This is a genomic window from Nocardia sp. CY15, from assembly GCF_009829295.1.
Lineage (GTDB): Bacteria > Actinomycetota > Actinomycetes > Mycobacteriales > Mycobacteriaceae > Nocardia > Nocardia sputi.
In genome coordinates, this window is the sequence record NZ_VUOT01000006.1 from 168,493 (window position 1) to 226,163 (window position 57,671).

Below are 57,671 nucleotides of genomic sequence, written 5' to 3' on the forward strand. Positions count from 1 at the left end.
TCGGCCAGCTCGAGCAGGAAGCCGAGCTCGACGGCCTCGAGCAGGTCGCTGTTGTAGCGCTTGCCCTTGTCCTGCACGGTGATGCGCGCGTAGCGCTCCTTGAGCGCGTGGATGTCGGTGAGCGCCTGCTTGAGCGTGTCCTCGGTGCGGAACACCGAGGCGTTGTTGTCCATCGACCGCTGCAGCTCGGTGCGGATGTCGGCCACCCGCTCGTCGCCGTGCTCGCTCAGCAGCTGGGTCAGCCAGTCCTGCACCATCTGCGCCGGGTTCTCCGGCATTTCGACGAACTCGCTGCGCTGCGCGTACTCCGCGGCCGCGATGCCCGCGCGGCGGCCGAACACGTTGATGTCCAGCAGCGAGTTGGTGCCCAGACGGTTGGCGCCGTGCACCGAGACACACGCGCACTCGCCCGCGGCGTAGAGGCCGGGGACGATGTCGCTGTTGTTGCGCAGCACCTCGCCGCGGATGCGGGTCGGGATGCCACCCATCACGTAGTGACAGGTCGGGAACACCGGCACCAGTTCCTTCACCGGGTCCACACCCAGGTAGGTACGGGAGAACTCGGTGATGTCGGGCAGCTTCTCCTCGAGCACGTCCTCGCCGAGGTGGGTGACGTCGATGTAGACGTAGTCCTTGTTCGGTCCCGCGCCGCGGCCCTCCAACACCTCCAGCACCATCGAGCGGGCGACGATGTCGCGCGGCGCGAGGTCCTTGATGGTGGGGGCGTATCGCTCCATGAACCGCTCGCCGTCGGCGTTGCGCAGGATGCCGCCCTCGCCGCGGACGGCCTCGGAGATCAGGATGCCCAGGCCGGCCAGACCTGTCGGGTGGAACTGGTGGAACTCCATGTCCTCCAGCGGCAGGCCCTTGCGGAACACGATCGCCATGCCGTCACCGGTCAAGGTGTGCGCGTTCGAGGTGGTCTTGTACATCCGGCCCGAGCCGCCGGTGGCGAACACGATCGACTTGGCGTGGAAGACGTGGATCTCGCCGGTGGCCAGCGCGTAGGCGACCACGCCGGTGGCGACCGGACCGCGATCGGTCTCGGTGAGCACCAGGTCCAGCACGTAGAACTCGTTGAAGAACTCCACGTCGTGCTTGACGCAGTTCTGGTACAGCGTCTGCAGGATCATGTGGCCGGTGCGGTCGGCGGCGTAGCACGCGCGGCGGACGGGAGCCTTGCCGTGATCGCGGGTGTGGCCGCCGAAGCGACGCTGGTCGATCTTGCCTTCGGGCGTCCGGTTGAACGGCAGGCCCATCTTTTCGAGGTCGAGCACCGCGTCGATGGCCTCTTTGGCCATGATCTCCGCGGCGTCCTGGTCGACGAGGTAGTCACCACCCTTGACGGTGTCGAAGGTGTGCCATTCCCAGTTGTCCTCTTCGACGTTGGCCAGCGCGGCGCACATGCCGCCCTGGGCCGCGCCGGTGTGGCTGCGGGTCGGGTACAGCTTGGTCAGCACCGCCGTCCGAACCCGCGGGCCGGCCTCGATCGCGGCGCGCATGCCCGCGCCACCCGCGCCGACGATGACGACGTCGTAGCGGTGCTCCTGGACAGGACGAGCTTCCCCGGTCCCGATGGTTCGTTCGCTGCGCTCACTCATGCGAGGGGGCCTGTTCCTAACTGATGTTGGGGTCGAAGGTGAAGATGACGTAGGTGCCCACGCCCATGATCAGGATCATCGAGATGGCCAGCAGGGTCTTGAGCCAGAACCGGGTCGAGTCCTTGCGGGAGTAGTCGTCGATGACGGTGCGCAGACCGTTGCCGCCGTGCAGCTGGGCCAGCCACAACATGCTCAGGTCCCAGAACTGCCAGAACGGGCTGGACCAGCGACCGGCGACGAAGGCGAAGTTCAGTCGCTTCACGCCGCCGTCGAGCAGCAGCATGATCGTCATGTGGCCGAGCACCAGCACGATCAGCAGCAGGCCGGAGAAGCGCATGAACAGCCAGGCGTACTTCTCGAAGTTGTTGCTCGAGTGCGCGCGCGGCGAGCGGGGCAGATCCAGGCTGGCCGGACGGTCGTAGGACTTACCGAGAACAGGTGCGCTCATCTTCAGTGCTCCGTGAACAAGTAGAAGAACTGGCGCCCGACCGCCGGAACGGACAGCAGGAACCAGATCGCGAGGATGATCCAGAGCATCAGGCGCTGGTACTTCGGGCCCTTGGACCAGAAGTCCACGAGGATCACGCGGACGCCGTTGAGCGCGTGGAACAGGACGACGACGACCAGGCCCATCTCCATCAACGCCACGATGGGCGTCTTGTAGGTCTCGATCGCCTCGTTGTAGGTATCCGGGCTCACGCGCACCAAAGCGGTGTCCAGCACGTGGACGAAGAGGAAGAAGAAGATGGTGACACCGGTGATCCGGTGCAGCGCCCACGACCACATTCCGGGGTCGCCTCGGTACAGCGTCTTCCGCTTCGGCTGGGCCGGAGCTTCAATCGTGGTCATAGAGTGCGGTGCCTCCAACGTCGTTGATGGACCCGGTTGCAGGTCCGACGCCGGCGGCGTTGGGGGCGAATGCCCAGGTGGCTGTACTCCGGCCCGTCGCGGGGAACCTGAACCGATCTGTTCTGGACTCTAATCCCCCAGCAATCGCGGAACTAATTCGGCGTACCGTGCGTTGCGCGACACCCGATCGGGTTAGGCTTACCTTTCTTGATGGGTGCGGGGTTCCGTCGTGGCCCTCGCGCGGCCGTCGACCGGTCGATTCGAGAAGGGTTTCCCGCGGCGGATTTCGACTGTAATCCACTGCGTGACAGCGCATTTCGAATTATTTCGGATGTCTGTGCTTCGCACTGGCGGTTTGGCCTCGGCGCTGCCGCTCTCAGTGGCCATGGCCGAATTGTGAGCGGTTGCAATGTGGAGAATGTCTCAGTCGACCTGGCTGAAGCTACTCGTCGGTAATAGACAATCACGGCGGATGCCCGCTCGCAATCGCGAGGCGGAAGTGCTCTCCGTGCGCCGCGGCCTCCGGCAGTTCGATGCGCACAGGCTCGACCCGCGTCCCGGCGAAACGCGCTCCGAGCCGAGGCCCCATTCGACAGGCGATCTATCCCGACGCGGCCGAGCGCACGGCCTTCTCGTACGCCTCGCCCGCGTCGCGGACCTTGATCGCGAGGAACCGCATCCGGTCGGCGGTGAGATAGCCGTTGCGAAAGGCTGTGGAGTCCAGCTCGGCGGCCACCTGGTCCAGTGCCAGGCGCGCGAACCGGGTCTGATCCGACATGCACCAGGTTTACCAGCCGATGTCGGCAAAAATCTCGGTACACGCCGAGAGCGGACGTAACGGTCGGCGGTGCCGTCCTGGCCGGCCACTCCGATCCTTGCCGCACGCACGCCGGCTGAGACGATCCGATCGAGAAAGTTCGACCGGCCCGTCGAACCGCTGAACCGACCGGAGAGGTGGCATCGCCCATGGACATCGACTGGAACAAGCTCCGTGCCAGCGCGTACGAGGCGATGGGCCGCGCTTACGCGCCCTACTCCCGGTTCCCGGTCGGCGCCGCGGGGCTCACCGGTGACCGGGTCGTAGTCGGCTGCAACGTCGAGAACGTCTCCTACGGATTGGGCCTCTGTGCCGAATGTGTGCTCATCGGTCACTTGATTTCCAGCGGAGGGGGACGCCTGGTGGCCGTCTCGGTGACGGATTCCCGTGGCGAGATCCTGATGCCCTGTGGCCGCTGCAGGCAATTGCTCTACGAGCACGGCGGGGCCGAGCTCCTGGTCGATCACAAGGGCGGCGCGGTGCCGTTGCGTGCGCTGCTGCCGGATGCGTTCGGTCCGGACGACCTCGACGCCGGGCAGATGTGAGCCGCTTGCGCCTCCCGGCCTCGACGGTGGCCGCATGCCACCAGTGAGAACCGGTGTTCGGCGGCGGCCCGTGCCAGACTGGCGACCGTGACGGCACTGGACGCGGTTTCGATCATCACGACCAAGCGCGACGGGGGAGAACTGTCCGACGCGCAGATCGACTGGGTGGTCGACGCGTTCACCCGCGGCGTGGTGGCCGACGAGCAGATGTCCGCGCTGGCCATGGCGATCGTCTGGCGCGGGATGACGCGGCGCGAGACGGCGCGGTGGACGGCCGCGATGATCGCCTCCGGGCGGCGCATGGACCTGACCGGCCTGCCGCGCCCCACCGTGGACAAGCACTCGACCGGCGGAGTGGGTGACAAGATCACGCTGCCGCTGGCGCCGCTGGTCGCCGCGTGCGGCGCCGCGGTGCCGCAATTGTCCGGGCGCGGGCTCGGCCATACCGGCGGAACCCTGGACAAGCTGGAATCCATTCCCGGCTGGCAGGCGGACGTGCCGGTGCCGCGGATGCGCGACATCCTCGCCGACCCGGCCGTCGGCGCGGTGATCTGCGCGGCGGGCGCCGATCTCGCACCCGCGGACCGGCGGCTCTACGCCTTGCGCGACGTCACCGGCACGGTCGAATCGATCCCGCTGATCGCGAGCTCGATCATGAGCAAGAAGATCGCGGAGGGCACCGCCGCGCTGCTGCTCGACGTCAAGGTCGGCTCCGGCGCCTTCCTGAAGACCCTCGACGGGGCGCGCGACCTGGCGACAGCCATGGTCGAACTCGGCACCGACGCGGGCGTCCGGACGGTCGCGCTGCTCACCGCCATGGACACCCCCCTCGGCCGCACGGCGGGCAATGCCCTGGAAGTCGCGGAATCGGTGGAGGTGCTCGCGGGCGGCGGTCCCGAGGACGTCGTCGAGCTGACCATCGCCTTGGCGCGCGAGATGGTCGCGCTGGCCGGGCTCGATGCCGACCCCGCCGACGCGCTGGCCGACGGACGGGCGATGGACCACTGGCGCGCGATGGTCCGCGCCCAGGGTGGCGACCCGGACGCGCCGCTGCCCACCGCGAAGCACACCGAGACCGTGCGCGCCGAGGCCGACGGTGTGCTGACCCGGCTCGACGCGCTGAGCGTCGGCATCGCCGCCTGGCGCCTCGGCGCGGGCCGGGCACGCCAAGGTGATCCGGTGCAGTCCGGCGCGGGCATCGAGATGCACGCCAAGCCGGGCGACACCGTGACCGCGGGGCAACCGCTGTTGACCATGCACACCGACACCCCCGACGCCTTCACCGGCGCTACGTCGGCCCTGTCCGGCGCTGTCACCATCGAAACCGGTGCCGCGTCCGCTCCCGCTCCGCTGATCCTCGACCGAATCGTGTCCTGATCTGTTGGCGAGCCGCGAAATTCCGGCGGGCGCAGTCGCCGCCTGTGTGGTCGATGGGTGTCCCGTTGTGGACCGGCCCGCATCCGGCGGGCAACGAGATGGTTGCCACGGTCGCAGTCGGCTGCCGTTTCGGCGCGCTGCGGCTACCGTCGACACATGACTGGACCGATGCCTCTGACTCTCGCCTCGATCCGCCAAGCGCCGAAAGCGCTGCTGCACGATCACCTCGACGGTGGCCTGCGGCCCGCGACGGTGCTCGAACTCGCCGCGCACAGCGGCTACGACGACCTACCCGCCACGGATGAGGCGTCGCTGGCGGCCTGGTTCCGTGACGCGGCCGACAGCGGGTCGCTGGAACGCTATCTGGAGACCTTCGCGCACACCGTCGCCGTAATGCAGACTCCGGAGGGCTTGCACCGGGTCGCTCGCGAATGCGCCGAGGACCTCGCCGCCGACGGCGTCGTGTACGCGGAGGTGCGCTTCGCTCCCGAACAGCATCTGGAGCGCGGACTGACGCTGGACGAGGTGGTCGAACACACGCTGGCCGGATTCCGCGAGGGCGAGGCCGCCGCCGCGGAGCAGGGCCACACCATCGTGGTGACCTGTCTGCTGACCGCGATGCGGCATGCGGCGCGCTCGCGGGAGATCGCGGAACTGGTGGTGCGCTTTCGCGATCGCGGGGTCGGCGGCTTCGACATCGCGGGTGCGGAGGCCGGTTTCCCGCCCAGCAGGCACCTGGACGCGTTCGAGTACATGCGGGCCAACAGCGCGCACTTCACCATCCACGCGGGCGAGGCCTTCGGCCTGCCGTCCATTCACGAAGCGCTCGCGTTCTGCGGATGCGACCGCCTCGGCCACGGTGTGCGGATCACCGACGACATCAGCGTGCCCGGCGCGATCGAGGACGCAGAGCTGGGCGTGGTCGCCAACTACGTCCGGGACATGCGCATTCCGCTGGAGCTGTGCCCGTCGTCGAACGTGCAGACCGGCGCCGTGCCATCGCTGGACAAGCACCCGTTCGACCTGCTGGCCCGCCTGCGCTTCCGCGTCACGGTCAACACCGACAACCGGCTGATGAGCGACACCAGCATGAGCCAGGAGATGCTCAAATTGGTCGAGACGTTCGGCTACGGCTGGAGCGACCTGGAACGGTTCACCATCAACGCCATGAAGTCGGCGTTCATCCCGTTCCCCGAGCGGCTGCGGATCATCGACGACATCATCAAGCCCGGATACGCGGTGCTCATCGGATAGGCGACCGGGCTACCGTGACCGACATGGCGACCTTGCGTATCCCCCGCCGGTTCAACGGACCACCCGACTCCGGCAACGGTGGCTACGTGGCCGGTCTGCTCGCCGAGCAGCGCGGCGAGCAGACCGTGACCGTGATCCTGCGCAGCCCGCCGCCGCTGGAGACGCCGCTCGACGTGCGCGGCCGACGGCTGTACGAGGGCGACACGCTGATCGCCGAGTCGAACAGCGGCGAGCTCATGCGGGACGCACCGCGTCATGTCCGGTTCGATGACGCGGCCGAGGCAGCGCGCGGCTATACGAGCATCGAGATGTTCGCCTCTTGCTTCGTCTGCGGCAGCCGGCGGGCCGACGGGCTGCGCATCGAACCCGGACGAGTGGACGAGGCTCGAGTAGCCTCGCCGTGGGTGCCCGACGACACCGTGCCGCTGGGCCCGCCGCTGCTGTGGGCCGCGATGGACTGCCCCGGCGGCTGGTCGCTCCCCGGCATGCTCGAACGTCCCGCACTGCTCGGCTCGATGACCGCCACCGTGCACGACGTGCCGCAGGTCGGCGAGCGCTGCGTCGTCGTTGGCGAGTTCCACGGCGAACAAGGCCGCAAATGCTGGGCCTCGACCGCTGTCTACGGCGCCGACGAACGCCTGCTCGGGCAGGCCGAGCAGGTGTGGATCCGGCTGAGCTAGTTACTGCTTGTCGAGCCGGGACTCCAGGTGGCGTTCCAGTTCGCGCCAGGCCTGGGCCTCGGCGGTGAACGGCGGGTTGGGCGCCAACCGGGTGGGGTCGGGATTCAGCAGGTAGGAGACATACCAGCCCAGCGGGGTGGATTGCGCCAGCGCCTGCTCCACCGTGTCGTCGTCGGCGTAGTCGGCGGCGTCGGTGAACAGCTCGACCGCCAGGTCCAGCTGTTCGATGTCGACCGCCTCCGGGCCTTCCGCCAAATCCTCGGCCAAGCCGGGCAGCACGTAGACGTTCTCGTCGGTGACCTCCACCTCCAGCGAGCCGTCCACCGCCGCGGTCTGCACGTCGGCGAAGGTGCTCACGCGGGCCAGGTCGTGCTCGTGATCGTCGGCGAGGTAGCGGGCCAGCGCACGCTCGGAGGGGAAGACCGTGATCGCGCCCTTGGTGCCGAGGAAGATCGGCTCGTCGTCGAGGTAACAGCGCAGCGTGAAGACGCTGCCTTCGGACGTGACGATCTTGACCGGGTCGATGCCGACCTCGTGCCAGAACGATTCATCCTCGTCCTCGTCTTCCTCGTCGTCTTCTTCCTCGTCGAGGTCGACGGGCTCGAATTCCTCCTCGTCGCTGTCGGCCGCGTCGTCGGCGTCGACCACGTTCTCCTCGGCGGCCAGCAGCTCGGCCTCGGCGACCGCGACCGCTTCGGCGTCCACCTCGGGCGTCTGCACGACGGAGTCGATGGCGTCCAGCACGTCGTCCCAGTCCTTGGCGATGGCCGCGCCGATCTGGTCCCACAACTCCTCTCCGTCGCGGCCGACGAACGCGCTCACCCCGCCGGGCAGCGCGCCGAGTACCGGATGCGAACCGAAGAACTTGGTCACCGTCTCGAGCTCGCACACCTCACCGATGTTGCGCACCATGCCGAGGGTGTCTTCCAACTCGGCGACGGTGTCCACGTCGGGGTCACCGGCGGCCAGCTCCGGCACGGCGACCAGATCGAAGGTGAAGTTCTCCTCCGGTTCCAGTTCGACCGCGGACAGACCCGCGACAACCTTCCACGCCGGATGGTCGATGAGGTCGTTGTCGGAGCTGGTGCGGATGAACGCGGCCAGCTCCGCCACGGATTCGAAACCGTAGAGGGCATCCTCGTGACCGAGGAACGCCTCCCACTCGTCGTCACCGTCTCGCCAGCGCGGTGCCCACAGGGTGACGAGATCGCCGTCGGTCAGGCCGAGCTCGATCGGGACGATGTCTCCAGAAGCCATGTGCGGAAGCCTATCGACCTTCCGCGTCAGGCACTATCCGGCCCGCCCCCATTCGTGCCCGCGGGCGGCTGCCCGGCCGGGACGAACGACTCGTTCAGTGTCGCAACCACCTTGGATCGCTGCGCGCCGGCGTCCTCGGCGGCCTGCCTGCAGGCCCAGACGATCAACTGTCCGACCTCGGTGGGCGGCAGCGAAGTGACCGATTCCGCGAGGGTCAGGCCGACCATCGCGCCATCGCTGTTCACCTCGACGCTCACCGCGCCGTCCTCGGAGGTGAACCGTCCGCGCACCTGCTTCAGCCCGTACAGCGCGGCTTCCAGCGCCTCCAGTTTCTGGGTAGCCGACGCGACCAGGGCGTCCATTTCCGCGCTCATACCGGCCTCATCCAGGTCGTCGGTCCCGTGTCCGCGTCATCGATCCGGTCGAGCTCGTCCACCGCCTGCTGGCGGGTGGGCAGGCCGAGCCGGTCGAGAATGTCCGAGGGCATGCCGGCCTCGGCGAGCAATTCGCGCCGCCGCGCCCGCGCCGCGATGGCGGAGCGCTGGGTGAGCCGCAGGATCTCGTTCGCCAGCGACTGTGCGCCGTAACGGTATTCGCTGCGCTCGAACTTGATCTCCACCGGCATGCCCTGATCGGTAGCGCGCACCGAGATGGTGCCCGACCGGTTGCTGCTGGCAGCCACCGTGACATTGGGGACCTGGGGTTGGGTCATGCCGTCGGCCTGTAGAAACCGTAGAAGTCCATGCCTGAGTTCTCCGTTCGAATCGAGCTGATCTGGACCGGGTCACCCGCCTCGACCAACTGCCCGTTGCCGATCACCATGGCCACGTGGCCGTCCCAGATCGCCAGGTCGCCGGGCATCAGGTCACCGGCCGAGACCGGTGTGGCCCCGTTGCCCTGCTCGGCCGCGAGCCGGGGCAGGTCGACGCCCGCCTCGCCGTAGGCGTACTTGGTGAGCCCGCTGCAGTCCAATCCCGCGCCCGGGCTGTTGCCGCCCCAGACATAGGGCGTGCCGACCGCGCCGATCGCCGACCGGACCGCCGTGGCGGCCTGTTCGTTGGGCGCCTCCACGACGCTGCCGTCGGGCAGCGTGATCTTCACGCCCTTGCCGTCGTCGGGCGCTCCCGAGGAACCGGTGTCGGGCTTGGGCGTGCCCGAGGTGCCCGGCGTGGTGCTGGGACCACGCATGGCTTGGGACAGCGTCGGCGTGGCCATCGCGGTGCTCAGCAGTTGCCCCGCGCCGTTGAGTGCGCCGGAGGCGGTGGACACCACCTGCTGTACGGGCACGCCGGACAGGGACGGGGTCGTGGGCGGCGGGGTCAGCTCGTTCATCGACGCGGTGTGCGTCTGCAATTCGTTCTGCACCCGGCCGACGACGTTGAGCGCTTGGCCGAGATGGTCGATCGCCGTGCCGACGAGCACCGTCAGCCCCTGCGGGGTCGCCAGGGCCGGACCTATGCTCGCGGCGGTGTTCACGAAGGACTGCGCGATGTCGGTGAGCTCTTTCTGACCCGTCTCGACCTCGCCCGCGGCCTGGTTCACGACCGTCGCCATCTCGTTGCCGCGATCGGAGATGGTGGCCGCCGAGGTCTGCACGCGCAGCGCCTTGGCGGTGGCCGCGTCGGCGGCACGGCCGTCCCAGGCGGTGTTCATACCGTTGATGCTGTCGCGGCCCATCTGGTGGATCTGGTCGACCACGGCCGAGGTGCTGCGCAGCGCGTCCGTGGGGCCGCCCGAGGGCAGCACGCCGCTGCCGAAGCTGGCGAGCAGGTCGAAGATCGGTTTGGCCAGCGCGTTGATGTCGATCACCGGCTCACTCCACTTCGGCGGCCGCGTTCCGCAGCGCGCTCGCGTGGGTGGCGTCGGTCTCGGTGAGGACGGCCGCCGCTCCGGTGGCCGCGCCGCCCATACTGGTGAGCACCGCCGACAGCTGGCCGATCGCGGCGACGTGCCCGGCGTGCGCCGCGGCATAGGCCGCCATGAAGTCACCGCCGATGAGCCCCATGATCGGGCCGAGCAGCGCGGGTTCCGCCGCCGCAGCGCTCACTCCCGCCGCCGCCATATCACCGGCCATGACGTGAGTGGTCGCGCCGTAGGCCGCGATGCCCTCGGTGTCCGCCGACATCTTTCGCATCAGAGCTTCCCCCATCTGTTGTTCCCAGGCAGAGTACGTCATCCACTTGGTTCGACGCGCGCTGTTCCGGTTCGGTTCCGCCGCTTCGGAAAAAAGTTCCGTGGCGTCCGGCGGCGCACCCCGGGCCGACCTTATCGTTCCCTCATGCGCACCCACACCGTGGACCATCCACTCGTCGCCGCCCTGCTGACCACGATGCGGGACGAGCGAACCGCGAATCCGGCTTTCCGTGCCGCACTGCGTGATCTGACCGGGATCCTGATCTACGAGGCGCTGCGCGACGCGGAGGTCGAGCGTTTCCAGATCGTCACACCGGTCGCCCCCACCGAAGGCGTCCGGCTGGCCCGGCCGCCGCTGCTGGTCCCAGTGCTGCGCGCCGGGCTCGGCATGATCGATGCGGCCGCGGAACTGATCCCGGACGCCAGAATCGGATTCGTCGGCCTCGCCCGCGACGAGGAAACCCACCAGCCGGTGCCCTATATGGAGTCGCTGCCCGCCGATCTCGCCGGGCTGCCGGTCTTCGTGCTCGATCCGATGCTGGCCACGGGCGGCTCTATGCGTCACACCCTGCAACTGCTCGCGGCGCGCGGCGCCACCGACATCACCGCCGTCTGCGTCGTCGCAGCGCCGGAAGGTATTGCGACACTGGCGGACTCGGGCCTGCCGGTGCGGCTGGTCACCGCTGTCGTCGACGCGGAACTGAACGAGAACGCCTACATCGTGCCCGGTCTCGGCGACGCGGGCGACAGGCAGTTCGGACCGCGCTGACGGTCAGAGCGCCCGGCAGAAGTCGCGCAGCGCCGAAAGGCGTACGCACGCAGCGGCTCGCGCGGCCGGAAGATCGGCGTGCGAGCCGACCGGTTCGACCACCTCCAAGTAGCACTTGAGTTTCGGCTCGGTGCCGGAAGGTCGCACGACCACACGGGAGGAGACACCCTCGAAGATCAGCGCGTCGGTCCGCATCCGTCCCCGCACCCGGAGTTGGTCGGTGTACTCGACCGGCTCGCCCGCGATCCGCTCCGGCGGGTGCGCCCGCAACCGCTGCACCACCGCGGCGGCATCGGCGGCCGAGGCGAGCCGCAGCGACACCTGGTCGCCCGTGTGCAAGCCGAATTCGACCGCGTAGTCGTCGAGTTCGTCATCGAGGACGCGACCCGTGGCTTTCAGCCGGGCCACCAGATCGGCCACCAGCACGGCGGCGGAGATACCGTCCTTGTCCCGGACCGCCGCCGGGTCGACGCAGTGGCCGATCGCCTCCTCATAGGCGTAGACCAAGCCGTCGCCCGCGCGGGCCAGCCATTTGAATCCCGTGAGCGTTTCCGCGTAGCGGCCGCCGCGAGCGGGAGCCAGCTCGGAAAGCAGTCGCGACGACACAATGGTCGTCGCCACCAGCGAGTCCGCGGGAGCGGTGCGCAGCACGCAGTCGGCCAGCAGTACGCCGGTCTCGTCGCCGCGCAACATCCGCCAGGTACCGTCCGGGCGCGGGACACCCACCGCGCACCGGTCCGCGTCGGGATCCAGCGCGATCGCCACATCGGCGCCGACCCGGGCCGCCGTCGCGAGCAGCAGATCGCTCGCACCGGGTTCCTCGGGGTTCGGGAACGCGACGGTGGGGAAGTCGGGATCCGGTGCGAACTGCTCATCTACCACATGGACGTCGGGATAACCCGCCGCGCCGAGCGCTTCGACGGCGAGTTCGCCGCCGACGCCGTGCAGTGGTGTGAGTGCGATCCGGATCCCGGCGCGCTCGCCCGGTCCGCCGATCCGGGAGGGTAATTCGGCGACGCGGCGCACATAGCGCCGCACCACGTCGTCGTCTGCGGGGGTCACCGGCTGACGATCGATCGGCTCGCTGACGGCTTCGATGCAGCGCTCGATTTCGGCGTCGGCCGGGGCGAGAAGCTGCGATCCACCGTCGAGGTAGACCTTGTAGCCGTTGTCGGTGGCCGGATTGTGCGAGGCGGTGATCTGCACGCCCGCGACCGCCCCCAGCGCACGCACCGCGTACGCGACCACCGGGGTCGGCAGCGGACGCGGCAGCAGCGTCACCGCGAAGCCCGTCGCCGCGAGAATCTCCGAGGTCGCCGCGGCGAACTCGGCGGAACCGTGCCTGGCGTCGCGGCCGACGACCACCGCGCCGCCGCCGAGGCAGCGCTCGCGCAGCCACGCCGCGATCCCGGCGGTAGCCCTGCTCACCGTGGTGACGTTCATGCCGTCCGGGCCGTCGCGCAGCGGCCCGCGCAGTCCTGCCGTGCCGAACCGCAGCATCTACACCCGTTCCAGCACGCCGCGCAGCAGTTTGCCCAGCCGTGGCGCCGCGGCGTGCCCTTCGGCGAGCACCTCGGCGTGGGACAGATGCGCGCCCGTCACCCCCGCGGCCAGATTGGTGACCAGCGAGATGCCCAGCAGCCGGGCGCCCAGCGCGCGGCAGGCGATCGCTTCCAGCACCGTGGACATGCCGACGAGGTCCGCGCCGATCGTGCGCAGCATCCGGATCTCGGCGGGTGTCTCGTACTGCGGCCCCGTCAGGCCCGCGTAGACGCCGTCGGTCAGGCTTGGGTCGATCTCCCTGGCGACCGCCCGCAACTCGGGGTCCCAGGCGTCGACCAGGTCGACGAACGTCGCGCCTGCCAGCGGCGTGCGACCGGTCAAGTTGAGATGGTCGCTGATCAGCACCGGCTCACCCACCCGGAGGCCGGGCCGGATACCGCCCGCGGCGTTGGTCAGCACGACGATCTCCGCGCCCGCCGCCACGGCCGCCGACACCGGATGCACCACATCGGCGGGCTGGTAGCCCTCGTAGAGATGCTGGCGGCCCATCAGCAGCAGCACGGCGTTGTCGTCCACCTGAACCGAATGGACCATGCCGACATGGCCCTGGGCGGTCGGTGTCCCGAACCCCGGCAGCTCCGGCATCGGAACCGACGCCCGCGGCGCCCCGATCTCCGCGGCCGCGTCCTGCCAGCCCGACCCCAGCACCACCGCGACCCGGTGGCGTGACACTCCCGTACGTTCGGCGATCGCCTCGGCGGCCTGTTCGGCAAGCATGATCGTCACCATAGCTCTGTTTGATTATCAGCGCCTGCGGCGCTGAGTGTTCGCGGCCCCTCGGTGGCTCGCGTCCGAGCGGCCGCCGCTTGCTCCTTCGTCGCCTACGCGTCGGCCACTCGGACGCGAGCCGGGCCGCGAACGGACAATGCTCGGTCTCGCTTCGCTCGAAACCGGGAGTTGGGCGGGTGTGGGCGCGTCGGTGGTGATGCAGCCGAGCCCCGGCGGCGGCATCGGCCGGTGTGATCGCATGGGCGGTCGTCCTGCTGGCACGCTTCCCATCGGTGGCTGGTAGCTGGATGTTGGCCAGGTCGGGTGGGCGGTGGCCGGGTGTGGTCGCGGCGGGTGTCAGCGCGGTTGGACGACGCCTGGCCGACTGGCTGGAGTTCTCGTCGCCTTCGGATCAGTCGTGCCGCATCGGGATCGGCGGCATCGAGGGGCGCGACCATGGGCCGGCATCGCAAAGGTCGGGTCGGGCGTTGCTCGTCGCGGGTCGGCATTCGACTTTCTACCCGCGAGTAGGGGTGTTCGATGTGGCCCGATACGCTGCACCGCATGCCGTATCTCGAACGCCAAGGTGAAGTGTTCGTCGTGTACCTCGGCACCGAGGGACAGACGGACAGCGAGAACCGTTTCCACCCGGACTGGATCGACGAATTCCACGGCTTGCTGGACGAGGTCGAGAGCTCCCAGGGACCTGCCGCGCTGGTGACCACCGCGACCGGGAAGTTCTACAGCAACGGTCTGGACACCGACTGGCTGTTCGGCAACCTGGACAAGATGCACGGCTACCTCGACCGCGTGCACTCGCTCTACACCCGCCTGCTCGCCTTCCCGCTGCCGACCGTGGCCGCGATCAACGGCCATGCCTTCGGCGCGGGGGCCATGCTGGCCACCTCGCACGACTTCCGGATGATGCGCGCCGATCGCGGCTTCTACTGCCTGCCCGAGGTGCACTTGGGCATGCCGTTCACCATCGGGATGAACGCCCTGCTCACCGAGCGGCTGACCAACCAGGTCTGTGTGCAGGCGATGACCACCGGCCACCGCTACGCGGCGGACGAGGCCATTGCCGCGGGCATCGCCGACGGCAAGGCCGAAGCCCCCGATTTGCTCGCGACCGCGATCGAGCGGGCGGCGGCCCTGGCGAGCAACCGCAAGCCCAACCTGCCGGTGATCAAGCGCGCCTTGCACGCGAAGGCCCTGGCCGGTCTCGCGGTGCCGACCACCCCCGAGAACCTGGCGTTCGCGGCGGGCTGATTCCGTCCGGCTCGGGGAGCTCGGTGTTCGTGGCGGGCTGATTCCGTCGACCTCGGAGACCCTGGCATTCGCCGCAGGCTGAGCCCGCCCCTTTGGACCCGGCGCGCGCCGCGCTCGGACAGCCGGCTCATACCTCGGCTCCTCTCGGGGCACCGTCGCGCGCGGGCGGATATAAGTTGCACCGGTCCGCACGAAGACGACCGCCGACGAATAGCAGGCCCCAAGTCCGCAGGTCGAGGTGTCGTCTCCACCACACGGGCACAACCACGTCTTTCGAGCGAAGCGAGACCGAGCATTGTCCGTTCGCGGCCACAAGGGGGCCGCGAACACGCAGCGCCGTAGGCGCTGCATAAACAAACACAGCAGTGCGAGACTGTGTTGCATGCCACCACCGCGCAGCGGGCGCCAGGAATCGCAACACGACGGCAACGCCGTGTGCGAGGTCGACCCGGCCGGTCGCAGTGACGCCGCGATCCGAGCGGCGTCGGCCGAGCTGATCGGCCTGTCACACGCGATCCACGCCGAACCCGAGCTGGCGTTCGAGGAGGTCCGCAGCGTCGCCAAGACCGTCGTTCCGCTCGCCGAGCGTGGCTTCGAGATCGACAACGGCGTCGCCGGCTTGCCGACGGCGTTCCGAGCACGCTATGGCAGCGGGGCGCTGACCGTCGGCATCTGCGCCGAGTACGACGCGCTGCCCGAGATCGGGCATGCCTGCGGGCACAACGTCATCGCCGCGTCCGCGGTGGGGGCGGCGCTCGGTCTCGCCGAGGTCGCCGACGCGCTGGACCTGACTGTGCTGGTGTTCGGCACCCCCGCCGAGGAGAGCGGCGGCGGCAAGGTGCTCATGCTGGAACATGGGGTGTTCGATGACGTCGCGATGGCGATGATGGTGCATCCGGGTCCGCTCGACATCGTCGGCGCCAGGTCGCTGGCTCTGGCCGACGTCTCGGTGGTCTTCCACGGGCGTGAGGCGCATGCCAGCGCGGCCCCGGAGCAGGGCCGCAACGCGGGCGACGCGGTGACCGTCGCACAGGTCGCTCTGGGGTTGCTGCGGCAGCATCTCCTGCCCGGCCAGCAACTGCACGGTATAGTCGGCGACGGTGGCGTAGCTCCCAACATCGTGCCCGGACGTGCGGAACTGCTGTATTACCTACGCGCAGTCGACTCCGCATCCCTCGACGATCTGATGCGACGAGCGTCGGCTTGTTTCGAGGCGGGCGCCCTCGCGACCGGCTGCACCCACGAAATCCGGACGCTCGCGCCGACGTATACCGAGCTGACCCCGGATCCGGAGTTGCTGCTCGTCTATCGCGAGCAACTCGCCGGATTGGGACGCGTGCCGCTGGCTCCGGAGTTCGAGGCGCAGCGGCCGCTGGGCAGCACCGATATGGGGAACGTCACCAACGTCATTCCGGGGATCCACCCGGTCATCGGCATCGATGCCGGTGGTGCGGTGACACATCAGCCCGGCTTCGCCGCGGCCAGCGTCAACGCTTCGGCGGATCGTGCGGTCCTCGACGGTGCGCTCGCCCTCGCGCGTACCGCTATCGCCGTCGCCCGCGATGACATCCATAGAGACAGGTTGTTGCAACGGCTAGTTCAACGACAGGAGGACATTCGGTGAGCACAACCGGCCGTTCGGCGGCGCCGGCGACGGGCCAGGCAGCGGGTATCCGCGTGGCCGTGGAGAGCACCGGCGGCTCCGCGGCGTCGGAGACCGTGGGATCCGGGCGGGAAGCGGTGGAGTCGTGGCTGGCCGATCACACGGTCGATCTCGTCCAATGGCGCAGGCACATCCACGCCAACCCGGAATTGTCCCGTACCGAGTTCGGCACCACCGAGTTCGTCTCGGCGTGGCTGACCAAGGCGGGCCTGGCGCCGCAGGTACTTCCCGGCGGCACCGGCTTGATCTGTGACATCGGGCCGGACGGGCCGCGAATCGGCCTGCGCGCCGATATGGACGCGCTGCCGCTGCAGGAGTTCACCGGACTGCCCTTCGCCTCGACGGTGCCCGGCGTGTCGCACGCGTGCGGCCACGACGCGCACACCACCATCCTGCTCGGCACGGCGCTGGCGCTGGCCGAGGTGCCGGAGCTGCCGGTCGGGGTGCGGCTGGTGTTCCAGCCCGCCGAGGAGGTCATGCCGGGCGGTGCGATCGACGTGGTCGCCACGGGCGCGATGACGGGTGTGGAGCGGATCTTCGCGCTGCATTGTGACCCGCGCCTGGAAGTGGGCCGGGTCGGCATCCGCGTCGGTGCGATCACCTCCGCCGCCGACACCATCGAGCTGGTGCTCGACTCGCCGGGCGGCCACACTTCCCGTCCACACCTGACCAGCGACCTGGTCTACGCGATCGGCTCGGTCATCACCGGCCTGCCGGGCCTGCTCAGCCGTCGCATCGACCCGCGCACCAGCACCGTGATGGTGTGGGGTGCGGTGAGCGCGGGAAAAGCGCCCAACGCCATTCCGCAGACCGGCATGCTCACCGGCACCATCCGCACCGGAGATCACGCCACCTGGTCGCTGCTGGAGCCGATGGTGCGGCAGATCGTCGACGGCCTGCTGGCCCCGACGGGCGTGCGCTACCAGCTGAACTACCGGCGCGGCGTGCCTCCTGTGGTCAACGACGAGCACTCCACCCGCATCTTCGAGGACGCGATCCGCGCGCTCGGCCCCGACGCGCTGGCCGACACTCTGCAGTCCGGCGGTGGCGAGGACTTCTCCTGGTATCTCGAGGAGGTGCCGGGCGCGATGGCGCGCCTGGGCGTCTGGTCCGGGGAGGGCGAACAGCTGGACCTGCACCAGCCCACCTTCGACATCGATGAGCGTGCCCTCGCGGTCGGCGTGCGGGTGCTGAGCAATCTCGTGCTCGGCGCGCGCTGAGTTCTTCGTCACACCGGCGCTGTTGTTCGTCACACGGGGCGTTGCCGGTGCAGCGGCGTGGCCGAACCCTCGGGTCGGCCACGCCGCTGACGTCGGCGGACTGTCGCGGTCAGCCGAAGTTGCCCGGGCCGACGTTCCGGCTGTTGCGGGTTCGTAGGGCGTGGACGTAATCCTCTGGCGCTCCCGCCTTTTCGGCGGCGTCGGCGATCACGCCGAGGTAGCGGGCCGAGGGCAGGCCGCCCTCGTAGGCGTCCAGCACATACAGCCAGGCCAGCGTGGGTTCGCCGCCGTCGGCGTTGCGGGTGACGCGCAGTCGGATCTTCTTGTGGATACCGAAGTCCGAGCCCTCCCAGCGGTCCAGCCGCTGTTCGTCCTCGGGGGACACGTCGTAGAGCACGACGAACACCCGGGAATTGGGATCCTCCACGACCGTCGCGAGAGGCCCTTCCCAGCCGATGTCATCACCGGCAAAGGTGAGCCGCCAGCCCTCCAACCAGCCCGTCCCGGACATGGGGGAGTGCGGACAGCGCTCGAGCATCTGCGTCGAGTCCATGTTGGACCCATAGGCGGCATAGATCGGCACCAGAGAAGGGTAGCCAATAACCTTCGCAGACCGCGTTTGATTGCCGCACCTGCGGCGCGGCGCGTGGTGCGGAACTGTTGCGCACCGGTAACGCGCTCGGTAGTGCGAGGAGGTTGCCGGATAACGTTTACCCGTGCCGGAGATCCCGGCGCGAAGCACGAGCGGAGGTATCAATGACCCGCATCGCGATCATCGGCGGCGGACCGGCCGGCTATGAGGCGGCCCTGGTGGCGGCACAGCACGGAGCGTCGGTGACGCTGGTCGACTCCGACGGCATCGGCGGCGCGTGTGTGCTCTGGGACTGTGTCCCGTCCAAGACCTTCATCGCCTCGACCGGCGTGCGAACCGACCTGCGCCGCGCTCGCGATCTCGGGATCACCCTGGACCCGAACCAGGCGCAGGTGCAGCTGGCGGAGGTGAACGGGCGCGTGAAGGCGCTGGCCCTCGCGCAGTCCTCCGATATCCGCTCCAAGCTGCAGACCGTGGGGGTGACCGTACTCGCCGGGTACGGCGAGCTGATCGACCGCGCCGGCGGGCTGGCCGCGCACCGCGTGCTGGTCAAGCTGGCCGACGGCGCGCAGCAGACCATCGAGGCCGAGGTGGTGCTGATCGCCACCGGCGCGAGCCCGCGCGTGCTGCCGGGCGCCGAGCCGGACGGTGAACGCATCCTCAACTGGCGTCAGCTCTACGACCTCGAGGAGTTGCCGGAGACCCTGGTGGTCGTCGGTTCCGGTGTGACGGGCGCCGAGTTCGTCTCCGCCTACACCGAAATGGGTGTGCGGGTGAAGCTGGTCTCCAGCCGCGACCGCGTTCTGCCCGGGGAGGACGCCGACGCGGCGCTCGTGCTGGAGGACGCGCTGGCCGAACGCGGCGTCGAACTGGTCAAGCACGCCCGCGCCGACGCGGTGGAGCGCACCGCCGACGGCATCGTGGTCAAGTTGTCCGACGGACGCACGGTTTCCGGCTCGCACGCGCTGATGACCGTGGGCTCGACACCCAACACCGCCGGGCTCGGACTCGAGCGGGTCGGCATCGAACTCGACCGCGGCGGCTACCTGCGGGTGGATCGCGTTTCGCGCACGTCGGTGCCCGGCATCTACGCCGCGGGCGACTGCACCGGCCTGCTGCCGCTGGCCTCGGTGGCCGCGATGCAGGGACGCATCGCGATGTACCACGCGCTCGGGGAGGGCGTCAGCCCGATTCGCCTGAAGACCGTTGCCTCCGCGGTGTTCACCCGGCCGGAGATCGCGACCGTCGGCGTCAGCCAGAACGCGATCGACAACGGTGAGGTCCCCGCCCGCACGGTGATGCTGCCGCTGAACACGAACCCCCGCGCCAAGATGTCCGGGCTGCGACGCGGTTTCGTCAAGATCTTCTGCCGCCCCGCGACCGGCGTGGTGATCGGCGGCGTCGTCGTCGCTCCGATCGCCTCGGAGCTGATCCTGCCGATCGCCCTTGCGGTGCAGAACAACCTGACGGTCAACGACCTGGCCCAGACCTTCTCGGTGTACCCCTCGCTGACGGGTTCGGTGACCGAGGCGGCGCGATTGCTGATGCGGCACGACGACCTGGACTGACTTCCGTTTCGGCGCGCGCTGTGCCGTGTCCGATTCAGGACATCACGCCCCGAGAACTCGGGGCGGGGCGGGGACGCGGGGAGTCTTGCCACCCTTGGTCATTCGCAGCGTTGCCCATCGTGCGCACATGTGGTTCACTCTCGGCAGAGATGCGATCGCAGGAGGGTCGCGGAGTTCGGTGTGGGGGGATGGGTCCTTTCCAAATCGGCACGAGCGAACGGCCCGGGCCGTTCGGCGATCAGGCGTCTCACCCAGGGGACAACTGAATGCGGCCGACCAGGCCGCACCCGGGAAGGGATTGCGAAAAGTGAAACATCGTAAGCCGAGTCGGGCGCAGCGAGCGATGGCGAGCACCTCGTTGCCGCTGGCCACAGCGGCTGCAGTGGCCACTCTCTTCGCTGCGCCGGCGGGGGCGGCTCCCAACGATCAGCCGACCACTCCGCCGACGCCCGCTCCGGCGCAGCCGGGCGTGAACGAGTCGCCGAGCACCCCCGAGACCACTCAGCCGGAACCGGACAAGCCGGAATCCGAGCAGGATCGGCAGAAGCCGGAGAGCAAGCCGACGCCGAGCCAGCCCGGCGTCACCACGCCGGACCAGAACCAGGCCGTGCCCGATCAGAAGAAGGATCCGCGGCTGGCCCAACCGACCCAGCCGGGCGTGACCACCCCCCGCGTCGCGCCGCTGCCGGTTCCCGGCCAGCAGCAGCCCAGCGATCCGCAGCCCGCGGTCGTGCCGGATCAGGCCGCGCCGCAGCCCGGGGAGCAGGCTGCCCCGCAGCCGGGCACCCAGGGCGGCAACGCCGAGGCGCGGGAGCCGGAGAGTTCCACGCTGGTGCAGCCGCAGCCGCGCTGGCAGGCGCCGCGCCTGGAAGCCGCCCCGCCGGCGCCGGTCGTGGAGATGACCGGTCCGCACGCGGAGATCGGCGCCAACATCGACGGCGGCACCGTGCTGCCCGGTCACGTGGCCAACACCCACCACTTCAGCAACGAGGCCGGTTACGTCGGCACCATCGGCTACCGCACGCCGACCGGTGCGGGTGAAGCCGGTGTCTCGGTGGAGTTCGTCGACAAGAACACCGTCAAGCTGACCACCTACACCGGCGGCGAGGGCTTGGCCTCGAACAACACCACCGCGGTGTTCGACACCACCCAGCTGAACGTGGCCAAGGCCGCGGTGGAGGACTGGATCCGGGAGCAGCCGGGCGGCGCGGCCGCCCTGGAGGCCGCCGCACAGGTTAAGCTTCCGCTTCAGCCGGGCGATTTCGCTCCGCAAACCGTCGATGTGGGTGGTGTCACCACCCAGTGGGGTGGTTCACTCCAGTACTGACACGTGCTGATCTCGACGGGTGGGGCGGTCGTTCGCGGCCGCCCCACTTGTGCGTCCTGGGAAAGGATTGGGTGTGACCTCCGAGGGTGATGCGAGGGAGAACGAATCCGACTCCTCCGGGTCGGAATTCGGTCCGTCGTTGGGGGAGTTCGGGCCGCCGGTCTCCGAGTTCGGGCCACCCGTTGCGGAATTCGGTCCGCCCGTCGCGGAATTCGGTCCGCCGATGGGCACCGATACCGGACCGCGCTGGCAGGTGCCGCAGCAGCCCACCGACCACCCCGAACTGGGTTGGCGACCCGCGGGCGAGCCGGAGACGACGCCTCCTCTCGCGTCGCAGTTCCGCGCGCCGGATGCCACGGTCTTTGCCGAATCCGCCGCTGCCGCGCCCGAGCCGCCCGCCGCGCGCCCGCAGCCCAAGGGCGGCGAGAAGCAGGACTCGTGGTGGAATCAGCCGACCGCCGAGGGCGGCGTACCGAAGCCGCCTCCGCCGGCGGACTCGGGTCTGTCCTGGGCGGAGGACCCGATCGCCATGCGGCTGGCGCTGCGCGTCCCCACGACTCCGGCGCCGGTGCGAAGCTCTCGTCATTCGCGACGCTGGGGAGTGCTCGGCGCGGTCGCGGCGGTCGTGGTGCTGATCGCGTTGACGGTGACGATCATCGCGGTATCCGGTGACAACGGCGACAGCGGCGCCGCTCCCGGTGTCGGCGGCACCACCGCGGCGTTGAGCTGCCCGTCGAACAAGGACGGCAAGGTGACTGTCGGCAACGGCACGGGTGACACCAGTAGCGGCCCCGGCGCCATTCTCGGATTCCAGTACTCCTTCTACGTCGAGCGCAGCGGTGAGCGGGCCCGGCGGTTCGTCGCCGACGACGCGGAGAACGTCTCGACCGCCGACCGCATCCAGAAGGGCATCGATGAGTACGTTCCGGTCGGCACCACGCACTGCTTGCGGATCACGGAGCTGGCCACCGACACCTTCGACGTGGACCTGACCGAACACCGGCCCGACGGGACCACCACGGTATACCGGCAGACAGTGACCACGGTGGCCCGCGACGGCAAGACGGTGGTCTACGCGATCCGGGATCGCCTGTAGCCGGATACGGCCGCTACCGGGGCGGATCTCAGATCATGGGATGAATATTTCGGATTTTGGTCGGGCGTGTGCGACAGTGGGATATCGCGTACCACGGCGTTCCCCGGAGGTCTTCCCATGTCGCCGACCATCCCACCGCTGGCAGGCAAGCTGGACGGCCTGCGGAGTTCGGCGATCCGTGACCTCTTGAAGCTGACCGCGCGCGCCGAGATCGTCAGCCTCGCCGGTGGCCTGCCGGACGCCGAACTGATGCCGCGCGCCCGGCTGGCCGACGCGGCGGCCGCCGCGCTGAGCCACAACGGCTGCCTGCAGTACACCGAATCCCCGGGTTGGGCGCCGCTGCGCGAGGTCCTCGCCGAGCGGGAGTCGGGCAGGCTCGGTCGCCCGGTGCCGCTCGCGGAGGTGTTCGTCACGCACGGTTCCCAGCAGGCGCTGTCGCTGCTGGCCGAGGTGTTGCTCGATCCGGGCGCGCTGGTCGTGGTGGAGGACCCGGCGTACGTCGGCGCACTGCAGGTCTTCCGGGCCGCGGGCGCGCGCATCGCCGCGGTGCCGCTGGACGCCGAGGGGATGCGCACCGACGCGCTCACCGAGTTGCTCGCCCGTGGCGAGCGCCCGGCCGTGGTGCACACGGTGAGCAATTTCCACAATCCCGGTGGCGTGACCATGAGCTCCCGCCGCCGTGCGGAGCTCGCGCGCTTGGCCGATGAGCACGGCTTCTGGGTGATCGAGGACGATCCCTATGGTGAGCTGTGGTTCGACGGCCCCGCGCCGGCGCCGGTCGCGTCGTACTCTCGCAACGTCATCCGGCTGTCGAGCGCATCGAAGATCCTCTCGCCGAGCCTGCGGGTGGGCTGGATGGTGGCGCCGGATCCGGTGTGCCGCGCAGTCGAACTGCTGAAGCAAGGCGCGGATCTGTGTGGTTCGGCGCTCACCCAGCAGATCGCCACCGACCTGCTCGCCGACACGGCATGGCTCACCGCCCACGTCGATCATGTCCGGGGCGTCTACGGCGAGCGCGCGAAGACGCTCGTGCACGCGATGCGGAGCCGTTTCGGGGACCGCGTACGGTGCAGCGACGCGTCGGGCGGCATGTTCGTCTGGGCCGACTTCACCGACGGGACCGACACCGAGCTGCTGCTTCCGGGTGTGCTCGCCGCAGGGGTCGCCTACGTGCCGGGAGCGGCGTTCGCCGTGGGCGGCGGGTACCGCAACTCGATGCGGATGTGCTTCACCACCTCCGACGAACCGACGCTGGAACTGGCGGTCGACCGGCTCGCGCACGCCGTCGCGGTGCGGAACCCTCAGCCGACCCAGCCGTAGGTGCGCTCGACCGCTTTGTTCCACGCGGCCAAACGCTCGTCCCGCTCGGCGTCCGGCATGGCAGGCCGCCACGTCTTGTCGGCGGCCCAGTTGTCGCGGATGTCGTCGGTGCCCGACCAGTAGCCGACGGCGAGGCCCGCCGCGTACGCCGCACCGAGCGCGGTCGTCTCGTTGACCACCGGCCGCACCACGGGCACGTCGAGGATGTCGGACTGGAACTGCATGAGCAGGTCGTTGCCGACCATGCCGCCGTCCACCTTCAGCGTGGTCAGCTCCAAACCGAGCCGCTGGGACTCGGCGTCCGCCCGCATCGCGTCGACCACCTCGCGGGTCTGGAACGCGGTGGATTCCAGCACCGCTCGCGCCAGGTGCGCTTTGGTGACGAAACGGGTGAGCCCCGCGATCACGCCGCGTGCGTCCGGGCGCCAGCGGGGCGCGAACAGCCCGGAGAAGGCGGGCACGATGTAAGCGCCACCGTTGTCCTCGACGCTGCGGGCGAGCGGTTCGATCTCGTCGGCGGCGGAGATGATGCCGAGATTGTCGCGAAACCACTGCACCAGCGACCCGGTGACCGCGATGGATCCCTCCAAGGCGTATACGGCGTCCGCGTCACCGAGGCGGTAGCACACGGTGGTGAGCAGGCCGTGCTTACTGAACACCGGCGTGGTACCGGTGTTGAGCAACATGAAATTGCCCGTGCCGTAAGTGTTCTTGGCCTCGCCGGGTGAAAGGCACGCTTGGCCGAAGGTCGCGGCCTGCTGGTCGCCGAGGATGCCCGCGACCGGCACCCCGGCCAGCGGTCCGGAGCTGATCGCCGCGTAGACCTCCGAGGAACTGCGCACCTGCGGCAGCATCGACTCCGGCACGCCGAATTCCCCGCAGATTTCCGAATCCCATTGCAGTGCACGCAGGTCCAGCAGCATGGTGCGGGAGGCGTTGGTCACGTCGGTGACGTGCTCGCCGGTGAGCTTCCACAGCACCCAGCTGTCGACGGTGCCGAAGCACAACTCACCCGCCTCCGCGCGCTCCCGCACGCCGGGCACGTTGTCCAGGATCCAGCGCAGCTTCGGCCCCGCGAAGTAGGTGGACAGCGGAAGGCCGGTGCGGTCCTGGTAGCGGGCCGGTCCCGCGTCGCTGGCCAGTTCGGCGCACAGCCGGTCGGTGCGGGTGTCCTGCCAGACGATCGCGTTGTGCACCGGACGGCCGGTCTCGCGGTCCCACACCACCGTGGTTTCGCGCTGGTTGGTGACGCCCACCGCGGCGATGTCCTCGGCGCTGAGACCGCAGCGCTCCAGCACCTCACCGAGGACGAATTCGGTATCGCGCCAGATGGTTTCCGGATCGTGCTCGACCCATCCCGGCCGAGGGAAGATCTGCTCGTGCTCCCGCTGGGCGACGCCGACGACGCGTCCCTGCCGGTCGAAGACGATGCACCGACTCGAGGTCGTGCCCTGGTCGATGGCGGCCACATAGCGACGCATCCGTGCAGTGTATTTTGGCCGCGCCCGCGGCGCGGCGTGTTCGCGGCCCCTCGGTGGCTCGCGTCCGAGCGACCGCCGCTTGCTCCTTCGTCGCCTACGCGGCGGCCACTCGGACGCAAGCCGGGCCGCGAACGGCGGATGCTCGGTCTCGCTTCGCTCGAAACCGGGAGTTGAGGTGGTATGGCCGCGTAAGGAGGTGATCGCACGACCCGGAGGTGGATGCGGGGCGGCGGTGGTGAACACGGCGGTGTCGGTTGGCTCACCGAGCTGTGGGCGGTGGCTCGCCGGTCGGTTAGGGTGGTCTTGTTACCGGCGAGTAGGTCTGGGCGACACGGAGCCGGGCGCGGGCGGTCGATCCGCGGCGATTCGCCTAGCCTGGACTTGAACGCTCGATCGGACACATCCGCGTCGGCTGGAGGAGTCGAGCATGGCGATGAAACCGGATACGCAGTTCCTCGGCCCGGAGCAGCGCACGACGGCTTGGGAGCGCTTCGGCAAGGATCATTTCGATGTGGTCGTCGTCGGTGGCGGCGTGGTCGGGGCGGGCATCGCGCTCGACGCGGCGACCAGGGGCTTGCAGGTCGCTCTGGTCGAAGCCCGCGACCTCGGGTCCGGCACTTCCAGCCGGTCGTCGAAGATGTTCCACGGCGGGTTGCGCTATCTGGAGCAGCTGGAGTTCGGATTGGTACGCGAGGCGCTGCGGGAACGCGAGCTCACGCTGTCCACCCTGGCGCCACACCTGGTCAAGCCGCTGCGCTTTCTCTATCCGCTGACCCATCGCGTCTGGGAGCGCCCGTACGTGGCCGCCGGACTGGTCCTCTATGACACCATGGGCGGCGCCAAATCCGTTCCCGGACAACGGCATCTGACCCGCGCGGGCGCCTTGCGGCTGGCGCCGGGGCTGCGGCGGGACTCGCTGATCGGCGGTGTCGGCTACTACGACACCGTCGTCGACGACGCACGCCACACCATGATGTTGGCGCGCACGGCCGCGCACTACGGCGCGGTGATCCGCACGTCCACCCAGGTGGTGGGTTTCCTGCGCGAAGCCGATCGGGTGGTCGGCGTGAAGGTTCGCGACACCGAGGACGGGAGCACCGGCGAGGTCCGTGGACATGTGGTGATCAACGCGACCGGTGTGTGGACCGACGAAGTCCAGGCACTGTCGCATCAGCGGGGCCGGTTCCACGTGCGGGCGTCCAAAGGCGTGCACATCGTGGTGCCGCGAGATCGGATCGTCAGCGACACCGCCATCATCCTGCGCACCGCGACCTCGGTGCTGTTCGTCCTCCCGTGGGGTGCGCACTGGATCATCGGCACCACCGACACCGAGTGGAATCTCGACTTGGCGCATCCGGCCGCGACCAAGGCCGACATCGACTATCTGCTCGCGCGAGTGAACGAGGTGCTGGTCGTGCCGCTCACGCCCGACGACATCGACGGTGTGTACGCGGGCTTGCGCCCGCTGCTGGCGGGGGAGAGCGACGAGACCTCCAAACTGTCGCGTGAGCACGCCGTCGCCAGAGTGGCGCCGGGCCTGATCGGCATCGCGGGCGGCAAGTACACCACCTATCGCGTGATGGCCTACGACGCGGTGGACGAAGCGGCGCAGGATATTCCGGCCCGGGTCTCGCCATCGATCACGGCGAAGGTGCCGCTGCTCGGCGCCGACGGCTACTTCGCGCTGGTCAACCAGACGGTGCAGCTGGCGGAGACCTACGGGGTGCATCCTTACCGGGTCAAGCACCTGCTGGATCGGTACGGCTCGCTCATCGGCGAGGTCATGGCCTTCGCCGAGGGCAAACCCGAACTCCTGCAACCGATCACGGACGCCCCGTCCTATCTGCAGGTCGAGGCGGTCTACGCGGCGGCGGCCGAGGGCGCGCTGCATCTGGACGACATCCTGGCCCGGCGGACCAGGATCTCGATCGAGTATCCGCATCGCGGCGCCAACTGCGCGGAGCAGGTGGCCCAGCTGGTCGCGCCCGTCCTGGGCTGGGACGAGGAGGAGATCGACCGGGAGGTTCAGACCTATCAGGCGCGGGTCGACGCGGAGATCCGTTCGCAGACCAAACCGGACGACGCCTCCGCCGACGCTCTGCGGATCGAGGCTCCCGAGCCCCGCCCGCAGATTTTGGAGCCGGTGCCGTCCGAAGGCTGAGTGTGGTGAGGATGCCATGTCCACGGATGCCCTGATCGCCGACCGCATGTAGTCGCCGACCTGTTCACCCGCTTCGAGCGCCTGCTGGACGAGGGCGGTGGGAGGATTCCGGCACCATCTTCACGGAAGATGTGGCGGTCCACTCACCGCGAATCCAGGTCAGCGGCATCGACAAGGTCGTCGACTACATGCGGCAGGCCGAGGTCGAGGGGGAGCGCACTCAGCGCACGACCACCGACCTGCTGGTGAACGTCGACGGCGACCAGGCCGCCGCGTCCGCGAACTCGCTGGTGTACTTCTACCGCGACGGCCAACCGCCCCACCAGACGAGCGGCCTGCGACTGGCCTGCACCGCGGTACGGACGCCGACGGGCTGGCGACTCCGTCAGGCACGGATCATGCTCGCCTGGATGCGCAAGGATTGAGCTGTTCCCGGGAAGTTTGTGAGGGGGGCCGATCAGTCCTGGTCCCCGGGTGCTTCCATACGCATCGCCCAGTCGACCAGTGAGCGCAGATAGCGCAGCACCAGCTCGTCCGGATACCCGGACGGGTCGGTGAGGTGCAGGCGGGCCAGTTCCTCCATGGCGGCCAACAGGATTCGCTCCGTCGGGCCGTCCGGATCCACGGTGACCTCGAGATAGCGGGACAGGTGGCGCGCGCCGATCGCCCGAGCGTAGGCGCGGCCGAGCGCGAGCCGCTCGCGCAGCTCGGGCGGCCCGCCGTCGAACGGGCTGAGGATGATGCGCCAGCTGGTCGGCGCGGCGTGCAGGTAGGCGAGGATGCCACGGCCGACTCGGTCCACGTCACCGTGGTCCCAGTCCACGCTGCGCACACCGGCGAACGCGATGGCCGACTCGCGATCCAGCAGCGCCGACGTCAGCCCGGACAGGTCGGTGAACTGCTGGTACACCAGCGCACGGGCCACCCGCGCCGCGCGCGCCACCCGCTCGATGCTCACCGCGCCGAAGCCCTCGGTGGCGACGATGTCGCGCGCCACGTCCAATAGTTGGGTTCGACGGTCGGCGGCGGACATCCGGCGCTTGGGCCGTGCATCGGCCGGATCGGTGGCGCCGCGCTCGGATGTGGAGCGATCCGTGGTCACGCAAGAGAAGGTAACTCGAGCAGCAGATCCACCGCCCGCGCCGCACTCTGCACCGCGCTCTCCATCGTCGCCGACCAGTCGGTGGCGGTCCAGTCGCCCGCGAGCACCAAGGTGGGCACCGAGGTCCGCTGGTCCGGTCGCAACCCGTGGGTGCCGACGACCTGGGAGAAGGTGGCCTTCGGCATGCGCACGACCTGCGCCTGCACCACGTTCGCCGCTCGCGCCGCCGGGTAGTAGCGCCGCAGCAGCGCCATCTGCTCGGCGACGATCTCGTCGCTGGACTTGTGGATCTGCTCGTAGGCGCCGCTGGTGGTCAGGCAGTACAGCCAGGCCTTGTCGGTGCTGCGCCCGGTCATCCGCTGACGGTCGAAGACCTCATCGATGACGCCGGTGCCACCGATCAGCGCCTCGAACTCGGCGGTGGTGCCCAGCGGGCGATCGAGGTAGAGGTTGGTGCTGACGATCGGCGTGTAGCCCAGCTTGTCGGCGGCCGCGTAGATCTCGGCGTGCTCGGGCAGTTCGTCGAGCAGTCCGCCGATGCTGGAATTGGGTACCGCGCACACCACCGCGTCGGCTGGGATCGTGGTGCCGTCGACCAGGGTGACGCCGGTGACTTCGCCGTTGGAGATATGGATACGGCGGGCTACAGCCCGATATCGCACCTGCACGCCGTGCTTCTCGAAGACGCGCAGGGCTCCGGTGACGTACAAGGTGTCCAGATCGGTGGTGGGGTAGCCGATGTCGACGGCTCGCCGGTGTTCGATGCCCAGCCGGATACCCGTGGCCAGCACATCGGCGAACACCTTCGCCGATTCCCGCTGCACCGGTTCCGCCGCGATGCCGAGTGCCAGCCAATCCCACAGCGCCTCACGCGCTTTGGCGGGCATGCCGACTCGGTCGAACCATTGCTCGGTGGTGAGGTCGGCCAAGTCGGCGGGCTGATGCAGACATTGCCAGCCGAGCCGGAGCGTGGCGATCGCCGCGTGCACGCGCTCGAGAGGGTTCGCATCGGGATGAGCGCCGGTCAGCGTGCGCAGCGCGGCGATTCCTTTGGTGCGCATGGTGACGCTGCGGCCGTCGGGCCAGCGCAGGGTTCCCCCGTGCGGGAAGGCGACATATTGCCGTGTGCCGACGCTGGTGAGGTAGTGGAACAGGTGTTCGTATCCACTGGCGATCACGTGCTGGCCGTTGTCCGGCGGATCGTCCACCGCCTCGGCCCGCATCGCGTGGGTGCGGCCGCCGAGTCGGCCTCTGCGCTCCAAGAGGGTGACCTGCTTGCCCGCTTCCGCCAGCCAGACCGCCGCGGCGAGCCCGGCCAGGCCGCCTCCGATCACGACGTAGCGCCGTGGGTCGCTCATGGTGCCCTCCCGCATAACTGACAACTTGTAAGCTAAGTGCGGGTGAGGAGATCGTCAAGAGCGGCGACGCTGATATCGCATCGCAGTGCCGCAGCGAATCGTGCGGCGCGCGAGCAAGGTTGGGTACGCGGCACTTCACCGGGCGTCGGCGGTTCGAGATATCGGTGTTCGTGCGGCGCGATCACTCGGCCGGGACCGGCTGACACCGAGGACAGAAGAAGATGCCGCGCTCCCGCTGAACCACGCGGTCGTAATGCGGTGCGGTGTCACCGAGTAGGTCGGCGGCCAGCGGTGTGCCGCAGCGCGGGCACGAGCGGTGTGTGCGGCCGTAGACCAAAGGCCGTCGCGGGGGTTTCTCCACCGATTCGGTCAGGATGCGGTGCGCTTCGTTGACCAGTGCCAGCAGGTCCGGCACATCCCCGACCCGGGTCGCGGGGTGGACGCGGCGCAGGAAGCAGACCTCGCTGCGGAAGACGTTACCGATTCCCGCCAGGTTGCGCTGGTCCAGCACGGCGACGCCGATGGGTTGATCCGGATACCGCTCCAGCCGCCGGACTGCTTCGGCCGCATCCCAATTCGGCCCGAGCAGATCGGGCCCGAGATGGTCCACGACGTGGTGCTCGTCGCGCACGCGCACCACCTCGACGGTGCCGAGTGCGAAGCCGACCGCTTCGACGTCCTCGGTGCTCAGCACGATCCGGGCGGTGACTCGGGGTTTGGTCCAGCGCTGCCCACAGTGGAACACGCGCCAGCTGCCCTCCATCTTCAGGTGCGTGTGAATGCTCACGGTGGGGGTCCGGATGAACAGGTGTTTTCCGTAGCTGCCGACGCTCTCGACCATTTGTCCGCGAAGATCGACCGTGGCGTATCGCGGCACCCGAAAATCACTGCGGGTCAGCTCTTTTCCGGCCAGGGCGGTGCGTAGCCGTTTCGCTGCCAGAAAGACGGTGTCTCCCTCAGGCATACGGCCGTCCCGATTCGGTGCTGGCCTCGGAGGCCCGATTTCGCGGTAGGTCAGCCGAATCCCGGCTTGCCCGAGCGCCGAGGTGTCCGCTCACGGGCGGCTCCGGAGGCGGAGTCCGCGCGGCGTGGCGGAGAAGCCCGCTTCGGTCAGGAACCCGGCGAAGGTGTTGCCGTGCACGGTGTCACCGTTGACCCGGTCGATGACCAGCGAGTCCACCCGGCGGAGACGGACCAGGTCGGCGAGCGCCGCGGCGGCGCCACGGCGTGCTTCGGCGTCCTCCGTGAAGGTGAGCAGGGTCTTGCCGCCTCGTTCCAGATACAGGACCAGTTCGCCGTCGACGAGCACCACCAGCGCTCCGGCTTTGCGCCCGGGCCGGTGCCCGCCCTCGACATCGTTCTTCGGCCAAGCCAGCGCGGCGCCGTACGGGTTCGCGGGATCGCACGCGGCCAGCGCCAGTACCGTGCCGGTCGGCTGCCTGGACTCGGGACGGGCGCGTTCGGCGTCGAAGGACCGCAGCCGGTCGACCACGTCGGTGGTGGAGAACTGCGCGCCGCCGAGGGAGTCGACGAAATAGCCGCGACGGCAGCGGCCGCGGTCCTCGAATTCGGTCAGCACCCGGTACATCAGCGCGAACCCGCCGGGCACCCCCTCGTTCTGCACCGATCCCCTGGTCAGCACGCCGTACCGCTCCAGGAGCAGATCCGCGGTCGCGTGTGCGCGCACCGTGTTGTCCGAGACCCGCTCCGGCAGCAGCGACCATCGCCCGGCGACCGAGGGCGGACCGGAACGGGTCGGCATGCTCGGGCGGGGCAGGTAGGCCCGGCCCCGGGGCGCGCGTCGGGGGGTGCGGTGTGCCGTGGTGGTCCGCGTCGTGCCGGACAGCAGCGCCCGGACCGGCGCGAACGTGTCACCGGAAACCATGCCGGCCCAGACCAATTCCCACAGTGCGGAGGCCGCCGCGGCGTCGTCGAGCAGGCCGGTGGCGTCCGAGAGCTGCCGGAAGAAGTACGCGCCGCCGCCCTGCGGCACCGGTATCAGTCGCGCGGCGTGTGCATCGGAGACCGAAAGTCCATCGTGGGCTGCGTATTCCGAGACGGCAGGCACTTCGGCGCCGTTCGGGAGGGCGGCACCGCCCGCTCCTTTGCGCGGCCCGGTCGACTGCTGATCTCGGTGGCCGTCGCCGTCGACCGCACTGCCCGGCGGCGGATCCGGCTCGTCCAGCGGCACCGGTGCTCGATCCGGCCGGGTCGGCGCGGGATCGAGCGGCGTCCACGGTACGAAAGTCGCGCCCATGGCGGCGAGCAGGCGCGACTGGAGGTCCGTGAGATCGATATCGTCCGGCGGCGCGAGGGTGAACGGCGCCTGCTCGGCCAAGTGCAGAGCGATCCAGCCGTCCTTGGCGGTGATGGCGCCGTGGCCGGACCAGATCACCTCGCCGGTCGCCATGAGTTCGTCCAGCATGGCGGGGGTGTAGTCGGGCACCCGCGCGGGCAGCACCAGCGATTCCCAGGCCGATGCCGGGATCGGCACGCCCGCGAGCTGTTCCACGACGGCCGCCACGCCCTCGACGCCGCGCAGTTCGCGGCTGCCGATGTGCTGCCAGGACGGGAGGAAGCGTCCGAACGCGGCGGTCGAGACCGGCTCCACCTCGTGCCTGGCCGCGGCGAGTGAGCGGCGGCGCAGCCGGCGTAGCACCTGAGCGTCACACCATTCCGACCCGGCGGCCGAAGGCGTGAACTCGCCTTCCACCACGCGCTTTTCGCTGACGAGCCGGTGCAGGGCGGTGGCAGCCACCGCGGTGCCGAGTCCGAATCGCGCCGCCACCGCATCCGTGCCGAACGGGCCGTGCGTACGGGCGTAGCGGCCGACCAGATCGCCGAGCGGATCGGATACCGGCTCGATGAACGCCGAGGGCGTGCCGATCGGCAGCGGAACCCCCAGCGCGTCCCGCAACCGGGCCGCGTCCTCCACCGCGACCCACCAGGCGCGTCCCGCGAAGGAGACCTCCAGCGCCCGCCGTGCGGCCACGAGGCTGCCGAACCAAGCGGTGGGGTCCTCGTCACAGCGTTCGGCGGCTTCGGCGGCGGTGAGCGGCCCGAGCAGCCGCAGCAGATCAGCCAAGCCCTCGGCGTCGCGTGCGTGCCGCTCGGGGGTGAGGCGTTGCAGTTCCCGTTCGGTCTGCTCGATGACCGCGGCGTCGAGCAGTTCGCGCAGCTCGACCCGGCCGAGCAGTTCGGCCAGCAGCCCGGAGTCGAGCGAGAGCGCGGCGGCGCGGCGCTCGGCCAGCGGGCTGTCGCCGTCGTACATGAACTGCCCGATGTAGTCGAACAGCAGGGCGTTCGCGAACGGTGACGGCGTCGCCGTCTCCACCTCGACCAGCCGCACCTGACGCCGCCCCACCCGGCCGAGCAGATCGCGCAGCGACGGCAGGTCGTAGACGTCCCGCAGGCATTCGCGCACCGTCTCCAACAGGATCGGGAACTCGGGGAATTTGCGCGCCACGTCCAGCAGCTGGGCCGAACGCTGTCGCTGCTGCCACAGCGGGGCTCGCTTGCCCGGGTCGCGACGCGGCAGCAGCAGTGCGCGCGCGGCGCATTCGCGGAACCGGGAGGCGAACAGCGCCGAGCCGCCGACCTGTTCGGTGACGATCTCGTCGATCTCGTCGGACTCGAAGACGAACAGTTCGGCGCCGGGCGGATCGTCGGTGGTGTCGGGCAGTCGCACGACGATGCCGTCGTCGGAGGCGTTCGGCGCGGCGTCCACGCCGTAGCGTTCGCGCAACCGGGCCCCGATGGCCAGCGCCCAGGGGGCGTGCACCGGAAGGCCGTAAGGCGAGTGCAACACCAGCCGCCAGTCGCCGAGTTCGTCGCGGAACCGCTCCACCACCAGGGTGCGGTCGGTGGGCAGGTGCCCGGTCGCGGTGCGCTGTTCGTCCAGCAGCGTGAGCAGGTTCGCGGTCGCGTTGTCATCGAGGCCCGCCGAGCCCATGATCCGCGCGACGCCCTCCGGCATCGGATCGGCGGCGGACGCGCTCAGTTCGCCCCGCGCCGCACGCGGCATGTCCGGGCCGCCGCCGTCGTGCTCCGGCCGCGCCTTCGCCCGCGACGATTTCGCCGGGCTCGATGATGATCCGCCGCCGCGCCCCGAAGTCTTTCTCTTCGGAACGTCCGGTTCGACGGCACGCTCCTGGGCGACCGTGCGCACGAACTCGCCGAGCGCCGCGCCTAGTTCGGCAGGCCGCCCGAGGCCGTCGCCGTGCCAGAACGGCAACCGGCCCGGCTGCCCGAACGCGGGCGTCACCAGCACCCGGTCGAAGGTGATCTCCTCGATCCGCCAGCTCGTCGCCCCGAGCGCGAACACGTCGCCGACCCGGGACTCGTAGACCATCTCCTCATCGAGTTCGCCGACCCGGGAGGCTTTCTCACCCACCATGTACACCGCGAACATGCCGCGATCGGGAATCGCGCCGCCCGAGGTCACGGCCAGGCGTTGCGCGCCGGGACGTCCGGTGAGCGTCCCGGCGTCGCGATCCCAGACCAGGCGGGGACGCAACTCGGCGAATTCGTCGGAGGGATAGCGCCCGGAAAGCAGATCCAGCACCGACTCATAGGCCGAGCGCGGCAGCGATGCGTAACTTCCGGTGCCCCGCACAACCTCGAACCACGCGTCGACATCCAGCGAATCCAGCGCACACGCGGCGACGGTCTGCTGGGCGAGGATGTCCAGCGGGTGTGCCGGGATCTGGATCGCCTCGATCTGCCCCGATGTCATCCGCTGCGACGCCACCGCGCAGTGGATGACATCGGTGCGGTGCTTCGGGAAGATCACCCCGCGCGAGATCTCGCCGACCTGATGCCCGGCCCGCCCGATCCGCTGCAATCCACTCGCTACCGAGGGCGGCGCTTCCACCTGGACCACCAAGTCGACCGCGCCCATGTCGATGCCGAGTTCCAGGCTGCTCGTAGCGACGACGCAGCGCAGCCGCCCGCTCTTGAGATCGTCTTCGATCAGCGCCCGCTGCTCCTTGCTGACCGAGCCGTGGTGGGCTCGCGCCAGCAGGGACCCGGCGCCGTGGATCACCTCGGTGGACGCGCCGAGCTGCGCGGGCGGCTTGTGCTCGGTCTCCACCGGCTCGCCGAGCCGCGCCGCGTAGGCCTCGTTCAGCCGGGCGGTGAGGCGCTCGGCCAGCCTGCGGGAATTCGCGAACACGATCGAGGACCGGTGCTCGAGCACGAGCTCGACGATCGCCTCGTCCACGTGCGGCCAGATGGATCCCGGTTGGTCGGAGTCGCCCGGTTCGGTCATGTCCGCCACCGGCACCCGAACCGACAGGTCGAACGTCTTCGGCGCGGGCGGAGCGACCACCGTGATCGGCGCGTTGCCCACCAGGAACCGTCCGACTTCCTCCGGTGGCCGCACGGTCGCCGACAGCCCGATGCGCTGCGCGGGCCGCTCGGTCAGCAAGTCGAGCCGGGCCAGTGACAACGCCAGGTGCGAACCGCGCTTGGAACCGGCGATCGCGTGCACCTCGTCCACGATCACCGTGTTCACCTCGCGCAGCGTGTCCCGGGCCGACGAGGTGAGCATGAGGAACAGCGACTCCGGCGTGGTGATCAAGATGTCCGGCGGGGTGCGCAGCATGGACCGCCGATCGGAGGAGCTGGTGTCGCCGGAACGGACCCCGACGGTGATCTCCGGCGGCCGCAGGCCCAGGCGCTCGGCGGTCTGCGTGACGCCGACCAGCGGCGCTCGCAGATTGCGTTCCACGTCCACGGCGAGGGCCTTCAGCGGGGACACGTACAGCACGGAGGTGCCTGCCCGCTCGGGCCGCTGCTCCCGGGCGGCCAGCTGGTCTATCGCCCACAGGAACGCCGAGAGCGTCTTGCCGGATCCGGTGGGCGCGACGACCAGCGTGTGCTCGCCCGCCGCGATCGCCTGCCACGCCCCCAGCTGCGCGGACGTCGGCGCGGGGAACGCGCCGTCGAACCACTCCTGGGTGGCGCGGGAGAACTGGGGCATGAATTCAGTGTGCACCGGCCCACCGACAAGCACGCCCGTACCGCCTCGCGAGCGAAGCACGAGCAATCGAACAACGTACGACCATGCCGGGCCGTACGCTTCCACAGGTGCAAAAAGTGCTCAGACTCGACCTGGTCAGCCATGGGATGACCGAGGCGATGCGAAAAGCACGTTTCCCGGTGGACGAATCGCTCACCGAAGCGGGCAGGCGGGCGGTCGTCGGATGCGGTCCGCTCACCGCCCCGCGAGTGCTCACCGGGCCGGAGCGCCGGACGGTGGAGACCGCCGCGCTGCTGGGATTGCCCGGCGAGGAGGACAACCGGCTGCGCGACCTGGACGCGGGCGCCTGGCGTGGCGGCGAACTGATGTCGGTGCCCCAGGACCAGCTGTACGCCTGGCTGACCGACCCCACTTTCCGCGGGCACGGTGGCGAGTCCGTGGTGGACGTGATCGAACGGACCAGGCTCTGGATGGCCGAGATAGCCGCGCAATCGGTGTCCACGATCGCGGTGACCCACCCGGCTGTCGTCCGTGCCGCGCTGCTGGTGACGCTGGACGCCCCGCCCAAATCGTTCTGGCGCATCGATGTTCCGCCCGGCAGCGTGACCCGCCTGCACTATCGCGGCGAATGGACGTTGCACTTCACGGCCTGACGCGCGGTCCTGCTCGCACACCGATCGACCGGACCGGTGGCAGTCGGGGAGCCTGGGCCGCGGCGGCGCGGCCTGGACATCGGCTGCGGTGGCACCGTGGGGTGAAGCGGCCCGGGAGAATATCTCCCGAGCCGCTGTGCGAATGATTCAGCAGTCGGTCGGTGCGGGTTCGCCGCGGAACCTGGCCTCCACGTAGTTCCACGCGTCGGCGAATCCGGCGACCGCCGCGGTCATGTGCTCGGAGATGTCGACGGTGTGGAAGTCCACCGGCGCACCCGCCCTGCAATACCGGTCGGCGACCTCGGCGACGGGCCCGTAGAAGGTGAGCGTGTCGAAGCGGCCTTGCCAGAGGAAGGTCGGCACGGTCGGCACGCCCTCGAAGTGCCGCAAGCTGTTCTCCCGCAGAACCGCTCGCGCCTCGGGGCTGTCCATCAGGCTTCTGGACGCCGCCATCTGCTCCGCGCTGCGGAAGGCGCCGTGGAAGAGCAGGAACCGCCGGCACGCGTCGTGGGTGAATTCCCGGAACCACAAACCGTTCTCGTTGAGCTGGTCGGAGATCGGCAGCCGGTCCGGGTACTCCCGCTCCAGTCCCATGGCGGCGGCGAAGGCCAAGCCGAATCCGGGATGCGGGTCGAAGCCGAGCGCGAGCGCCATCTCCTCGAGGTCGGCGGGGATGCCGCCCGCCACGGCGGCGGCGAGCTTCAGTTCCGGCGCGTAGGTGGGTTGCAGGGCGGCGGCCCACGCGGTGGCCATGCCGCCGCCGGAGTAGCCCGCGATGGCGGCGGGGGAGTCGGACAGACCGAGTTCGGCGACCTTGCGGACGGCCCGCACACTGTCGAGGGTCATCATGCCGCCCAGTCGCGCGGCGCCGTAGGCGGAGGTGGGACCCAGATAGTCGGGCAGCGAGATGGCCCATCCGCGTCCGATGGGCAGCATCGCGCCGACCGCGTCCTGCAACTCGCCGTTGAACAGCGAGCGCGAGGGATTGCATTGGGTGCCGAGGGAATTGATCAGCGCCTGGTAGGAGACCAGCGGCGGGTTCTTCACCCCGATCGGCAGCAGCACCGTCGTGACGCCCATGACGGGCTTGCCCTGGGAGTTGGTGGAGCGGAAGGCGACTTGCCAGCCCTCGGTTCCCACATACGGGCCGGTGTCGATCCTGCGCGTACGCACGACGTCGCCGGGCGCGAGGTCCGCCAGGTGGGACGGCGCGTTGAAGAACAGGTCGGGATCGGGGGTGGGATAAAGCGGCTGGGCCGTAGCGGGCAGGCCCAGCAGGCCGAGCGAGACGATGCTCACCAGCAAGATCGCAATCCGGAATGGAACTCTGGACACGGGTTTCCTTCGAAAGTCAGCCGTCACCGTCCCACCGCGCCGCGGCGTCGGTGTTTCGGACGGACCGGCACTACACGGAGAGCCGCAGCGAACCACGTTCACTGCGGTACAGAGCAGAAGGAACCGCCGCTGCGGCGACCCTCGAGCCGATCGCGGCGACTGGCGCACCTCCTTCGACTCCGGGACCGCCGGTAGCCGCGAAGGCGGCACCATCCGCTGCGAAGATAGCGCCCCATCGATCGCGGTGCCGCACCGGATCAGGCGAACCGGACAAGTCACAATGCCAGTGATTTGCCATTCAACCAGATCACTATGGGAGGTGGCCTGCAGGCCGTCCACCGAGCCGCCGTCGCCTCGCGTGGATCAGGCGAAGCTGAGCACGGTCCGATCGCCTAGCGGACGTTCCAGGTCGACGACCACCACGCCGTACTCGCGCTTCTGCTCCGGGTTCGCGCCCTGGCACGGCGGCATCCCGCGATGCAGGCCGCGGATCAGCCGCACGCTCACCCGGTCGGCCGATTCCTCCACGCGCGCGGTGAAGCCGATGCTCGGGCAGCCGACCGGGCCCGGGATGTGGATCGCGAGCTTGTCCGTACCGTCTTCGATGTCGTACTCGGAGAAGGGCATCGCCGAACTGGGTTCCAGGTCCGGGGCATGCGGGATGACGATCATCGTTCCGCCCGCGTATCCGCGGGGGCCCGGTTCGGCGCGCGTCCCGGCCGCCGCTCCCGCGGCCTGCTCGGGCGCGGACGGGGCCGCCTGCTGCCCGCACGCGGTCAGCGCTCCGAACGCGAGGGCGGCGACGAGCGCCGTGCTCCTCCTGAGCATTGCCATCTACCCACCTTCACACAGGTGGCTGGAGGTGCGGCGGAAGTGCGGCGGTGTGGCACGGGCTCGCATCGCCGCGTCCGTGACGTAAGCGTGCTTTTGTGTGCACCGTCACACGGACCTCGCACTGTGCTTAGGTTGTGCCCATTCCTGCTGTCAATAATTGGGCACATTGCTCAATCAAATTGCCCAAGGTTGTGCGTTCAGATTATCGAGGACACGATATCGGCAACAAGTGCTCAACGAGGTAGGCGCCGGATCGGCGCCGTGTGGACGGGTGGATCTGTATGACCGAGCTCGCTGACCGCGACCTGATCGCAGCTTCCTACGACCTCGCCGACCGTTACCGCGTCGGCTCGGACACCGTGGTGCTCACCGGCGTCCAGGCCATCGCGCGACAATTGGTCGAGCAGCACGTCCGTGATCTCCGAGCGGGCCGGCGGGTCGGCACGTTCGTCTCCGGGTACCAGGGCAGTCCGCTCGGCGGCGTCGACAAGATGCTGTCCGGAATGCCGGATGTCCTCGCTGAGCACGACATCGCCTTCGTTCCGGGGCTGAACGAGGAACTGGCCGCGACCTCCGTCTGGGGGAGTCAGGCGGATCTGCCCGCGGGCACCGCGACACACGACGGCGTCGTCGGTGTCTGGTACGGCAAAGGCCCAGGCCTGGACCGCGCGACCGATGCCCTTCGCCACGCCAACATGTACGGCGCGAATCCGCGCGGCGGCGTCCTGTTGCTGGTCGGCGACGATCCGGCGGCGAAGTCCTCCACTGTGCCCGCGGTGAGCGAGCGCTCGCTGGCGGCGATGAACATTCCCGTGCTGTTCCCGCGCAACGCGCGCGAGATCATCATCATGGGCCTGCACGGGGTCGCCCTGTCCCGCGCCTCGGGCTGCCTCGTGGCACTGAAGATCGTCGCCGACGTAGCCGACGGCGCCTGGACGGTCGACGGCTCGGTCGGAGACATCGACATCGTCGTGCCCGAGATCGACTGGGACGGCCGGCCTTTCCGCTACCGGCAGCGTCCGATGGGCGCGCCCGCCGACAGCCTGCTCGCCGAGGCGGATCTCTACGGTCCCCGTTGGGAACTGGTGCGGGCCTACAGCACCCGCAACGGGCTGGACGTGATCGAGGTCGACCCGGCCAGCGCCACGATCGGGATCGCCGCCACGGGCACCACCTTCGACGCGGTCCGCCAAGCGCTGATCGACCTCGGCGCGGACGACGACGCGCTCCGGGAGGCGGGCATCCGGCTGCTGCGCATCGGGATGCCGTATCCGGTCGCGCCCGAACGCGTCCGCGAGTTCGCCACCGGCCTCACCCGGCTGATCGTCGTCGAGGACAAGACGGCCTTCATCGAGACCCAGATTCGAGACATTCTGTACGGCGTCCCGGCCGCCCCCGAGATCGTCGGCAAGCGCGACGGCGCGGGCCGCCCGCTGTTCGGCACCGATGGCGAACTCACCTCCGGGCGCATCGCCGCACCGCTGCGCCGCGTGCTCGACGGGCACGTCGAGATGAAACGCCCGCTGCCGCAACCGCTGTCGCTGTCGGTGCTGCCCGCCAAGCGCACGGCCTACTTCTGCAGCGGTTGTCCGCACAATCGATCCACCGCAGTGCCGGAAGGGTCGCTGGCGGGCGGCGGGATCGGCTGCCACACCTTGGTGACCATGTCCGGGCGCACGGACAGCAAGGTCACCGGATTGACCCAGATGGGCGGCGAGGGCTCGCAATGGATCGGTCAGGCCCCGTTCACCGATGTGCCGCACCTGTTCCAGAACATCGGCGACGGCACGTATTTCCACTCCGGTCAGCTCGCCGTGCAGGCGTGCGTGGCCGCCGGGGTGAACATCACCTTCAAGCTGCTGCACAACGACGTCGTCGCGATGACCGGCGCGCAGCACGCCGAAGGCGCCCTCACGGTGCCGATGCTCACCCACAAGCTCTCGATCGAGGGTGTCCGGCGCATCATCGTCTGCGCCGACGAGCCCGAGCGTTACCGCAAACGCGATCTCGCTCCTGGCACCCTGCTGTGGCATCGGGACCGTCTCGATGAAGCGCAGCGCGCCCTGCGCGAGGTGCCCGGCGTCACGGTGCTGATCTACGACCAGCACTGTGCGGCCGACGCGCGGCGGCAGCGCAAGCGCGGCACCCTGCCGGTGCGCCGCACCCGGGTGGTCATCAACGAGGCGGTGTGCGAGGGCTGCGGTGATTGCGGCGTCCGGAGCAATTGCCTGTCGGTGCAGCCGGTGGACACCGAGTTCGGCCGCAAGACCAGGATCGATCAGACCTCGTGCAACACCGACTACAGCTGCCTGGACGGCGACTGCCCGTCGTTCGTCACGGTCGAGCTGCCCGACCCTGCCGAGCGCGAGCGGCGCGAGGAAGTTCGCCGCGAGCAGCCTCCGCGGCTGCCGGACCTGGCGCACGAACCGCCGACGACCACGCAGAACGTCTTCCTCGCTGGCATCGGAGGCACCGGCATCGTCACCGTGAACCAGGTACTGGCCACCGCCGCGATGCGGGCCGGGTACGAGGTGGCGAGCCTGGACCAGATCGGCATGAGCCAGAAGGCAGGTCCCGTGGTCTCGCACCTGCGGTTCGCCGTGGACGCGCTGGAGCCGGCCAACCGGCTGGCCCCGGCCTCGGCCGACTGTCTCGTGGCTTTCGACCTGCTGACCGCCACCGACACCAAGAACCTGGCTTACGGGTCCGCCGCGACGACCGTGTCGGTGGCCTCCACCAGCAGGACTCCGACCGGGGACATGGTCTACGACAAGTCGGTCGGCCATCCCGACGAGGCGATGCTGCTGGAGCGGTTGGCGAAAGTATCGCGGTCGGTGCGGTCCTTCGACGCGCTCGCCGCCGCGCAAGTCCTCTTCGGCAACACCGCCGCCGCGAACTTCCTGCTGGTCGGAGCCGCTTACCAGAGCGGAGGACTGCGGCTGCCGCGCACCGCGATCGAGGAGGCGATCGAGATCAACGGCGTGGCCGTGGACACCAACCTCGCGGCCTTCCGCTGGGGACGGGTCGCGATCGCGCGGCCGGAGGAGTTCGCCGCCGCGACCGCTCGTCGCGTGGCCGGACCCGCCTCACCCGCGGCGCCCGCGGACCTGTTCGACGGGCTGACCGCCACCGGCGAGACGCGGCGGCTGGTGGCGCTGCGGGCGACCGAGCTGATCGGTTTCCAGAGCGTGGCGGTGGCCCGCGACTACGTGCGCACGATGCAACGCATTTGGGACGCGGAGCGGCGGGTCACCGACAGCACCGCGTTCAGCGAACAGGTGGCGCGCGGGCTGTACAAGTTCACGGCCTACAAAGACGAGTACGAGGTGGCCCGACGACTCACCGATCCGGCGTTCCTGGCCGAGGTCGCCGCACAGGTGCCCGACGGGGCGAACCTCACCTACCGGCTGCACCCGCCGATCCTGCGCGCGATGGGCCGGGAGAAGAAGATCGGGATGCGGCCGGGCAGTCACTTCGCCCTCCGTCTGCTGGCCAAGGGCAAGCGGTTGCGCGGCACCAAGTTCGACCCGTTCGGTTACGCGCACGTGCGCCGGGTGGAACGCGAACTGCTCGCGCACTACACCGCGATGGTGACCGACCTCGCCGACACGCTGGAGCTGGCCGGCTACGACCGCGCGGTGCGTGCGGCGTCCCTCGCCGACGTGGTGCGCGGCTACGAGGACGTCAAGCTCGCCAACGTCGCGGTCTACGCCGAGCGGTTGCGGGAACTCGGTATCGAGCCGCCGCGCTGCTAGCGGCTCGCGGTGTAACCGGTCACCCTGCCGATCCACCGGATGAAATCCGCCGCGTCCTCGTTGCTGCCGTGCCCGGCGTCCCAGTACATCGCGGCGTCGACGTCGTCGCCCAGATTCTCGAGGCTCGCGGCGAGATTGCCCACGATGGTCAGCGACGTGTCGGTGTCCTTGGTGCCGACCCGGATCCACCAATGCTTGGCCCGCGCCGGGTTCTTCTGTCCGATGAAGGGCATGGGATTCATCATTGTGATCTTCTCGGGCAGGTCGCCGTCCAGCTGCGCGCCGGGGTCGCCGGTGGCGCGCCGCAGGCTGTACAGGGTGAAATGCCTGGCCTTGGTGGTTCCCACCCCGAACTCGTTGTTCTCTCCGGAGGACAGGTCGAAAGCGTCGAACGCGGGCACGCCCTTCTTCCGCTCTCCCACGTGCGCGAGGAAGTCCGGCCAAGGGAACTCCGCCCGATCGCCCGCCCACGTGATCCAAGGGTTGGCCGCCAGGTAGCTGGAGCGGTCGGCGTCGGGCAGTGCGGTCAGGTACGCGGTTGCCGCCGGTTCGAGGTAGGTCCGCACGAGGTAGCGGCCGTAGTTGTCGGCCGTGATGGGTCCGAATCCGTCTTTGCCCTGGAGCCCGAGCGACGCTTGGTAGCCGGTGAACGCCGCACTCAGGTCCCGCGACGCGGTCGCGTCGAGTTCCCCGGAGCGCAGGGGATTGGCGCCCCAATTCCATTCGTAGGCCATATCGGCGTGTTCGAGATCGGTGATGGGGCAGTAGGGCGCGGCGGCGAAGACGGCGTCGCTGGCGTCCGCCGCGCCGAGATCGGCGAGGTACCGGTGGTACATACCGCTGTCCGCGGAAGCCCCGAGCAGGGCGGACAGCGCACCTCCCGCGCTGACTCCGGTGGCCACGATCCGATCGGTGTTTCCCGGCACGCGGCCGGAGTTGTGGCGCAGGTATCGGACCGCGGCCTTCAGATCCACGATGGCGGCGGGCGCGACGCCGTAGTACGTGCCGTCGGGACCGACGAGGTCCCGCCCGCGAGCGCCGGACTCGACGACGACGTAGCCGGCGGCCAGCGCGAGGTCTTGGTTCCTGGTCCGCTCGCCGCCGTCGCCCGGCTCGTCGCCCGTCACGGAGGACGACAGGTAGCCGCCGACGGAGTTGCTGAAAAGGATTGGAGCCGTGCTCGCGTCGACGGCCGTTCCGTCGATCTCGACGGGCACGCTGATGTTCAAGCTCTGATACGCCTTGTTAACCGGTTTCGCGACATAGACAACGCTCTCGTAGAAGCGATAGGCGACTTCCTTGTCGCGCTCGAAGGTGGCGACGGTCTTCGTCTGCTCCGTGAACGCGTCGGGGTCGAAGGCCAACTCGGCCTTCGCGCTGCCGTCCGGCCCGCCGCAGGCGGCGGCGAACATCGACACGGCCACCGCCGCGGCACATCCCTCGAGCATCGCTCTGCGTCGCACAGCTATCTCCTTCGCGTTCGTGGCGAAACACGGGCGTCACGGGCCGCAACGGGAAGAACTCAGCCATCTTCTGGCTACCGTACCGGGGAAGGTGCACGAGGGAGGGCAACCGGACGGAGGGCGCGATTCGATCGACCGCGCCGAAGCCGCTGCCCGGCATCGGAGCAGGCGTCGGTTTCGCGGGCGGCAGCCGAGCGGATCATCCGCGATGACGAGCCCGGCAAAGAAATAACCCGGGCCAGTCGGTGTGAACCGTCTGACCCGGGCTTCCAGTAGCGGGGACAGGATTTGAACCTGCGGCCTCTGGGTTATGAGCCCAGCGAGCTACCGAGCTGCTCCACCCCGCGTCGTAAGGACAACACTACACAGGGTGGAGCGAATAACCGAATCGTGCTGGTGGGGCGGGGTGCGTGGGGGTGGTTCAGCCGAACTCGATGCCCTGGGCGAGGGGAAGTTCGGTGGAATAGTTGACCGTGTTGGTGGCTCGGCGCATATAGGCCTTCCAGGAGTCCGAGCCGGATTCGCGTCCGCCGCCGGTCTGCTTCTCACCGCCGAAGGCGCCGCCGATCTCGGCGCCGGAGGTGCCGATGTTGACGTTTGCGATTCCGCAATCGGATCCGTCGGCGGCGAGGAAGCGTTCGGCCTCGCGCTGGTCGGTGGTGAAGATCGCGGACGAAAGACCTTGTGGCACTTCGTTGTGCAGCGCGATCGCGCGATCGAAGTCGTCGTAGGCGAGAACGTAGAGGATCGGCGCGAACGTCTCCTCCCGGACCACCGCGGTCTGGGCGGGCATGCGCACGATGGCGGGGCGCACGTAGTAGGCGTCGTCACCGAACCCCTCGACGCGTTCGCCGCCGCAGACCAGTTCGCCGCCGTCGGTCACCGCCTTGTCCAGCGCGGCACGCATCCCGGTGTAGGCCTTCCCATCGATCAGCGGCCCGACCAGCACCCCGTCGTCGAGCGGATTGCCGACCGACAGTTGCCGGTAGGCCCGCTCCAACCGGTCCACCAGCGATCCGGCCACGTCACGGTGCACGATCAACCGCCGCAGCGTGGTGCACCGCTGCCCGGCCGTGCCCGCCGCGGCGAACACGATGGCCCGCGCCGCGAGGTCCAGGTCGGCCGACGCGGTGACGATCGCGCCGTTGTTGCCGCCCAGCTCCAGCAGGCAGCGTCCGAGCCGCTCGGCCACCCGTGGCGCCACCAGCCGGCCCATCCGCACCGAGCCGGTCGCGCTCACCAGCGCCACCCGTTCGTCGTCGACCAGCCGGGAGCCCACGTCGCGTGCGCCCTGGATCACCTGATGCACTTCGGGATCCGCGCCCACCTCCTCGGCCGCGCGCCGCAGCAGCGCGTGACAGGCCAGCGCCGTCAGCGGGGTCGTCTCCGACGGCTTCCACACCACGGTGTCGCCGCAAACCAGCGCGATCGCGGTGTTCCACGCCCAGACCGCGACCGGGAAGTTGAACGCCGAGATCACCCCGACCACGCCGAGCGGATGCCAGGTCTCCATCAACCGGTGGCCCGGACGTTCCGAGGGCATGGTGTGGCCGTACAACTGCCGGGACAGGCCGACGGCGAATTCGCAGATGTCGATCATCTCCTGCACTTCACCCGCCGCCTCGGCGGGGATCTTGCCCGCCTCCAGCGTCACCAGCTCGGCCAAGTCGCGCTTGTGGGCGGTGAGCAGCTGCCCGAGCCTGCGCGCGACCCCGGCCCGGACGGGCGCGGGAACGCTGCGCCAGGCCCGGAAGGCGGTGGCGGCCCGTCCGATCGCGTCATCCACTTCCTCGAGCGAGCTGGACCGCAGGGTCGTCAACTGCCCTCCGGTGATGGGAGTTCGTGCGGGCAGGTCACCGGGCTCCGGTGGTCGCGCGCCTAATTCGCGCAGCACCGCCTCCGCGCGGGCGGCCAGCTGTCGGGTGGTCCGGTCATCGAGTACATCGGTCATCTGTTGTTCCGCCGTACCTTTCGGCCGCGTCGCGGCGTGTATGTCCCACATGGCGGGAGGATGGAGGGGAGGTTTCGGACACGAGCCGCGCTGCCTGAGTTAGCCTTCGCTGATGGCGGATACACCGGCAAGACCCGTACTCGATGACATCGATCGCCTGCTGATTCGTGAACTGATGGCCGATGGACGGGCCACCCTGTCGAACCTGGCCGAAAAGGCGAGTCTGTCGGTGTCCGCGGTGCAGTCACGGGTCCGCCGACTAGAGGCGCGCGGTGTGATCCGCGGGTACACCGCGCATGTCGATCCCGAAGCGCTCGGTCAACTGCTGTCGGCATTCGTCGCGATCACTCCTCTCGACCCGTCGCAACCCGATGACGCGCCCGCTGTGCTGCAGCACATCCCCGGCATCGAGGCGTGCCACTCGGTGGCAGGCGAGGAGAGCTACGTCCTGCTGGTGCGAGTGGCGTCCCCGCGGCATCTCGAACAGTTGCTCCAAGAGATCAGAGCCACCGCCAACGTGCGTACCCGGAGCACCATCATCTTGCAGACATTCTATGACAGGTAGCGATTTCGCGGAATTAATCCGTTTCGCTGTAGAGGTTCCGTAAATTTTTACGTACCCTCGGGGCGTGACCATCGAACTGGAACGCACCCGCCCGGCGGTCACCCCCGCCGCCCGGGTCCATGAGATCTTGTCGGTGAGCATCCTGGCCGACGGCTTCGACTTGGTACTCGACCTCAACCGTTCCCGCGGCTGCCGCCTCGTCGACGAACGCGACGGCAGCCCCTACCTCGACATGTTCGGTTTCTTCGCCTCCAACGCGCTGGGCATGAACCATCCCGCCCTCGCCGACGACGCGCAGTTCCGTGCCGAGCTCACCGCCGCGGCATTGAACAAGCCGAGCAACTCCGATATCTACACCGTGGAGATGGCCCGCTTCGTCGAGACGTTCGTGCGGGTGCTCGGTGATCCGCGGCTACCGCACCTGTTCTTCATCGACGGCGGCGGCCTCGCGGTGGAGAACGCCCTCAAGGTCGCGTTCGACTGGAAGAGCAGGCACAACGAATCCCACGGCCGCGCACCGGAACTCGGCACCAAGGTGCTGCATCTGACCGGCGCGTTCCACGGCCGCACCGGCTACACCATGTCGCTCACCAACACCGATCCGGTGAAGACCGCGCGTTTCCCCAAGTTCGACTGGCCCCGCATCAAGTCGCCCTATCTCACCGACGCCTTCGACGTCGAGGAGGCGGAGGCGTGCGCGCTCACCCAGGCGCGGCGCGCGTTCGAGGAAAACCCGCACGACATAGCGTGTTTCATCGCCGAGCCGATTCAGGGCGAGGGCGGCGACCGGCATCTGCGCCCCCAGTTCCTGCAAGCGGTGCAGCGGCTGTGTCAGGACAACGATGCGCTTTTCGTGCTGGACGAGGTGCAGACCGGAGTCGGCATGACCGGAACCGCCTGGGCCTACCAGCAACTCGGCCTGGAGCCGGACGTCGTCGCTTTCGGTAAGCGCACCCAGGTCTGCGGCGTCATGGCGGGTGGGCGCGTGGACGAGGTACCCGACAACGTGTTCGCCGTCAGCTCCCGGCTCAACTCGACCTGGGGTGGCAACCTGGGCGACATGGTGCGCAGCCGGCGCATCCTGGAGGTGCTCGAGCGGGACCAGCTGATCGAGCGGTCCCGGCCGCTGGGTGCGCACCTGCTCGAACGGCTGGGCGCGCTCGCCGCCCGGCACGCCGATGTCAGCGAGCCGCGTGGGCGCGGACTGATGTGCGCGATCACGTTGTCGTCGTCCCGGCTGCGCGACGAGGTGCTCACCGCGCTGCGCGAGCGCGAGCGCGTGCTGATCCTCGGCACCGGCGAGCGGGGCATCCGGTTCCGTCCCCCGCTCACGGTCACCGGCCCCGAGCTGGACGAGGCCGTCGACGCGCTGGATCGGGTCCTGACCAGCATCGAATAGTCGCGAACGGGATGATCCGGGCATTCCGGTATCCCCGGCGCGGGGTACGCCGAAATCCCGGATCCACCTCCTAGGCTTCCCAGCCATGGCCGATCGTCTTCACCACTCTGCGAGCAGGTGCGGCGCGTGAACCGGCAGCGCACGTATCGATGCTGCGCGCCCCACCTCGTGATCCCTCTCGTCGTGCTCTCGGCGGTGGCGGGCTGCGCCGCCAGTGACGCGGGCACGGTGGGCACCGAGGAAGGCCGGGCGGCCACGACCACCGTGGCCGCACCCACCACCGTCGCGTTCCCACCGCACATGACCGATCTGCTGCCCGGGATGCCGCCCCCGCTCTCACCGAACGACGTGTACGCGGCCAACCGCGAACTCAGCCCCGCCGTGGCCGACCATCGCCCCTTGGTCTACGTGCCCAACAGCCAGTCGAACACGGTCTCGGTGATCGATCCGGACACCTTCCAGGTGATCGACACCTTCCCCGCGGGCGGTTCGGAGCCGCAGCATGTCGTCCCCTCCTACGACATGCAGACGCTCTACGTCACCAACGACCTGCCGTTGGGCGGCGGCAGCCTGCTGCCGATCGATCCGCGGACGGGGAGGCCGGGCGAACCCTTCCCCGTGCGCGATCCGTACAACATGTACTACACCCCGGACGGCCGGTACGCGCTCGTCGTCGCCGAGGCGGACAAGTCGCTGGACTTCTACGACCCGCGGACCTGGCAGAAGATGCACGCTTTGGCGGTCCCCGACTGCGCGGGCGTCGACCACATGGACTTCACCGCCGACGGCCGTTTCGCCCTCGCGTCGTGCGAATTCATCGGCCGGATGCTGGCTTTCGACGTGGCCGAGCGCAGGATCGTCAAGGTGATCGACCTGCCGGGCGGACCCTCGGGCAAGCCGCAGGATGTGAAGCTCTCTCCGGACGGGCACACCTTCTTCGTCGCCGACATGGCCGCCGACGGCATCTACCTCTTCGACGCGCACACCTTCGAGAACACCGGGTTCGTGCCGACCGGTAAGGGAACCCACGGGCTCTACGTCACCCGCGACTCCACGCAGATGCTCATCACCAACCGGCACGAAGGCAGCATCTCGGTGTGGGATTTCGCGGCGAACGGGCTGGTGTACAAGTGGTTCGTGCCCGCGGGCGGCAGTCCCGACATGGGCAATATCTCCGCGGACGGGCGTGTTTTCTGGGCGTCCGGCCGCCACCACGGCGAGGTGTACGCCATCGACATCGTCAATTGGACGCTGCTGGCGCGCATTCCCGTCGGCAAGGGGCCGCACGGGCTCACCATCTGGCCGCAACCAGGACGCTATTCCACCGGGCACACCGGTGTCATGCGCTGACCTCGTCCGTCTTTCGGTGCGCCTTTCGCGCGAGTAGAGCGCGCCGGACACGCTGGTCCGTGGTCAAGCGACGACCGGCCGCAGCCCCAAACCGCCTTCGACGAAACGGCGGACGGAAGCCAGTCCCGCGTCCAGGGCGGTTTCGTAGGCGGGGCGAGCCCATCCGGTCACGTTCGCGGTGCCGTCGCCCATCGGCGTCACCGCGATCTCGGCCACCAGCTCGGCCGTCGTCGGTTCGCACACCGCCCAGGAGAAACACGTCTCCTCCGCCCAGCCGGCACTGCGCCGGGCGACGTAGTCCGGCTCGGTGATCCCGCCCGCGGCCAGAGCGGGACGGTCATCGATCCGGTCGTCGGCACGCAGGGCGCGCAGATACCAGGCACCCGCGTTGATCTCGACCGGCTCCATCAGCATCCGCCCGTTGCGCCGCGCCCGCCACCCGATGAGACCGGCGCCCCCGTGACCGCTCGGTCGAATTCCGCGACGCGCGGCGGCCTCGCTGCGACATGATCGGATGGCCGCGGCGCGAATTTCGCGCCATTCGGGGTGCCGATGCGGATTTCGGGTAGTTCGGTCATGAGGAAGAGGCTAGCGGGAGGTTCTGTCGACATGGGCGAGCTGTGGTTCGGCCACTACCGCCTCGATCGGTTGCTAGGTAGCGGCGGCATGGGCGAGGTCTGGCTCGCGCACGACACCACCGCCGACCGTGCCGTCGCATTGAAGGTTTTGGCCCCCGCGTATGCGGCGGATACGAGATTCCGACAGCGATTCACCAGGGAGGCTCGGCTCGCGGCCCAGGTGCGCGGGCCGCACCTGGTGCCGATCCATTCCTTCGGCGAACTCGACGGTCGCCTCTACATCGATATGGAGTTCGTCGAAGGCTGTGACGTGGCCGCGCTGCTGCGGCGCGAGGGGCGGCTGGAACCCGAGCGTGCGATCGAGATCGTGGCGCAGACCGCCACCGCGCTCGACGCGGCGCATCGTGCGGGCCTGGTGCACCGCGACGTGAAGCCGTCCAACATCATGGTGACCCCCGACGACGCGGTCTACCTGATCGACTTCGGCACCGCGCACCGCAGCGACCAGCCCGCGATCACCGCCACCGGCAATGTGGTCGGCACCCTTGCCTACATGGCGCCGGAGCGGTTCGAGGGGGCGGCGGTGCCCCGGTCCGACCAGTATTCGCTGGCCTGCGTGCTCTACGAGTGCGTCACCGGACGACGACCGTTCGACGACGGCGACCCACCGCGGCTGTTGCGCGCCCACCTCATGCAGACCCCACCGCTCGCCTCCACGCTCAACCCCGCCGTGCCGCCGGAGCTGGACGCGGTGATCGCACGCGGTATGGCGAAGGACCCGAGCCGGCGGTTCTCCAGCGCGGGGGAATTGGCCTCGGCCGGGTACGCGGCCGTGACAGGTCGAGACGCGACCACGGTCGAACTCGCGCCTTCGTCGCCGACTTTCGTGCTGCCGCCGCCGCGTGCGACGGCCAGGACCGGCGTCTCGTCCGAGGCGCGCATGTCCATCGGACCGCGTCTGGCTCTGGCGGCTTTCGGGACGCTCGTCGTGGCGGTGGCCGGGGCGCTGTGGCTCGGACGGCCGGAAATGGCCGACGCGGGCTCGGCAACCGCTTCGGCTCCCCCTTCCGAACAGGACCACGCGACACAATCGACATTGCCGTCGCACGTCCCGGCCACGCGGGCGCCTGTGCCGATCTCGGCGCCCACCTTGGTCCTGCCCGGCGCCGGGCAGCCGTGTGATCCGGTGGCGGACGTGGACAGTGTCACCGTGGACGGCCTCCTGCTGACCTGTACTCCGCTGGCGACGGGCCGTGCCAGTTGGCTTCCGGCTCCCGGCGGTGTCGCCGTGGGGAACGTCGAGAACGCTCCCGAGCAGCACAGCTCGGGTGGCGACAAGCGTGACCGGGACAAGCCCGGCAATGCGGACCAGGGCAACGGCAGGGACAAAAACAAGCCCAAACCCGGCAAGTAGGCGGGCTTGACGGACTGTCGTCGAGCACACAGTGGTGCGCGACGCGGGGTGCGGTTACGCTCCGAAAGAGGCCACGTTCTTCGGCATTCGCGCGGTGATCTGGTGTTTCCCGGAGTTCCCGCCGCAGGTGGAGGCCGGGTCGACCGGACGTCAACGGTGACTGGAGGTTCGCGATGGGGGAGGTGCGATTCGGGGGTTACCGGCTGGAGCGCTTGCTCGGCAAGGGCGGCATGGGTCAAGTGTGGCTGGCGTACGACACGGTGGCGGCGCGCCGGGTGGCGTTGAAACTCCTGCCCGCCGAACTCGCGGCCGCGGAGGGATACCGCAAGCGCTTCGAGCGCGAAGCCGAAGCGGTGGCGCGGTTGCGCGACCCACACGTGCCGCGCATCCACCGCTTCGGCGAGATCGACGGCCGCCTCTACATCGACATGCAGTTCGTCGAGGGCTCCGACTTGGCGGGCAAGCTGGTGGCCGAGGGCCCCATGCCGCCGGCCGTGGCGGTCGGCATCATCGGACACGTCGCCGCCGCGCTGGACGTCGCGCACCGGGCCGGGCTGGTACACCGCGATGTCAAACCGTCGAACATCGTCGTCCACCCGAGCGGCTTCACCTATCTGATCGACTTCGGCATCGTGCACGGGCTCGGCCGGACGGCCGTGACCACCACCGGCATGGCGATCGGCACCCTCGCGTACATGGCCCCGGAACGGTTCACCGGGGCGGTGGACGGGCGCGCCGACGTCTACTCGCTGGCCTGCGTGCTCTACGAATGCCTCACCGGCTCCCGGCTCTACGGCGACACCGATCCCGCGCAGCAGATGCACGCCCATTTGATGGCGCCTGCCCCACGGGCCGGTTCGGTGCGCGCCGGGGTGCCCGCCGCGCTCGACGCCGTCATCGCCCGCGGTCTGGCCAAGGAGCCGAGTGAAAGATTCCCCACAGCAGGGGAATTCGCCGCGGCCGCCCGCCTCGCGATCGGCGTCGCGGAGTCCCGAGCCGTGCCGCCGCCCTCCGGATCGGGCCGACCGTCCACGAAGCCACTGACCGCCGGGGCGTCCGCAGAGCCTGAGGCCCCACGGGCAAACGCGCATCGTTCCGAGGACCGTGGTCCGGCGAATCCGGCTGCGCGGAGCGATTACTCGCAGCAGTCGGGTCCTCGGCCCGTCGCTCCCCAGGAACCCGCGGATTCGAAGCCGAAGCCGACGCCCGCCCCGACCGAAGTGATGCCGGAGCCAGGTCCGACCCCGACGCTCGTGGCGACGAGGCTCGACTGGCCCCAGGCCGCGGCCCTACCAAACCCTGTTCCCGGACAGCGCGTTCCGAATCCGGCTTCGTCAGTGCACGGACCTGCCCCTCAGCAGCAGGTGCGCGCGGCCAGCGGTTATCCCCTTGTGCGGCAGCCGTATCCAGCCGTCCGGCGCTGGTATCAGAACGGGGTGTACGCCGCTGGAACCGCTTGGCGCGGACAGCAGGGTCGGCAGGGGCGGTTGCTCGCACTGCGGGCACGCGTCCCGTCACCCCTAGCGCCGCCGTCTCGGCAGAACGGCGCGCCGGCGCGAAAGGTCTTTCCAGCGGTCCAACCTCCGGGGTATTCCTCGATCGCGCAACGGCGTCCCCGCAGCCCGGTCCCCCGTCGGCGGCCGCGACGCCGCCGAAGTCTCCTGTCGAAGATGATCAGCGCGCTGATCGTCGTGTTCCTCGCGCCGTTCGCGTTCGCGGCCGGCTGCGTCGCCTTGATCGCGGCGGGTACCAGGACCGGCGACTCCGGCTCACCCGCGCCCACGTCGCCGCCCTCGGCAGTAGCGGTGGAGCATCCGGGACCGGGCCGGGACGAGCCCCTGCCCGACGCGGCGGCCGTAGCGCCGGTGGGCAGTGCCGTGCGCGACGGCAAATTCGAGTTCGTCGTGACGAAGGTCGACACGGGCGTTTCCCGAATCGGACTGCAAACGGCCGCGGGCTCGTTCCTGATCGTCACGCTGGACGTTCGCAATATCTCCGACGAGACGAAGTGGTTTCTGCCCCTGGGCCAGCGCCTCGTGGACGAGCAGAACACGCCCTTCGACCACAACGCCACCGCAACCATGTGGCAGAACACCCAGCAGCGCCTCGGCTACTCTTTCGAGCTGCGTCCGGGCCAGTCCGCCACCACGAAACTCGTTTTCGACCTGCCCCCGTCCGCCACGCCCGACCACCTCGAACTCCACGACTTCGTCCTGTCGAACGGCGTCCGGGTCCACCTGGGCTGAGTCGCCGAACGGAAAGTCAGGTCAGACGGCCGGGAGGACCGCGGAGAGCGCGTCTAGGACGGCTCGACGGCCGATCTGGAGAGCCGCGGCCAGCAGGGTGGTGTCGCGGGCGGCGCTGTCGATGTCGGGAGAGCCGGGCGGCGGGTGGATCTGGAGGACGGACTCGCCCAGTGCGGCGAGCGCCCGGTCCTCGATGTCCTGCTGGCCGGGGCGCTCGATCCAGGCCCGGTACGCGCCCGGGGCCACGGCGCGCAGATAGCCGCCGCCGACGATCTGATGCAGCCGCGAAGCGGGCGGGCGCCGCTCGTCCACCCGCCGGGTACGCAGGACCAAGGCGTGCGTTGCGCCCGCCTGGACCGCGGTGCGGATCGGCACCGTCTCGGAGAGACCGCCGTCGAAGTAGGCCGAGGCCCCCAGAACGACCGGCGGCCCGGCCAGAAGGGGCAGGCCCGCCGACGCCCGCAGCGCGCGCATGAGCGTGCGCTTGTCGGTGATGTGCGGATGCAGGTCGACCGCCTGCCCGGTCCGGATGTCGGTGGCGATCGGATGGAACGTCGTGGAGTTGGCCAGGATCGCGTCGAAATCCATCGGTTCGATGCCGTCGTACACCTGGTGCACGAGATACCGCAGATCGAACGCGGGACGTCCGCGCAGGAGACGGGCCGGGTCGATGGCCCGGCGCATGATCGTCGGATCGGTCCACGAACGCATGCCGGGGATCGCGCGCCCGCACAGCAGCCAGGCGCCGTTGATCGCGCCCGCCGACGTGCCGTACACCGCGTCGAACACCCCTGCGAGGCCGAGTTCCTCCAGTGCGGACACCATGCCGCTGGAGTACACCCCACGGCTGCCGCCGCCCTCCACCACCAGCGCCAGGCGGTGACCGTCGGCGCGGCCGCCGGTGGCGCGGCGCGCGCGGATCACCTCCGCGACGGGGGAGACGCTTGTCGAGCTGGTCACCGGATCACGATACGACACCCTGGTGTGCGGATCCGGTCCGGCGGAGGCAGCTCGCATGACGACGGAGGGACCGCCGCGTGAACAGCGAGAGCGGGCACGGACCTCGTCGTCCTGTGCCCGCTCCGCGACGCTTTACGCCAGGTGCTACTTGATCTCCGCGAGAACCGTTCCCTGGGTGATCGCCGCGCCCGCCTCGACGGACAGGCCGGTGACGACGCCGGCTTTGTGGGCGTTGACCGGGTTCTCCATCTTCATGGCCTCGAGTACCACGATCAGATCGCCCGCCTCGACCGTCTGGCCCTCTTCGACGGCGACCTTGACGACGGTGCCCTGCATGGGAGCGGTGACCGCGTCACCGGAGGCCGCGCCGCCGCCCGCGCCGCCACGCTTGCGCGGCTTGGGCTTCTTGCGGATCACACCCGCGCCGTTGCCCGCCGCGCCGGCCGCACCGGCCCCGACGGTGAAGCTACCGGGCAGCGACACCTCGACCCGGCGTCCACCGACCTCGACGACGACCTTCTGCCGCGGCAGGTCCTCGTCCTCGTCGTCCGGGGCGCCCGCGCCCGCGAACGGCTCGACGGTGTTGACCCACTCGTTCTCGATCCACTTGGTGTAGACGTCGAACTTCTCGCCGTCACCGATGAACGCCGGGTCCTCGACGATCGCCCGGTGGAACGGGATGACCGTGGCCAGGCCGTCGACCTCGTACTCGGCCAGTGCGCGCCGCGCCCGCTCCAGCGCCTGGGTGCGGTTCTCGCCGGTGACGATGAGCTTGGCCAGCATCGAGTCGAACTGTCCGCCGATCACGCTGCCGGCCACCACGCCGGAGTCCACGCGCACGCCGGGACCGGCGGGCTCCTTGTACACGGTGACCGGGCCGGGGGCGGGCAGGAAGCCGCGGCCGGCGTCCTCGCCGTTGATGCGAAACTCGAAGGAGTGACCGCGCGGCGTCGGGTCCTCGGTGATTTCCAGCTTCTCGCCGTTGGCGATGCGGAACTGCTGGCGCACCAGGTCGATGCCCGCGGTCTCCTCGGTGACCGGGTGCTCCACCTGCAGACGGGTGTTCACCTCGAGGAAGGAGACCGTTTCGCCCTGCACCAGGTACTCGACGGTGCCCGCGCCGTAGTAGCCGGCTTCCTTGCAGATGGCCTTGGCGGAGGCGTGAATCTTCGCGCGGACCTCGTCGGACAGGAACGGCGCGGGGGCCTCCTCGACGAGCTTCTGGAAGCGCCGCTGCAGCGAGCAGTCGCGGGTGCCCGCGACGATGACGTTGCCGTGCTTGTCGGCGATGACCTGCGCCTCGACGTGGCGGGCCTTGTCCAGGTACTGCTCGACGAAGCACTCGCCACGACCGAACGCCGCGGTCGCCTCACGCACGGCCGAGTCGTACAGCTCCGGGATCTCCTCGATGGAGTGCGCGACCTTCATGCCGCGTCCGCCGCCGCCGAAGGCCGCCTTGATGGCCACCGGCACGCCGTAGGTCTTCGCGAACTCGACGACCTCGTTCGCGTCCTTGACCGGGTCCTTGGTGCCCGCGGCCATCGGCGCTTTCGCGCGCTCGGCGATGTGCCGCGCGGTGACCTTGTCACCGAGGTCGCGGATGGACTGGGGGGAGGGGCCGATCCAGATCAGCCCGGCGTCGATGACGGCCTGGGCGAAGTCGGCGTTCTCGGACAGGAAGCCGTAGCCGGGGTGGATGGCGTCGGCGCCGGACTTGGCCGCGGCGTCGAGGATCTTGTCGAACACCAGGTACGACTCGGCCGAGGTCTGCCCACCCAGGGCGAAGGCCTCGTCGGCGAGCTTGACGAACGGAGCGTCGGCGTCCGGCTCGGCGTAGACCGCGACGCTGCCGATACCGGCGTCCTTGGCCGCCCGGATAACGCGCACGGCGATCTCGCCTCGGTTAGCTACGAGTACCTTCGTGATCCGCGCGCTGGCATGGCTGGGCACTGAGCCTCCTGTGTGCATTCTTCTGGTCGCTTCGCCGGGGATGGTCGCTGCGTGGGCTCCGCTCCCGTAATCGACAAACTTACGTCTCGGGCGAGTGTAGGCAGTCTGCCAACAGACGCCGAACTCGGCTAGACCTACTCAACAGTAGGTCGCAGATCACAACGTACGCGATCTGTGTTTGGGACCGCACCCCGACTACCTGCTCCGGGTGCGCCGGGTACCACCGCGCGCGGGTACCTCGCCGGGGTCGTACCCCTTGGCGATGGGCATCCGCACCGAGTTGCCCCACTCGGTCCAGGAACCGTCGTAGTTGCGCACGCCATGGCGCCCGAGCAAATAGGTCAGGACGAACCAGCTGTGACTGGATCGCACGCCGACTCGACTGTAGACCATCACGGCCTCCGCGCCGGTCAACGCGCTATAGACCGCGTCGAGTTCGTCCCGCGCACGGAAGCGTCCGTCGGCGGTGAGCGCCTCGTTCCACGGGACGTTCGACGCGCTGGGAATGTGGCCGCCGCGCAGCGCCGCGTCCTCGGGATCGGCCGGCTCCATGGTGCGCGCGCCGGAGTACTCCTCGGGCGAGCGCACGTCGATCACCGGTTTGCCGAGGTGGGCGAGCACGTCCTCCCGGAAGGCCCGGTAGGTGCCGTCGTCGCGGCGTACGGCCGGGTAGGCGCTGCGCACCGGATAGTCCGGTTCGAAAGTCGTGTCGCGCCCCTCGGAGATCCACGCCGCGCGCCCGCCGTCGAGCAGCCGCACGTCCTCGTGCCCGAACAGGGTGAACACCCACGCCGCGTGCGCCGCCTGCGCGTTGCTCCGGTCCCCGTAGATCACGACCGTGTCGTCGAGTTCTATCCCCTTGGCGCGCATGAGTTCGGTGAAGCGGGTTCCGTCGATATAGTCGCGCGTGACCGGATCGTTCAGATCGCTTCGCCAATCCAGTTTGGTGGCGCCCGGAACGTGCCCGATGTCGTAGAGCAGCGTGTCCTCGTTGGCCTCGATGATCTTGAGTCCCCGCGCGCCTATGTTTGCCGACAGCCACTCCGTGGTTACTAGTCGGTGAGGATGTGCGTAGAGACCGAGCGAGGGATGAGGGTCCGGGGCGACGGGCACGGTGTCGGTTCCTTCACGCATGGGTGGACGGCGGTGGCACGGTTCGAGGTCTCACAGCGATGGTAGGTGTGAGGCGTTAGTGACTGTCGTTTCAGATCACAAATCGGATGAGGGCCGAATAAAGGGCACCTACATCCGATAAAGTCTCCCGGGAGGAGGGGTGAGCTATGTCCGATTCTTGGCCGCGGCGGCGACTGCTCGCGATCCTACGTGGCGCCAGCGAGCCTCTCGACGCCCAGGAACTGGCCAGAATCACCGGACAGCACGTCACGACGGTTCGTTTCCATCTCGACGTGCTCACCAGGGAATCCCTCGTCCGGCAGTTCCAGCAGCCGCCGCGCGGTCGCGGACGTCCGCGCATCGGGTACAGCGCGGTGCAGCGATCGGTCGGCTACCAGGATCTGGCGCAGGT

The 57,671-nt window shown here is 69.4% G+C and carries 47 protein-coding genes and 1 tRNA gene (2 of these 48 only partly in view); 22 read left to right on the forward strand and 26 right to left on the reverse strand.

All coding sequences use genetic code 11. The features are described 5' to 3' along the window. The 4 genes from sdhA to GVY39_RS10730 form a co-directional block, all read right to left on the reverse strand. Positions 1–1,601, reverse strand: partial view of a succinate dehydrogenase flavoprotein subunit gene (gene sdhA, locus GVY39_RS10715; protein ID WP_159923126.1) — the 5' portion only. 199 nt of this gene lie to the left of the window's left edge; the window shows 1,601 of its 1,800 coding nt (coding positions 1–1,601); it begins with the start codon at positions 1,599–1,601; its stop codon lies off the left edge, out of view. 16 nt (positions 1,602–1,617) lie between these two features. Further along, positions 1,618–2,049 carry a succinate dehydrogenase hydrophobic membrane anchor subunit gene (locus tag GVY39_RS10720; protein WP_159923128.1) on the reverse strand — a complete coding sequence of 144 codons (432 nt, stop codon included), beginning with the start codon at positions 2,047–2,049 and terminating at the stop codon, positions 1,618–1,620. A 2-nt stretch (positions 2,050–2,051) separates the two neighbouring features. Then, positions 2,052–2,450 carry a succinate dehydrogenase, cytochrome b556 subunit gene (sdhC, locus tag GVY39_RS10725; RefSeq protein WP_159923130.1) on the reverse strand — a complete coding sequence of 133 codons (399 nt, stop codon included), beginning with the start codon at positions 2,448–2,450 and terminating at the stop codon, positions 2,052–2,054. Positions 2,451–3,051: 601 nt separating this feature from the next. Further along, positions 3,052–3,228, reverse strand: coding sequence for a hypothetical protein (locus GVY39_RS10730; protein WP_159923132.1), 177 nt, complete (start codon positions 3,226–3,228; stop codon positions 3,052–3,054). Positions 3,229–3,416: 188 nt separating this feature from the next. On the opposite strand from GVY39_RS10730, the gene GVY39_RS10735 reads away from it, so the two are divergent. The 4 genes from GVY39_RS10735 (at position 3,417) to GVY39_RS10750 (ending at position 7,123) form a co-directional block, all read left to right on the forward strand. Next, positions 3,417–3,812, forward strand: coding sequence for a cytidine deaminase (locus GVY39_RS10735; RefSeq protein WP_159923134.1), 396 nt, complete (start codon positions 3,417–3,419; stop codon positions 3,810–3,812). Positions 3,813–3,899: 87 nt separating this feature from the next. After that, positions 3,900–5,189 (forward strand): thymidine phosphorylase, encoded by a 1,290-nt coding sequence (locus GVY39_RS10740; RefSeq protein ID WP_159923136.1) that lies wholly within the window; start codon positions 3,900–3,902, stop codon positions 5,187–5,189. Between the two features lie 156 nt (positions 5,190–5,345). Continuing rightward, positions 5,346–6,443, forward strand: a complete 1,098-nt coding sequence (locus tag GVY39_RS10745) for an adenosine deaminase (RefSeq protein WP_159923138.1) — start codon at positions 5,346–5,348, stop codon at positions 6,441–6,443. 23 nt (positions 6,444–6,466) lie between these two features. Then, positions 6,467–7,123: a hypothetical protein gene (locus GVY39_RS10750; protein WP_159923140.1), complete on the forward strand. Its 657-nt coding sequence runs from the start codon at positions 6,467–6,469 to the stop codon at positions 7,121–7,123. Here the strand turns inward: GVY39_RS10750 and GVY39_RS10755 are convergent, their stop codons facing one another. The 5 genes from GVY39_RS10755 to GVY39_RS10775 are packed head-to-tail and all read right to left on the reverse strand — an operon-like array spanning position 7,124 to position 10,514. Further along, positions 7,124–8,380: a primosomal protein gene (locus GVY39_RS10755; RefSeq protein ID WP_159923142.1), complete on the reverse strand. Its 1,257-nt coding sequence runs from the start codon at positions 8,378–8,380 to the stop codon at positions 7,124–7,126. It abuts the gene before it with no gap. Positions 8,381–8,406: 26 nt separating this feature from the next. Further along, on the reverse strand, positions 8,407–8,754 hold the full coding sequence (locus GVY39_RS10760; protein WP_159923144.1) for a YbaB/EbfC family nucleoid-associated protein: 348 nt from the start codon (positions 8,752–8,754) through the stop codon (positions 8,407–8,409). Further along, a complete protein-coding gene (locus GVY39_RS10765) occupies positions 8,751–9,092 on the reverse strand; it encodes a hypothetical protein (protein WP_159923146.1) in 342 nt (113 codons plus the stop codon). Before GVY39_RS10765 ends, GVY39_RS10760 begins: the two co-directional genes overlap by 4 nt. Beyond that, positions 9,089–10,189 (reverse strand): C40 family peptidase, encoded by a 1,101-nt coding sequence (locus tag GVY39_RS10770; RefSeq protein ID WP_159923148.1) that lies wholly within the window; start codon positions 10,187–10,189, stop codon positions 9,089–9,091. The genes GVY39_RS10765 and GVY39_RS10770 overlap by 4 nt, the downstream gene beginning before the upstream one ends. A 4-nt stretch (positions 10,190–10,193) precedes the next feature. Continuing rightward, a complete protein-coding gene (locus tag GVY39_RS10775) occupies positions 10,194–10,514 on the reverse strand; it encodes a type VII secretion target (RefSeq protein ID WP_159923150.1) in 321 nt (106 codons plus the stop codon). Between the two features lie 144 nt (positions 10,515–10,658). Here GVY39_RS10775 and upp point away from each other — a divergent pair, with 144 nt between their 5' ends. Further along, entirely contained in the window at positions 10,659–11,282 is a 624-nt protein-coding gene (upp, locus tag GVY39_RS10780) for a uracil phosphoribosyltransferase (protein WP_159923152.1), read from the forward strand. Positions 11,283–11,285: 3 nt separating this feature from the next. Here the strand turns inward: upp and GVY39_RS10785 are convergent, their stop codons facing one another. Beyond that, positions 11,286–12,782, reverse strand: a complete 1,497-nt coding sequence (locus tag GVY39_RS10785) for a phospho-sugar mutase (RefSeq protein ID WP_159923154.1) — start codon at positions 12,780–12,782, stop codon at positions 11,286–11,288. Further along, complete coding sequence (locus GVY39_RS10790; RefSeq protein WP_159923156.1) at positions 12,783–13,562, reverse strand: purine-nucleoside phosphorylase; 780 nt, start codon at positions 13,560–13,562, stop codon at positions 12,783–12,785. It lies immediately after the preceding gene. Between the two features lie 555 nt (positions 13,563–14,117). On the opposite strand from GVY39_RS10790, the gene GVY39_RS10795 reads away from it, so the two are divergent. From GVY39_RS10795 to GVY39_RS10805, 3 genes are all read left to right on the forward strand, one after another. After that, a complete protein-coding gene (locus GVY39_RS10795) occupies positions 14,118–14,822 on the forward strand; it encodes an enoyl-CoA hydratase-related protein (protein WP_159923158.1) in 705 nt (234 codons plus the stop codon). A gap of 382 nt (positions 14,823–15,204) precedes the next feature. Beyond that, a complete protein-coding gene (locus tag GVY39_RS10800) occupies positions 15,205–16,446 on the forward strand; it encodes a M20 family metallopeptidase (RefSeq protein WP_159923160.1) in 1,242 nt (413 codons plus the stop codon). A 116-nt stretch (positions 16,447–16,562) separates the two neighbouring features. Beyond that, on the forward strand, positions 16,563–17,705 hold the full coding sequence (locus GVY39_RS10805) for a M20 family metallopeptidase (protein WP_370523783.1): 1,143 nt from the start codon (positions 16,563–16,565) through the stop codon (positions 17,703–17,705). Between the two features lie 109 nt (positions 17,706–17,814). On the opposite strand, the gene GVY39_RS10810 is transcribed toward GVY39_RS10805, so the two are convergent. Beyond that, complete coding sequence (locus tag GVY39_RS10810) at positions 17,815–18,288, reverse strand: gamma-glutamylcyclotransferase (protein WP_159923162.1); 474 nt, start codon at positions 18,286–18,288, stop codon at positions 17,815–17,817. Positions 18,289–18,461: 173 nt separating this feature from the next. Here GVY39_RS10810 and GVY39_RS10815 point away from each other — a divergent pair, with 173 nt between their 5' ends. The 4 genes from GVY39_RS10815 to GVY39_RS10830 all read left to right on the forward strand — a co-directional run bounded on the left by GVY39_RS10815 (position 18,462) and on the right by GVY39_RS10830 (position 23,608). After that, on the forward strand, positions 18,462–19,865 hold the full coding sequence (locus GVY39_RS10815) for an NAD(P)H-quinone dehydrogenase (RefSeq protein WP_159923164.1): 1,404 nt from the start codon (positions 18,462–18,464) through the stop codon (positions 19,863–19,865). 307 nt (positions 19,866–20,172) lie between these two features. After that, a complete protein-coding gene (locus GVY39_RS10820; protein ID WP_240679459.1) occupies positions 20,173–21,192 on the forward strand; it encodes a hypothetical protein in 1,020 nt (339 codons plus the stop codon). 73 nt (positions 21,193–21,265) lie between these two features. After that, positions 21,266–22,288, forward strand: coding sequence for a hypothetical protein (locus tag GVY39_RS10825; protein WP_236565393.1), 1,023 nt, complete (start codon positions 21,266–21,268; stop codon positions 22,286–22,288). Between the two features lie 117 nt (positions 22,289–22,405). Beyond that, a complete protein-coding gene (locus GVY39_RS10830) occupies positions 22,406–23,608 on the forward strand; it encodes a PLP-dependent aminotransferase family protein (RefSeq protein WP_159923168.1) in 1,203 nt (400 codons plus the stop codon). Here GVY39_RS10830 and glpK read toward each other — a convergent pair. Then, positions 23,590–25,089, reverse strand: coding sequence for a glycerol kinase GlpK (glpK, locus tag GVY39_RS10835; RefSeq protein ID WP_159923170.1), 1,500 nt, complete (start codon positions 25,087–25,089; stop codon positions 23,590–23,592). The two genes, GVY39_RS10830 and glpK, sit on opposite strands and share 19 nt — an antisense overlap. 427 nt (positions 25,090–25,516) lie before the next feature. Between glpK and GVY39_RS10840 the strand changes: the two genes are divergently transcribed. Both GVY39_RS10840 and GVY39_RS10845 read left to right on the forward strand, forming a co-directional pair. Further along, entirely contained in the window at positions 25,517–27,250 is a 1,734-nt protein-coding gene (locus GVY39_RS10840; RefSeq protein ID WP_159923172.1) for a glycerol-3-phosphate dehydrogenase/oxidase, read from the forward strand. A gap of 131 nt (positions 27,251–27,381) precedes the next feature. Then, positions 27,382–27,675, forward strand: coding sequence for a nuclear transport factor 2 family protein (locus GVY39_RS10845; RefSeq protein WP_236565394.1), 294 nt, complete (start codon positions 27,382–27,384; stop codon positions 27,673–27,675). 32 nt (positions 27,676–27,707) lie between these two features. Here GVY39_RS10845 and GVY39_RS10850 read toward each other — a convergent pair whose 3' ends face one another. The 4 genes from GVY39_RS10850 to GVY39_RS10865 all read right to left on the reverse strand — a co-directional run bounded on the left by GVY39_RS10850 (position 27,708) and on the right by GVY39_RS10865 (position 35,693). Continuing rightward, positions 27,708–28,283 (reverse strand): TetR/AcrR family transcriptional regulator, encoded by a 576-nt coding sequence (locus GVY39_RS10850; protein WP_159923214.1) that lies wholly within the window; start codon positions 28,281–28,283, stop codon positions 27,708–27,710. A 65-nt stretch (positions 28,284–28,348) separates the two neighbouring features. Continuing rightward, entirely contained in the window at positions 28,349–29,710 is a 1,362-nt protein-coding gene (hpnE, locus tag GVY39_RS10855) for a hydroxysqualene dehydroxylase HpnE (RefSeq protein WP_159923174.1), read from the reverse strand. 181 nt (positions 29,711–29,891) lie between these two features. Continuing rightward, positions 29,892–30,674: a DNA-formamidopyrimidine glycosylase family protein gene (locus tag GVY39_RS10860; protein ID WP_159923176.1), complete on the reverse strand. Its 783-nt coding sequence runs from the start codon at positions 30,672–30,674 to the stop codon at positions 29,892–29,894. A gap of 90 nt (positions 30,675–30,764) precedes the next feature. Beyond that, positions 30,765–35,693, reverse strand: a complete 4,929-nt coding sequence (locus tag GVY39_RS10865) for an ATP-dependent helicase (protein ID WP_159923178.1) — start codon at positions 35,691–35,693, stop codon at positions 30,765–30,767. Positions 35,694–35,800: 107 nt separating this feature from the next. On the opposite strand from GVY39_RS10865, the gene GVY39_RS10870 reads away from it, so the two are divergent. Next, a complete protein-coding gene (locus GVY39_RS10870; protein WP_159923180.1) occupies positions 35,801–36,346 on the forward strand; it encodes a histidine phosphatase family protein in 546 nt (181 codons plus the stop codon). Positions 36,347–36,493: 147 nt separating this feature from the next. Here GVY39_RS10870 and GVY39_RS10875 read toward each other — a convergent pair whose 3' ends face one another. Next, entirely contained in the window at positions 36,494–37,648 is a 1,155-nt protein-coding gene (locus GVY39_RS10875) for a lipase family protein (RefSeq protein WP_370523784.1), read from the reverse strand. 396 nt (positions 37,649–38,044) lie between these two features. Beyond that, positions 38,045–38,515 carry a hypothetical protein gene (locus tag GVY39_RS10880; RefSeq protein WP_159929367.1) on the reverse strand — a complete coding sequence of 157 codons (471 nt, stop codon included), beginning with the start codon at positions 38,513–38,515 and terminating at the stop codon, positions 38,045–38,047. Between the two features lie 281 nt (positions 38,516–38,796). Between GVY39_RS10880 and GVY39_RS10885 the strand changes: the two genes are divergently transcribed. Beyond that, a complete protein-coding gene (locus GVY39_RS10885) occupies positions 38,797–42,270 on the forward strand; it encodes an indolepyruvate ferredoxin oxidoreductase family protein (RefSeq protein ID WP_159929365.1) in 3,474 nt (1,157 codons plus the stop codon). Here the strand turns inward: GVY39_RS10885 and GVY39_RS10890 are convergent. From GVY39_RS10890 to GVY39_RS10900, 3 genes are all read right to left on the reverse strand, one after another. Continuing rightward, on the reverse strand, positions 42,267–43,733 hold the full coding sequence (locus GVY39_RS10890) for a subtype B tannase (protein ID WP_159929363.1): 1,467 nt from the start codon (positions 43,731–43,733) through the stop codon (positions 42,267–42,269). The genes GVY39_RS10885 and GVY39_RS10890 overlap by 4 nt on opposite strands. A 273-nt stretch (positions 43,734–44,006) precedes the next feature. Then, positions 44,007–44,080: transfer RNA gene (locus tag GVY39_RS10895), tRNA-Met, on the reverse strand. A 74-nt stretch (positions 44,081–44,154) separates the two neighbouring features. Further along, entirely contained in the window at positions 44,155–45,684 is a 1,530-nt protein-coding gene (locus tag GVY39_RS10900; RefSeq protein ID WP_159929361.1) for an aldehyde dehydrogenase family protein, read from the reverse strand. A 112-nt stretch (positions 45,685–45,796) separates the two neighbouring features. Here GVY39_RS10900 and GVY39_RS10905 point away from each other — a divergent pair, with 112 nt between their 5' ends. The 3 genes from GVY39_RS10905 to GVY39_RS10915 all read left to right on the forward strand — a co-directional run bounded on the left by GVY39_RS10905 (position 45,797) and on the right by GVY39_RS10915 (position 48,998). Then, positions 45,797–46,249, forward strand: a complete 453-nt coding sequence (locus tag GVY39_RS10905; protein WP_043688065.1) for an Lrp/AsnC family transcriptional regulator — start codon at positions 45,797–45,799, stop codon at positions 46,247–46,249. 64 nt (positions 46,250–46,313) lie between these two features. Continuing rightward, on the forward strand, positions 46,314–47,648 hold the full coding sequence (gene lat, locus GVY39_RS10910) for an L-lysine 6-transaminase (protein ID WP_159929359.1): 1,335 nt from the start codon (positions 46,314–46,316) through the stop codon (positions 47,646–47,648). Between the two features lie 168 nt (positions 47,649–47,816). Next, positions 47,817–48,998 (forward strand): YncE family protein, encoded by a 1,182-nt coding sequence (locus tag GVY39_RS10915; protein ID WP_236565687.1) that lies wholly within the window; start codon positions 47,817–47,819, stop codon positions 48,996–48,998. 63 nt (positions 48,999–49,061) lie between these two features. On the opposite strand, the gene GVY39_RS10920 is transcribed toward GVY39_RS10915, so the two are convergent. Next, positions 49,062–49,406: a hypothetical protein gene (locus GVY39_RS10920; protein ID WP_159929357.1), complete on the reverse strand. Its 345-nt coding sequence runs from the start codon at positions 49,404–49,406 to the stop codon at positions 49,062–49,064. Positions 49,407–49,607: 201 nt separating this feature from the next. Between GVY39_RS10920 and GVY39_RS10925 the strand changes: the two genes are divergently transcribed. Both GVY39_RS10925 and GVY39_RS10930 read left to right on the forward strand, forming a co-directional pair. Next, positions 49,608–50,990 carry a serine/threonine-protein kinase gene (locus GVY39_RS10925; RefSeq protein ID WP_159929355.1) on the forward strand — a complete coding sequence of 461 codons (1,383 nt, stop codon included), beginning with the start codon at positions 49,608–49,610 and terminating at the stop codon, positions 50,988–50,990. 173 nt (positions 50,991–51,163) lie between these two features. Then, the gene (locus tag GVY39_RS10930) at positions 51,164–53,236 is read left to right on the forward strand and encodes a serine/threonine-protein kinase (protein WP_159929353.1); all 2,073 of its coding nucleotides are present in this window, start codon (positions 51,164–51,166) and stop codon (positions 53,234–53,236) included. Positions 53,237–53,257: 21 nt separating this feature from the next. Here GVY39_RS10930 and GVY39_RS10935 read toward each other — a convergent pair whose 3' ends face one another. From GVY39_RS10935 to GVY39_RS10945, 3 genes are all read right to left on the reverse strand, one after another. Continuing rightward, complete coding sequence (locus tag GVY39_RS10935) at positions 53,258–54,196, reverse strand: patatin family protein (protein WP_223518591.1); 939 nt, start codon at positions 54,194–54,196, stop codon at positions 53,258–53,260. Between the two features lie 144 nt (positions 54,197–54,340). Next, positions 54,341–56,146, reverse strand: a complete 1,806-nt coding sequence (locus GVY39_RS10940; protein ID WP_159929349.1) for an acetyl/propionyl/methylcrotonyl-CoA carboxylase subunit alpha — start codon at positions 56,144–56,146, stop codon at positions 54,341–54,343. 195 nt (positions 56,147–56,341) lie between these two features. Further along, positions 56,342–57,259, reverse strand: a complete 918-nt coding sequence (locus tag GVY39_RS10945) for a sulfurtransferase (protein ID WP_159929373.1) — start codon at positions 57,257–57,259, stop codon at positions 56,342–56,344. 167 nt (positions 57,260–57,426) lie between these two features. Here GVY39_RS10945 and GVY39_RS10950 point away from each other — a divergent pair, with 167 nt between their 5' ends. Continuing rightward, on the forward strand, positions 57,427–57,671 hold the 5' end (the start) of the coding sequence (locus GVY39_RS10950; protein ID WP_159929347.1) for a metalloregulator ArsR/SmtB family transcription factor. Its footprint extends 550 nt past the window's final position; 245 of the gene's 795 nt are visible here — the first part of the coding sequence; its start codon is at positions 57,427–57,429; its stop codon lies beyond the right edge, outside the window.

Bases quoted from the DNA above. Each gene is read 5' to 3' on its own strand.
- GVY39_RS10815 (WP_159923164.1), top strand. From the start codon at position 18,462: ATGACCCGCATCGCGATCATCGGCGGCGGACCGGCCGGCTATGAGGCG.
- GVY39_RS10905 (WP_043688065.1), top strand. From the start codon at position 45,797: ATGGCGGATACACCGGCAAGACCCGTACTCGATGACATCGATCGCCTG.
- GVY39_RS10840 (WP_159923172.1), top strand. From the start codon at position 25,517: ATGGCGATGAAACCGGATACGCAGTTCCTCGGCCCGGAGCAGCGCACG.
- GVY39_RS10730 (WP_159923132.1), bottom strand. From the start codon at position 3,228: ATGTCGGATCAGACCCGGTTCGCGCGCCTGGCACTGGACCAGGTGGCC.
- GVY39_RS10800 (WP_159923160.1), top strand. From the start codon at position 15,205: ATGCCACCACCGCGCAGCGGGCGCCAGGAATCGCAACACGACGGCAAC.
- GVY39_RS10865 (WP_159923178.1), bottom strand. From the start codon at position 35,693: ATGCCCCAGTTCTCCCGCGCCACCCAGGAGTGGTTCGACGGCGCGTTC.
- GVY39_RS10760 (WP_159923144.1), bottom strand. From the start codon at position 8,754: ATGAGCGCGGAAATGGACGCCCTGGTCGCGTCGGCTACCCAGAAACTG.
- GVY39_RS10720 (WP_159923128.1), bottom strand. From the start codon at position 2,049: ATGAGCGCACCTGTTCTCGGTAAGTCCTACGACCGTCCGGCCAGCCTG.
- GVY39_RS10900 (WP_159929361.1), bottom strand. From the start codon at position 45,684: ATGACCGATGTACTCGATGACCGGACCACCCGACAGCTGGCCGCCCGC.
- glpK (WP_159923170.1), bottom strand. From the start codon at position 25,089: ATGCGTCGCTATGTGGCCGCCATCGACCAGGGCACGACCTCGAGTCGG.
- GVY39_RS10850 (WP_159923214.1), bottom strand. From the start codon at position 28,283: ATGTCCGCCGCCGACCGTCGAACCCAACTATTGGACGTGGCGCGCGAC.
- GVY39_RS10930 (WP_159929353.1), top strand. From the start codon at position 51,164: ATGGGGGAGGTGCGATTCGGGGGTTACCGGCTGGAGCGCTTGCTCGGC.
- GVY39_RS10755 (WP_159923142.1), bottom strand. From the start codon at position 8,380: ATGGCTTCTGGAGACATCGTCCCGATCGAGCTCGGCCTGACCGACGGC.
- GVY39_RS10785 (WP_159923154.1), bottom strand. From the start codon at position 12,782: ATGCTGCGGTTCGGCACGGCAGGACTGCGCGGGCCGCTGCGCGACGGC.
- GVY39_RS10920 (WP_159929357.1), bottom strand. From the start codon at position 49,406: ATGGAGCCGGTCGAGATCAACGCGGGTGCCTGGTATCTGCGCGCCCTG.
- GVY39_RS10775 (WP_159923150.1), bottom strand. From the start codon at position 10,514: ATGCGAAAGATGTCGGCGGACACCGAGGGCATCGCGGCCTACGGCGCG.
- GVY39_RS10925 (WP_159929355.1), top strand. From the start codon at position 49,608: ATGGGCGAGCTGTGGTTCGGCCACTACCGCCTCGATCGGTTGCTAGGT.
- GVY39_RS10750 (WP_159923140.1), top strand. From the start codon at position 6,467: ATGGCGACCTTGCGTATCCCCCGCCGGTTCAACGGACCACCCGACTCC.
- GVY39_RS10745 (WP_159923138.1), top strand. From the start codon at position 5,346: ATGACTGGACCGATGCCTCTGACTCTCGCCTCGATCCGCCAAGCGCCG.
- GVY39_RS10880 (WP_159929367.1), bottom strand. From the start codon at position 38,515: ATGGCAATGCTCAGGAGGAGCACGGCGCTCGTCGCCGCCCTCGCGTTC.
- hpnE (WP_159923174.1), bottom strand. From the start codon at position 29,710: ATGAGCGACCCACGGCGCTACGTCGTGATCGGAGGCGGCCTGGCCGGG.
- GVY39_RS10735 (WP_159923134.1), top strand. From the start codon at position 3,417: ATGGACATCGACTGGAACAAGCTCCGTGCCAGCGCGTACGAGGCGATG.
- GVY39_RS10860 (WP_159923176.1), bottom strand. From the start codon at position 30,674: ATGCCTGAGGGAGACACCGTCTTTCTGGCAGCGAAACGGCTACGCACC.
- GVY39_RS10765 (WP_159923146.1), bottom strand. From the start codon at position 9,092: ATGACCCAACCCCAGGTCCCCAATGTCACGGTGGCTGCCAGCAGCAAC.
- GVY39_RS10790 (WP_159923156.1), bottom strand. From the start codon at position 13,562: ATGCTTGCCGAACAGGCCGCCGAGGCGATCGCCGAACGTACGGGAGTG.
- GVY39_RS10830 (WP_159923168.1), top strand. From the start codon at position 22,406: ATGTCGCCGACCATCCCACCGCTGGCAGGCAAGCTGGACGGCCTGCGG.
- GVY39_RS10885 (WP_159929365.1), top strand. From the start codon at position 38,797: ATGACCGAGCTCGCTGACCGCGACCTGATCGCAGCTTCCTACGACCTC.
- upp (WP_159923152.1), top strand. From the start codon at position 10,659: ATGCGCACCCACACCGTGGACCATCCACTCGTCGCCGCCCTGCTGACC.
- GVY39_RS10795 (WP_159923158.1), top strand. From the start codon at position 14,118: ATGCCGTATCTCGAACGCCAAGGTGAAGTGTTCGTCGTGTACCTCGGC.
- sdhC (WP_159923130.1), bottom strand. From the start codon at position 2,450: ATGACCACGATTGAAGCTCCGGCCCAGCCGAAGCGGAAGACGCTGTAC.